Consider the following 57,671-nt stretch of genomic DNA (forward strand, 5'->3'; position numbering starts at 1 on the left):
CCTTGTTTAACATTGCTAAGTGCTCGTGCCATTGAAAACGCGAGTTGGTAAGCAATTGGAACAGCAGCCGTTGGTTCATCGTACTAGATTGCACGTCAGCCAGCTGCTTCAAGGCGTACATCCCTTCAATCAGCGGCGCAGGACCAGCCGCCCAGCCAGTTCGCAGTGCAGGGGCAACTGTTTTATTAAATGAACCGATATATAGCACTTGACCACCCTGACCCGCATGATCCAGCGCGAATAGTGAGGGGTAAGCCTCTGCAAACTTTCGGCTCTGCGCATGCGGACTCTTATCATGAGTTTCGTGCTTTGTCTTAAAATGCAATTCACCGTAAGAATCGTCCTCAACGACTAACACCTCATGACGTCTACACAGATCCAAAATTTCCTGCCGTCTAGCCGCGCTCCATAAGGAGCCTGTCGGATTCGTAAACGTTGGCGTAGCAAAAAAAAGCTTGGGGCGATAACGGATCATTAAAGCTTCAAGCTTATCGGGAATAACGCCCTCCCCATCTGATTCTACAGGAACGACCTGCGCCCCTTGCATAGATAGCACCTGCAAACATCCAGGGGATGTCGGGTTCTCGACCAATACCGGATCACGCTCATCCACCATCAGCCTTACGATCAAGTCAATGGCCTGCTGGCTACCTGTGGTGAGAAGGATTTGACCTGGTGGTACTCTTACTCCTTTACGCTGTTCCCACTCTCCCGCAAGCCATGCCCGCAACGGAAAATAGCCCTCCGGTTCACCATACTGGAGGGCGTCAGGGCCGGAGCCAAACACATCATGAGCCGCTTCTTCCAATAGTTTCACCGGAAACAGCTCTTGTGCGGGCAATTCTTCAGCCAAAGATATAAAGGAATGTTTTCTCGCATTTTCCCGGATATGACGCACTGGAGAAGCCAACATCGCAGCCGTTCGTGAAGCAAAGGAATATTGCATGAACATCCTCCTTCTCCTGAAAATAGTCATGATCTCCGGGCTGACGCGTCAAGCATATAACTGCTTCATCTGACGCGCATATAAGGCATAACGTTCAATCGCCTGCGCCCGGCTGGACACACCTAATTTCGCATAAATTTTACGTAAATAATTATCAATGGAGCGCCGACTAACTTCGATCTCGACAGCAATTTTGTCATATGTAATTCCCTGTACAATACGTTCCATAATAAAAACTTCGGTTTGCGTCAATTCGTCAAAAGGCTCCGAAGCCATTAACGGCATAAATGGCCAGTTTCCACAACGAATCCAATCCATCGGTAATGAAGCAAATCCTTCGCGCAAACCGTTGATCAGGTGAATTAACTGGCTCGGTGATGCCTGCTTGGATAGCATTCCATTTGCACCAAGCGAGATTAACTGCTGGAACAACGTAATATTGTCCTCATCCGTCATAATAACAATATGGCTGTCCGGAGACAAGACCCGCATTTGTGTCAAAAACGGTTCCGCCGTTCCCTCAGGCAACCTATAGTCCATTAAAATAATTTCCGGGCGAATGGAGCAAACCAGCTCCAGGCCTTCTGTGCCGGAGGAAGACATCCCTCTAACAAGCAAATCCTGCTGGTCTTCCAAAATAAGCTTTGTTCCCAGCATACTTGTAGGATGAATATCTATGATGACCACCTGCCATACTTTTCTCATATCTAAACCTCCTGATTTACAAAAAAATACATATTTAACGAAAATAATCATAAAACTAAAGAATGCTTATGTAGAAATTGCGTAAATGTGAACGTATAGGAAGCGAAAACGATTTAAGGAAATTGTATCCTAGGACTTCCTTCCGATGCAATCTCTTTTTCCAATATTTTTATATGACTATTTCGCTTTTGCGAAATAAATAGGCCCATGATAGAATTGGTACTGCAAATAAAGACTGGAAATTTGAATTTACACGGGAGTTGAAAATCGCATGCAAGCTTCACCTGAACGTCCTCCTGCCGAAGCCCGGCGGAGCAATTCAAGAAAGGGGTTGCCCGTAAAGACTTTTCTGCTATTTTGGTTCATTCTTATTATACTAGGTGCTCTCGCAACCTATCTGTATAGCAATCACTTGAAGCAGCAAATGCTAAACGAAATGCAAACCCATACAGACCAACAGATTCAGGCACTCAAATCCGACTATGAAAAGCAACTGACTGCACTTTCCAAGGAAGTTAGCGGATTGCAGGGCAAAGTTCAGTCCTTCAACGAACTACTGACCTTTACAAAGGATAATGCCAATAACAAGACCGATAATAGCAATAAACTGTATACTCAATTAAATGAAGTCAAGCAGCAACTCAATACACTTCAGAAAAAAATGGACTTGCTAAAATGAATGTAGATGCAAAGCTAGTAAACCGATTCTTTATGTTGGCCCTTGCTCCTTTTATCGGTTTGTTAGGGTGTATTTTGTTAGTGCATCCCCCTTTGAGCTTTCCTGAATCTACATCTCCGAGTCTGCAAAAAGCCGAAATCACTCTACAAGCGCAATCAGTAGGCAAGCAGCTTGATGAAGCCAAGCAAACAGCAACGTATACCTTATCTACGATTCGCCGAACGTCTGAGATTTACAAACAAACGACCCAAACGATGAATCAGCTTGTCGTGACTGCCTCTGCGCAGTCCAAGCGACCCGCGGTTATCTATAATCGGCGCATCACTGCCAAACTGGGTGTTCCCTATTACCAGGTAGATAGCAACCGGATTACCATTGAATTGTTTAAAGTAAACCCGGGAATTTATCACGGATACGCTATGAAAGTCAAACTTAAAGATCCTACGGCAATGAAAATGTCTTTGGGAAATGACAAGTTGGGTGGCTCAGAAACGACCATGCGTGCAGTCTTGAGACACGGAGCTATTGCTGGCATCAACGCAGGCGGCTTTGCCGATGGAGATGGCAAACGCTATCCATTAAGCACTACTGTCTTGAACGGCCGCTACCTTACTGGCTTTCAGTCGAGTTTCAAGGACTTGTCATTCGTTGGATTGAGTAACGACGGCAAGCTTATTGGGGGCAAATTTTACAATCAAGGTGCTCTTGACAGCTTAAAACCTGCCTTTGGAGCTACCTTCGTTCCCGTTCTGTTACAAAGGGGACAAAAAGTGCCTATTCCTGATAAATGGAAAGTCTCTCCCAAGCGGGCTCCACGTACAGTCATTGGCAACTATAAAGATGATCAGTTGCTCATTATTGTCGTAGACGGCTACAATGAAAGTGGGGGTTCAGGTGCAACGCTCGAAGAACTCCAAGGGAAGATGTTCAATCTGGGTGTTCAAGATGCTTATAATTTGGACGGCGGCGGTTCCTCGTCCCTTATACTAAACGGCCGAATCGTAAACAAACCGTCAGATGGTAATTTGCGTCCAGTCCCTACTCATTTTTTGTTCTATAAATAGTTAGGTGTAGTTTACTATCCAATTAAATATATGCTGTTCAGGCATAGCTCTATCCGAAAAAAAGCATCACGAACGAATGTCGTGATGCTTTTGCCTCATTTAGGAGGAGTACTGTGTCATTTCTGTCAGGCATTGAGCACAAATATAACGTTCTTTGAAATCGTTCACTTGTTCTATTGAGCCGCAGAATACACATTTTGGACGATAACGCTCCAAAATAATATGGTCGCCCTGAACCAAAATTTCGACAGGATCTCCCTCATTCATTTGATATCTTTTACGTAGTGACTTAGGCAGAACTATTCTCCCCAACTGATCAACTTTACGTACCACACCGGCAGGTTTCATCGTGATCGTACACCTCTCCTATTGAGTATTAACTTTCAATTTTCTTTCCAGGCGAAAAACTAGGTACAAAGACACTATTCTTTATGTAGTATTCGCTGTCTTTTTGTCGAATCCTGCTGATCGCAGGAAATTTTATTACATTTTTTCATAAAATCATGAACCATATCAAAGTATGGTACAGAATGTCTATAATATTTTTATCGACCGGAAAGCTAATTATCATTAGCTTTCACAGAGAATTTCCGCAAATTTATGACCATATATCCTTTATTCAAGCTCTACTGTCATGTACTTTCGAGCAATAATAGTGCAACTTTTATCAGCAACTAAGGTCCTGGTTCTTTATTCGCATTTATACTTGATCGATTGATGTTTATTACGATAAACCTGGAAAATCCAATTGTCTCAGCGCTTCATATACAATAATCGCAGCGGAATTCGACAAGTTTAGAGATCTTACTTTATCTGACATTGGCATCTTGATACATGTATCAGGATTAGCAGCTAGCAGCTCAGGAGGCAAACCTTTCGTTTCTTTACCAAATACCAAAAAGTCTCCATCCTGAAATTCAATATCACTATACTGCTGTTTCGCCTTTGTCGTCGCATAAAAAAAGCGACCTGCTTGATATTTCTCTTGTACTTCAGCAAAAGACTCGTGATACTCAATGTGGACAGCATACCAATAATCAAGCCCAGCCCGTTTTAACGTAGCATCATCGGTACGAAAACCCAGTGGCTTAACCAGATGCAGATGAGTTCCGGTTGCAGCACATGTTCTGGCAATATTCCCTGTGTTAGCTGGAATTTCCGGCTCGACAAGCACAATATGTAATGGCATCAGTTTTTCATTCCTTTCATCATTAAATTCATCAGACAAATAACATAAAGTCTAACCAAAATGTGTACGCTGAAAGCATGCACTCTCTTCATTTTAACAAAATCAGAGGGATATAGACATCAAACGACAAAAAAATATCATTTTCCCTACACCACTAAAAGCCTTCCCCTATACACATTCAGGGAAGGCTTTATTTTTACTTTTCGATTTCAAATATCGTGTATCGAAATATATGTCTGTGTTATCAACTGTTACGTTGCTTAAATCCATCCATAAACTCGGCTAATGCTTGACAGTTCTCCAGTGGAACCGCATTGTAGATCGAGGCGCGAAGCCCTCCTACACTGCGATGCCCCTTCAATCCGATGAAACCGGCTTGTTCGGATTCTTTAATAAATTGTTTTTCCAGATCCTCATTTGCAAGGCGGAAGGTTACGTTCATAATAGAACGATCAGCGCTGTCCACACAGCCACGATAGAAGCCTTCGCTTCTGTCAATACGGTCGTATAGCAGAGCAGCTTTCTGCTGATTCACACGCTCGATGCCTTCTAAACCGCCTTCCTCCTGGATCCATTTGAGCACTTCATTCACCATGTATATGGCAAAGGATGGGGGAGTATTGTAGAGAGAGTTATTCTTTTGATAAGTACTGTAACGCAGCATTGTAGGAATATTACCTGGTGAGGAAGCCAGTAGCTCTTCACGGGCAACCACGACCGTTACACCAGAAGGTCCCAGATTTTTTTGCGCACCAGCATAAATCAATCCAAATTGAGTAACATCAAAAGGTTTGCAAAAAATATCACTGGACATGTCCACAATCAGCGGTACGGAACCCGTATCCGGGAATTGCTTAAATTGTGTACCTTCAATCGTCTCATTGGATGTCATATGCACATATGCAGTATTCTCAGGCAAGTCCAAGGAATCCACATTTGGAAGACGCATGTATTTCTCATCAGCGGAGGAGGCGGCAATGTGAGCCTTGCCCAATAGCTTAGCTTCTTTATATGCCTTGTCCGACCAGCTACCTGTCATTACATAGCTTCCGATCTGCTCTTCACTCAAGAAATTTAAAGGCAGCATGGCAAACTGCGTACTTGCGCCCCCTTGGAGGAACAACACCTTGTAGCCTTGTGGGTTGCCCAGCAGAGATAACAAACGTTCCTGCGCCTCATTATGAACAGATTCATACACGGCTCCACGGTGAGACATTTCCATGATGGACATCCCTGTTCCCTGGAAATCTACGAATTCAGCTTGTACACGTTCCAGTACTTTAAGCGGCAATGCCGCCGGTCCTGCATTAAAATTGTAGGCTCTCTTACTCAACAATTTCCCATCCCTTCTCTACTCTGGTGTGGATATTATCGCTATGATAGCAGTATTCATAAATGCGTTCAAGACTTGTATAAAAATGTTTCCGAATTCCTTTACGATGTGACAAAGCTGTGAATGTTAATATATTTAACATCTTCATTTTGTAATATTCTTCTTAATGGTAAAAGGTCTCCGGCGTGAGACCGGAGACCTATTTTGAACAACATCTATTCCCCGCAGGCTAATGAGCGTTATTCAAAAGCAGCTATGCTATCGATGTAGTATTAGCAGTCAAAATACAAGCTGTATTCATGTGGATGAACACGGATATTCACCGATTTAGCTTCAGAACGTTTGAACTCTACATAGTTATCAATAAAGTCCTTCGTAAATACGCCGCCCTCAGTCAGGAATTCGTAATCGGCTTCCAGAGCGTCCAGAGCTTCATCCAGTGTACCAGGTACACTGCGGATTTTGCCTTTTTCAGCATCAGATAGCTCATAGATGTTAGTGTCGAGTGGACCATAGCCCAATTCGATTGGGTTCAGTTTGCGCTTGATGCCATCCAGACCCGCCATCAGCATTGCTGAGAAGGCAAGGTAAGGGTTAGCTGTGGAGTCCGGTGTACGGAACTCGATCCGACAGCCTTTAGGAGTAACAGCCGCTACTGGAATACGTACAGCCGCAGAACGGTTACCTTTGGAGAATACCAGGTTAACCGGCGCTTCGTAACCAGGAACGAGACGTTTGAACGAGTTGGTACTTGGGTTGGTCAAAGCGATCAACGCAGGTGCGTGGTACAGAATACCACCAATGTAATGAAGAGCCATTTCGCTCAGATTAGCATAACCACCTTTTTCGTAGAACAAAGGAGTATCGCCGTCAAAAATAGATTGGTGAACGTGCATACCACTTCCGTTGTCCCCGAAAATTGGTTTCGGCATGAATGTTGCCACTTTACCATATTGACGAGCTGTGTTGTGTACAATGTATTTATAAACGAGCAGGTTATCTGCTGTTTTCTTGAGTGTATCAAAACGGAAGTTGATTTCCGCTTGGCCTGCTGTAGCCACCTCATGGTGATGGCGCTCAATTCTCAGACCTGCTTCTTCAAGCAAACGGCACATTTCACTACGAATGTCTTGTTGGGTGTCTACTGGTGCTACAGGTACATAGCCGCCCTTCACTCCCACTTTAAAGCCCAGGTTGCCGCCTTCTTCCTTGCGGTTCGTGTTCCAAGCTGCTTCCTCGGAATCTACGAAGAAGGAGGAGCTATTCATGCCGCTTTCGTAGCGAACATCATCAAAGATGAAAAATTCAGATTCAGGTGCAAAGAATGCCGCTGTGCCCACTCCTGCGGATTGCAGAAATTCCTCAGCTTTTTTGGCAATGCCACGAGGATCACGGTCATATTTTTCGCCGTCTGGCGTAGCAATGTCACACAGGATATTCAGTGTAGGATGCTGAGTGAAAGGGTCGATAAAAACCGCTTCTGGATCGGGCAGCATAACCATGTCGGATTCCTCAATGCCACGATAGCCGGGAATGGAAGAACCGTCGAAAGCAACACCGTTAACAAATGTTTCTTCATCTACTTCGGAAGCTGGCAACGAAATATGGTGAGCACGACCAGACAAATCTACAAAACGAAAATCTACCCACTCAATATTATTTTCTTGAATTGTTTTCAATACGTTTTCAACGGACATGTCTTCTTCCTCCCAATTTTTCCGAACATTAAGTCTTATACAACCCTGAAATGTTCATGATCGAATGTTTTTTTCTGTCGTCATTATAAATCTCAAACATGACACGGGTCAATAGCTATGTAAGGTATTTTTTAAACTAATGTTAGATATGCTTACGCCCTTGATAACATTTGAACAATACAAAAAGCCCGAAATATCGGGCTTTTTGGTGATTTTACTCTCATTTACTGCATTGCGGCAAAACTTTTATGCATTAATGTTAATAATTAGTTTTAAGATACGGAACTAGGTGTATGGAATGTTTTTCCAATTGCGGGGGCTAACAGTTCCAAATCTTTTAGTAAATCTGCAAATTGATCCGGGAATAGGGACTGTACACCATCCCCCGTCATCGAGTTGTCAGGGTCTGTATGCATTTCAATAATTAAACCATCCGCTCCGGCAGCTACCGAAGCCTTCGTCATAGGAACAACCAGTTCACGTCTACCTGTGCCATGGCTAGGATCGGAAATGACCGGCAAATGGCTCAACTGTTGCAAAACAGGGATCGCGGACAAGTCGAGCGTATTTCTAGTGTAAGTTTCGAATGTACGGATACCGCGCTCACACAACATAACATTCGGATTGCCCCCTGCCAAGATGTACTCAGCAGCATTCAAGAACTCGTCATAAGTCGAGCTGAAACCGCGTTTGAGCAATACTGGCTTGCCGCAAGTACCCAGCTTGCGCAGCAAATCAAAGTTTTGCATATTACGTGTACCTACTTGCAGAATATCAGCGTATTCCGCACAGATGTCTACGTATTCAGGTGTCATGACCTCTGTGATAGTCAAGAGATCGTGCTTCTGACCCGCCTCAGCCATCATGATTAAACCTTCTACACCCGTTCCTTGGAAGCTGTATGGCCCTGTACGCGGCTTAAAAGCACCTCCACGTAGGACTTGCGCGCCTGCAGCTTTGACCAATCCGGCAATTTCATCGATCTGTGCAGCAGACTCAACAGCACATGGTCCCCCCATAACGACAAGCTCGCCCCCGCCGATATTTACACCTTTGATGGAGATCACCGTATTTTCCGGATGAAAATCACGGCTGGCCAATTTGTAGGACTTCGAAATTTTAACCACATTTTCTACACCCTTCATTTGGCGTAGATGTTCTGCCAGCTTCGGCTCTACGCTTCCAATCAGTCCGATAATCGTACGATCCGATCCTCGCGATACATGAGCCTGCAGTCCTTCTTTTTCAATAACTTCAACAATAGCTTGAATATGTTCTTCAGGTGTTTGAACACCAGCGATAACGATCATTTTTTTCTTCCTCTCTATAAATCATATTTTACAACCACATAGGATAATATTATGACACTTAGACGCTTGTTCGCTTTTAAGCTTTTATTCGTTAAAGCAACTATACCTGTTTTAGCTCGACTCGTCAAGGCTTAATTATCCCGACTTGTTCTATTTTTTTGAATTAGTGTAGCTGGTCTAATTGGATAATATCGGCACTTAAACAGTTTAAAAAAAAGCCGCTACCCGGACTTTGTATCCGAATAACGGCTGTAATCAATCACATACTATTTCGTCGTTTTTGACTTTTCTCGTACAGGAGGCAACAGTTTTTTCATATCAATGGTTCGCCGAATCTCCCATGTTTCCGGGTTATCCGCATCATACTGTTCCAAATACGTAATGACCTCTTTGGTAATCAGCGTAGGTGTTGAAGCCCCGGAGGTCACAGCTACTTTGGCTACGCCCTCAAGCCACTCCCTCTTCAGCTCGGTTATATCAGAAATACGATAAGCCGTGGTACCAGCTATTTCCTCCGACACCTGAGCCAATCGGTTGGAATTGTTGCTTCGCGGGTCACCGACCACAATTACCAGATCCGCCTGTCCTGCCTGCTCAGCTACCGCTTCCTGACGTACCTGCGTTGCCAAACAGATTTCATTGTGTATCTCGGCACCTGGGTACTTCTCCAGCAGCTTCTTCATAATGTGCTTGATGTCCCATTGACTCATGGTTGTCTGGTTAGTAATCAGGATTTTGTCTGCTGACAGTGTAAGACCGTCAATCTCTTCTTCCTTTTCAATCAGATGAACATGGTCAGGAGCAATACCGATAGCTCCCTCTGGCTCTGGATGATTCTTTTTGCCAATATAAACAATCTGATAGCCTTCGGCTGACTTCTCCCGAATCAGATCATGTGTCTTCGTCACGTCAGGACAGGTTGCGTCAACCGTAGTCAATCCCTTATCCCGTGCCAGCTTGCGAACCTCTGGTGACACGCCATGAGCAGTGAAGATGACAGTACCACTCTCTACCTGGCTTAAAATCTCCATGCGGTTCGGTCCGTCCAATGTAATAATCCCTTCGTCTTCAAAGGAATTGGTAACATGACTGTTATGAACAATCATGCCTAGTATATAAATAGGCCGGGGTAAATCCAAATTTCTGGCTGCCTGACGAGCCAATACCATGGCATCGACTACGCCGTAGCAGTAACCCCGGGGCGAAATTCTGAGTACCTCCAAAAATAGCCCCCACTTTCTTCGACACAGTATACAGCTCCAATAACTAGACAGCTGTGGGCTTTTATGCCTCTACCGGCCAATTCTATGATGTAGTTCCCCTCCTATTATAGCCTATTCCAAAGGCGCGGAAAAGCTGACTGGAAGCCAAATGACAAAGGTCGTTCCTTCTCCTTGGCGCGTAACCACTTCCACAGACCCCTGATGTTCATCAATAATCCACTTGGCAATCGATAATCCCAAGCCAATTCCCTCTGTCACGCCACGTGACTCATCTGCCCGGTAAAACCGATCAAAAATAAAGGGAACCTCACTTTTGTCCATACCGATACCTGTATCACTGATCCGTAGTCCCACCTGTCCCTGATATACAATCGCATCAAATCGGACTGTGCCTTCAGGTGTATATTTAAAAGCATTATCAATGAAAATGAATAGCATTTGCTGCAAATAATCTTTGCTTCCGTCCATATAAATACCATTCAACAACGAAAAGTCACCCACATTCCATTCGGCTGTTCGCTCCAAAAACTGAGCACGACGAGCAACCTCGTTTACGAGCGGCTCCAGCGCAACAGGCATCTTATCGAACGTTTTCCCTGTGTCCGCTCTTGCGAGTGACAACATATCGCTCACCAAGCGGCTCATTCGTTTGCCTTCATCCGCCATGTCATTCAGCGCCTCCATGGAAAGCTCGCGAATCATGGCTTCATCCATATTCGGTCGCTCGCCCGGTTCAGTAGTCCACATTTTGAGCAGAAAATCAACGTTGCCACGAATCGTCGTCAAGGGTGTGCGCAGTTCATGGGAAGCATCGGCCACAAAGCGGCGCTGCGCACCATATGCATCTTCAAGTTCCTTGTAGAACACTTCTGTACGCCCCAGCATGTTGTTAACTGTCCCGATCAATTGTCCTATTTCATCTGGCGGACCGTCATATTCAATCCGAACACTCAAATCATTGCTCGATTGAATCTGATTGGCCCCCTCAATGACCTTAACCAGCGGCTTCATAGATTTACGAGCCAGGAAGAGACCAGAGGTCGCAGCAGCCAGTAAGGCAAATAACGAACCGTACACAAGCACATTTTGTAACCTGTTCATGAGTCGGTCCTGAGAGCCCGTGAATTGCCCTACCTGTAGCAGCCCGACCACCAAGCCCAATTCCTCCGATTTGATCGACTGTTGATAAATCATAAAGGAATCACCATTTACGTTCACACGCCGAACTCCCTCATTTTGAACTGCTCCTGCCGCTGTAGACGGAACAGGGAAGGTGATACTAAGGTCTTTCATATTTTGGGTCGTTTTAGTTACACCGGACGTATAATTATAAATTTGAACATATAGCTGTGAGTCATCTATTCCACGCCCCTGCTCCAATCCAAGATCCAGGTTAGGGACCTCAAACAATCCCCCTTTTATAATAAGGCGTAATTGCTTGTTAATCTGTGGCGCCTGAGTCATAAGCTGACTTTTCACTTCATTATATGTGTAGTAATATACTAGTCCGTAAATAGCCAGACCAAAAATGACAAGCACTATAGCCAAGATGCTCGAATACCAAGCTGTCAGCCGCCACCTAATAGACATATTACACATCACCTCTTAAAATATAGCCAGCTCCCCGAATGGTACGAATAAGCCGTTTGCCACCATCCTGCTCGGTTTTTTGTCGCAACATGGCAATATATACTTCCAGCACATTCGATTCCCCGCTATAGTCATAGCCCCAAATTTTATCCATAATCAGATCACGCGACAGAACGCGTTTCGGGTTTTGCATGAACAAATGGAGCAGTTCAAATTCTTTGGCCGTCAGTTCCAAGCGTTTGCCACCACGAACCACTTCACGCGATTCATTATCCAGTTGTAAATCCTCGAAGGTAAGCCGGTTCCCATTATTGTCCTGCTGTTCAGTTTTACGCCGCAAAAGCGCTCGCACTCGTGCTAGCAGCTCCTCCAGAGCAAACGGCTTCACGAGATAATCATCAGCCCCCAGATCCAGACCCTTCACCCGGTTCTCCACCTCATCCTTGGCTGTAAGCATTAGGACAGGTACCGTGCTTCCTCCCTCTCGCATACGCCGGCAAACCTCAAAACCATCGACCTGCGGCATCATTACATCCAGCACGACCAAATCAGGCTCAGCTGTTAGCATTTTATTTAATCCCTCTGCTCCATTGGCGGCTGTCAGCACTTCATATCCTTCAAAAGCCAGCCCTCTGCGCAGCATGGATACGATTTTTTCATCGTCATCAATGATCAGAATAGTAGAACGCATACACGATCAAACTCCTTTATCTCTTCTTCTTTTCCCTCTATTGTAGCAGGAGTAGACGCGTGTAGCATCTTGCCACCGCATACAGCAAGAAACGGAAGGGGCTTCTTCCTTCCGTTTCTTACGTTCATGTTCAATTTTAGAGTTATTCTCTTACTGCTGAAGAGTCGAGCTAAAATCATTTTTGTTGCCTATTTTCAGCTGAATATCTTTTTTCTGCCCGGCTCGTTCGATGTTAAGCGTAAGTGCTGTACCCACTTTTTGTTTTTGGATAAATTGAATTAACTCCTGTGATGTGCTATAAGGCGTGCCATTGGCTCCGATAATTACATCGTAAGGACGCAGATCGGCCTGATAAGCTGGTGATTTGTATATAATATCCCGAACAACCGAACCTTCGGTCAGAGATGTACCCAATTCCTTGGCTACTTCAGGGCTCAAGTTTAGCAGACTTGCACCAATGAAAGGTACAGGTTCTTTCGGAATAGGTTGGTTATTTTTCAGCTTATCGACGACTTCCAAAATCGTATTGGACGGAATCGCAAACCCGATCCCTTGTGCATCTGCACTAACAGCTACGTTCATACCGATAACCTGCCCTTGAAGATTTAACAACGGTCCGCCAGAGTTACCAGGATTAATGGAGGCATCCGTCTGGATGAGATGCTTGTATTGCGTCGGTTTTCCAGTTGATTCACTGTTAATGGTGATAGTACGCTCTTTCGCACTTAGCACACCCGCTGTTACTGAATGTTCAAAGCCTTCTGGGTTACCGATTGCAACCATCCACTCGCCAACCTTAGCGTTATCGGAGTCTCCCAAGGTTACGGTAGGGAAGTTATTTTTTCCTTCAATTTTAAGGACTGCCAAATCTAGATCTGCATTTTTGCCCAAGACTTTGGCTTCGTAAGGCTTGTTGGTTCCCTCTACTGTAACCTGAACCACACTCGCGCCTTCCACAACATGGTTGTTGGTCAGGACGTAACCCGATTTATCAAAAATAAAACCGGAACCAATACCCAGCGGAGTCAGCTGTCCACTGTTGCTACCTTCATTTTCGTTACTATTGCCGCTGCTGCCACTATCGCCATACTGATTACCGAAAAAGTATTGATACAGCGGGTCATTGTAATAAGGACTGCTTTGTCTGCCGCTGCCAGCACTCGATTGCTTGGCAAGCGTTTCAATTTTGACGACTGCCGGACCAGCCTTGGCCACAACAGATTGAACATCAGCCGTACCTGAAGGCATCACAGCTGGAACTGCGCTTGGAGACGAGTTAGTGGTTCCCGAATTCGTCGTTTCTCCGCTTTCAGCTACCGCCGAAGTCAACGCTGTCTCCGGTGTGAACATATTGGTTCGGTCAGCTGTATACATCAATACCGTAATGACCAGCATTCCGGCTAAAAAAGATAATAAGATCGTTTTTACCTGCGACTTGGGTTTATTGGGTTTAAATTGCCAGTTTCCACTATTCCGACCAGAACCATCCTGTTGCTCAGGCATAGCACGTTGATAAGAGGAAGGAAGCGGTCTCACTGCCTGCGGTGGCGTAATCTCAACGTCCTCCACCGACTGCCCTTCCCTGCGTTGTCCGTCCGACTGCACTGAGGAAAAAGGGCCATAGGAATAATAATATGAGGAACCGTTTGAATCGTTTTGCCGAGTTGCTTTATCGTTATCAACCTGATCATTGTCGTTCCGGCGCCCGGAATTATTATTTTTAAATTCGTCCATTGTATATCTCCTCCCAAACCCTATGCTTCAAGGTGGTGTTGTTTAACTGACTTTATTTTGCACTTTAAACCTTAATTCCACCTTAAAAAAAATTAAAAAGGAGATAAAACCTCAGACCTATTGTTTCTAGCCACTTTTACTCAACGCGAAATGCTCCGGAATCAATCCGGAGCATTTCGCGTTGAGTATGCTTTTTTATTTTGTGTTAAAGTTCTCGTCGAACTTTTCGTTCGGTGTTTGTGCATTGCTTTGAATTTTGCTGCGACTGGAGTTTTGAACTTTTTGCGCTACTGCACTTGTACCGCCTTGATCTGTCGCAAATTCTTCGTCATACTTCTCATTTGGTGTTTGGAAGTTGTCTTGAATTTTATTTTGTTCAGACTGCTTTACCTTTTGAGAAACAACGCCTACTGTATCGTCTTGTGCAAATTCCGCTTTGAACTGATTTCCTGTGTTTGCCTTGAAGCCTTTGTTCGTGAAAGAACTTCCGCCTTGATTTGGCATATTTCCTCAACCTCCCAGTATGGTTTTGCGGGATAAGCTCATCCCGAAACATAGTATGTGAAGTCAGGAAAAACAATATTCAAGGATTATATGGAAGAATCCAGTGTCTCGGGCGGAATGGTCTTATGCGTTTCTATCGCCTTTTGCAGCGATTTTATCATTTTTTCTGTACACTTTCCGTTTCCTTTTTTTATGATTTGAACATCCACATCTTTCTTGCCCCATTCAGAATACACCTGCCGGATTGTTTTAAAATACAAGTCAATTTTATTGCCTTTAATCGCTGAACCTGTATCTGCTACAATCCCGTAGCCGTAACCTGGAATGTACAATATGCTGCCCAAAGGAAACATCTTCGGATCAGCCGCAATCGTGGACAGTGTATTTTTGTCACGACGCACTTTTACACCGGAATACGTAATACCGTAACCGGGATGATTCGGCCGTTTGCCAGTGGATTCATAGCCTGCTGTATATCCTGTTGCCGTGACCGTCATGGTCGTAATAACCTGCTCTTCGCGTGGAGCCAAAACAGGTGCAGACTGCCATTTCTTATGCTGGACCGGTTCTTTGTGACCGTAAACCTCATTGCCGGGCAATACCAGACAAATTGCGATTAACATGGCTCCCAAAACCCGTTTCCATACCAACATGGATCTCATAAAAAACCTCCCCTTGAGGCAAAGGCTTTCCAGAAATCCATGGGTTTATACGAACTATTGATTATTTTTGAACATCCTGCCCCGGATAAAGTCTGCTTAGCTTCACTTTATCTTCAAAAATATGCAGGAGCGTCCGCACAATAGGGGTGTGCTCATCGTCTGTGTGCAATATAATGGAAGCAGGAGATATCGAAATAAGGGTACTGACGATTCGATCTTCAACCTCCATCTCCAGTTCAATACCGGGCATTTCCACAATAATATCATCTGCATCAGGAGTCGGTATGGGCACCATGGCACTATCGAGAATGGTAAAATCATGCCCCCCTTGGTGAAGCACATGCACGAGTGGAACTTTGCTTTCCTGAAAAAACACAAAATATTTAAGCAGCCCCATAAATTCTTCGTATTGCCGATCTGCCCAGAATTCTTCCATGGCATAGTCAACGATTTCTTCAAGCTCTTTTTTATACGCATGCAGTCTGAATTGAATAAGCCCTTCCAAATTGATCACACGAAGCTCCTTGAAATCCTTTTCCAGGAGAGTGGTCAGCTTACCATGACGCTTTAAACGTCCTCGGGGACCATCATCATTTAACAGTGAGCGAATCATGCTACGAATTTGTTCAACATCCTCTTTCTCCAGCAACGAGCAGGCTTTGTTGAGAATTTGATTGAGTATCCTCCACTCCCTGACTTCGATAATATAATCCGCTATTGCCGAAGACATGATGCTGTATACACAGGGAAGAAAGCTTTCAAACGCCGAATTGCTTTCAGTGCCCTTGCAGGTCCATGCCACTTTGTTGTCCAGCTGTCTGAAAGTGAATCGAAATCCGCGCCGTGACATATGTAGTCCCTTGGTTCTACTTTTGACCACTTCGTAAAAACGGTCGGTTTCTTGATCTCCGTCTGTATTGGTCCACACTGTAAACAGTTCCATTGGCTCACTCCTTTCGATCACTGCTTTCAGTATATGGCGGCCTCCGAAGGGTTATACGAAGTGAACGACTGGAAACAGAAAGACATATGCAAAAGAGGCTGATCAGGTTTCAAAGAGACGTGAAGCGTGTTATAAACAATTACCGTGATTAGGTAAAAACGAAAGCCGTTTGAATATTTAGGGCGGGGTATGTTAAGGTTATAGTGATATGAATTTTTCACAAGAGGGAGGAGATAAGATGTCAACGATGCTGAACATGCTGCGTACATTCATGATCGTCATATTGAGCCTCGTTCAGATTTTGTCCCTTCCTGTGACGTTTCACGCGGAAGATACCACTCAATCCCTTCAATTTACTTCAGGTTCTTCACTTATGCTTCAGGCTGATGTTACTTCGTTAGAAACGGACTCTCACGGTCTGGAACATCATTCCAAACCAGCGGTGCGCAAATCCTCCCCGTTACTTCATCTGGTGATTGCTGCGGCTAAATCACTTCCCTTTGTCATTTTGATAGCGCTTGTGCTGCTCATGAGCATTCCTAAGCTACGTCTGCCTTTTATTCCTGTCATCTGTAAGTTAAAAAAGCAATTATTCTTATTCCCCATCAAATTCACCTCTAGTTATGTGGCTTAACCTCCTTTTAGCATGCATATCACCACATTCGCATGTCTCTTTGCCAATTTTTCCTATTCATCTAATGCGTAAAATTTCATTTTCCATTCTTATTTAAAATTTAATGAATTCTAATTTTATCATGTCACTCCCAAAGTATGTGATTTATTTCTCATATCATTCACTTAAATAAACGTATTATACAGGAGGCTTTATAAATGGATATTCGAGAGTCTATTTTACCAGGAATTGGAATTAAATATCGAATAGATGCGGAGAGTGGTGACCGAATTGTCATTATTATTCATGATGATGGCAGACGTGAGCTATATCACTTTGATTACGAGGATCTGGAACAAAGCATTTCTATGACAACCCTGAATGATCAGGAAGCACGATTGGTAGCCTCTATCATCGGTGGTATGACTTATAAGCCCAAGCAGCTTGAAAGTGTAGAAATGACTTTTGACGATTTTATTATCGAATGGTATAGAGTGGAATCCCACTATGCAAGTGTTGGCAAATCCATCGGGGAGCTGGATGTAAGGCAAAATTCGGGCGCCACGGTTATTGCCATTGTGGAGAAAAAGGGGAAAAAATATGTAAATCCTGGCCCTGAAGTGATTATTAGCGATGATGCCACTGTAGTTGTTGTTGGAGAACGTGACCAGCAGAAACGCTTTAAACAAATCCTTATGAACGGAAGCGGGTGATTGGATGGATCATCTGGTATTTGAGGTTGGATTGGCTATTGCTCTAATCGCTGCAGCCGGGCTGATATCCTCCAAACTGCGCTTCTCGGTCATCCCTTTTTATATTCTGATCGGAATGGCAGTTGGACCACATGCGATGGAGCTATGGCATTTTGATTTTCGGTTTATCGAAAGCGCCCCGTTTATTGATTTTATGGGGAGAATCGGAGTGCTGTTTCTCCTCTTCTACCTAGGGCTGGAGTTCTCAGTAGGTCGGTTGATTAAATCAGGTCGTTCCATTGCTGTGGGCGGTACCATTTATATTGGCATCAATTTTACACTGGGGCTGGCTCTCGGCTTCCTGAGCGGCTTTCCTGTAGCCGAGACACTAGTTATTGCCGGAATTACGACAATATCATCCAGTGCGATTGCAGCCAAGGTGCTAGTCGATCTCAAGCGTACCGCTAATGCTGAAACAGAAATGATTTTAGGTATTATTATGTTTGAGGATGTTTTCCTCGCCGTCTACATCTCCATCCTCTCCGGATTGGTTCTTAGCGACTCTTCCTCGCTCGGGGGTGTACTGCTATCGGCACTCATCGCACTTGGCTTTATGCTTGCAGTTATTATTATCGGTCGAAAGGCCGTCCCTCTGCTAAATCGGATTCTCCGTATCCGCTCCAATGAGGTATTCGGACTCGTTGTTTTTGGCTCACTGTTTCTGGTGGCTGGTTTTTCAGAAACGATCCATGTAGCAGAAGCTATTGGAGCCCTGCTGGTTGGTCTGGTACTGGCCGAAACGGAACACGCCAAACGGATTGAGCATTTAATTGTTCCTTTCCGCGATTTCTTCGGTGCTCTGTTCTTCTTCAGTTTCGGACTGTCCATTGATCCGCTGTCCCTAGGAGGTAACGCCATATGGCTTGCGCTGGCAGCAGTCCTTCTCACACTATTTGGTAACATTTGGGCAGGAATGCTGGCCGGGCGTACGGCGTCCTTATCTCCCAAAGCATCCGCAAATATCGGTTTGACTATTGTGGCGCGAGGCGAATTTTCGATCATCATGGCCAACTTGGGTAAAGAAGGCGGTTTGCTTGATATTGTTCAACCTTTTGCAGCCATCTATGTACTCATATTGGCCATTCTTGGGCCGCTTCTGACAAAGCAGTCAAAGCCTATCTTTAATATGCTAAACAAAATATTCAAATTTAAGGACCCTCGCTTACGAAAGGAAGAAAGCAAATCGGCGTAACTGTAAAAGCTGGATACGACAATCCATAGGAGGGAAGGCTATGCCGCACGTTGTAAAACATGCCGAAACTTTATGAGGCGGCTTGTGAAGCCCGCTTCAGGAGATGCGAGCAGGTTCCCTGTCTTTTATACGGTAATTGGCGGAATTACGGCATCCGTCGGTCTGGAATTGTTTTTACATCCGCATGATATGATCGCTGGAGGCGTTACGGGAATCTCCAGACTCATGTCGCTTTATACACAGGAGCATTTTGGGTTACTGCTATTCGTTTTAAACTTGCCACTAATGCTGCTGTATTCTTTGTCTACTCACAAACCCATGCTGCTTCGCGCACTCCCCGGCTTGTTTGCCTTTTCAGGCTCAGCCATCATTCTCTCGCCTTTTCCGGCAGTGAGTGGCCATCCGGTCGTATGTGCTTTGGGAGGCGGAATCTGTATTGGGCTTGGGGCTGCGCTGACAGCTCGTCACGGGGGGTTGCTTGATTCATTAGGACTCAGCGAATCTGACGATGGCCGTCCATCCACTTTGTTGCTAATTCATCGGAAAATTCCGTTAATACAGATCGTAATGTTGTGTAATGGCCTGCTGCTCATTACGGCTGGTTTTGTGTTAGGCTGGGAGCCAGCCCTCTATTCCGCCTTATCCTGTCTCGCTGCCTATGAAACGACTCGGCTGATGTTTACTGGTCTGAGACGCATGGTCTGTGTTGTCAGCAAAAAACAGCCAACTGTCGAAGATGCCATATATCGCAGGTTGCGTTTACACGGCACACCTATTGAAGGCTCTGCCCAGATAAAGGGTAAGATGAAAAGTGAATCAGATAAAAAAGAACAAATGGTCATCGTTTACAGCGTTCATCTTCTAGATTTGCAGCGCTTTAAGGCGGCCATCCAAATGGCAGACCCACAGGCTGAGATCATGTATATGAAGCGATGGGAAGCGTAGCAAAGCCCAAATATATTAACCATAATAGAAAAAAGATTAAAGATATTGTAGTATTCACTCTTCCGCACAAAAACGCTTATCTTCACTATCCTTGTACATAGGATAGTGAAAGATAAGCGTTTTGTAATGTACGATATTAGCTGATATTAATTTTGCATAATAAAGTCATGCTCAATACTGCTGGCACTGTCAAAAGTACGAATAATATCATAACGGGTATTGCGCTGTGCCGGAATGTGACCCGTCTCACGGATCAACTGTAAAATGGATTCAATGTTGACCTTATAAGTTGCACCTGCAGCGGAAACTACGTTCTCCTCAATCATGGTGCTGCCAAAATCATCGCAACCGTAGTACAGCGATTTTTTACCGATTTCCGGTCCCATGGTTACCCATGAAGACTGGATATGCTTGATGTTATCCAAAACAAGACGACTGATCGCTACAGTTTTCAAATACTCCTCTGGCGTCTGGCGTTCCTTCTTCAGGTTGGTGTTGTCTGGTTGGAAGGTCCATGGAATAAAGGCCAAAAATCCTTCAGAGTTATACTTGTTTTCAATGCATTCGTCCTGAGCATCACGGACACGCAACAAATGCAGTGCACGCTCCTCCATCAACTCGCCAAAGCCGATAACCATCGTAGCTGTCGTGTTCATCCCAACCTTGTGAGCTGTTTGCATAACATCCATCCAATCACGCCAGGAGCCTTTAAGACGGCTAATTTTGCGGCGTGTGCGGTCGTCCAAAATTTCTCCGCCTCCGCCTGGCAGCGAATCCAACCCAGCTTCATGAATGGCCCGAATCGTTTCCTCCATGGATAGACCGGATTTTTCCTTCATTTTGTGAATTTCAGCTGGTGAGAAGGAGTGCATCGTGATATCGGGAAAACGTTCCTTAATAGCTTTTAGCAAATCGGTATAATAGCTGAACGGCAGATTTGGATTTACACCGCCTTGCATTAGGATTTCGGTGCCACCTACTTCCTGCGTTTCCTTAATTTTTTGAAAAATTACCTCATCCGGCAAAACATAACCTTCATCGGAACCCGGTCTACGGTAAAAAGCGCAAAAGCGGCAGTATACGTCACACACGTTCGTATAGTTAATATTTCGTCCGATGACAAAGGTTTTTATGGGATCGGGATGCATGCGATTCATGACTTTATTTGCAGCATGACCTATTTTTTCAACCTCGTCTGATTCGAACAAAGCAACGGTATCCTCTAAATTCAGGCGTTCGCCGCGTAGGGCTTTATCTAAAATATGGTCGATTACACTCATGGTGTATCCTCCTTCGCTGTCACAGGGCGACGAAATGAAAGACAGGACTTATGAACGAGAATGCTTTCACAAACCTGCGTTCGAACCCTGCCGTAATGTATGTTCATGACTAGCCTTGTATGTTGTCTGTGCTATTTAGCATAGTAAAACCTAATGATAATACTAACATATCTTTAGGTAAGGAACCATACTTAGACTGAAAAGTGCCTTTTTTCACACTGTCCTTCATGTCATTCATATAGAAAACAGCAAGTCTCCTGAATACCGGAAACCTGCTGCTTAAAGCTGTACCTATTTGCTTCCTTCGTATAACGTTAAGCTGCTGCGGATGTGCTAACGTTCTAGCGCAACGCCTCATCCAGGTCACGGATCAGGTCATCAATGTCCTCCAGACCTACGGAAAAACGGAGTAGACCGTCCGTAATCCCGCGCTCCAACCGTACACTTTGCGGCATAGCCGCATGTGACATCATTGCTGGGTACGACAAGATACTTTCCACAGCTCCCAGACTCACCGCCACAATGGGAATACGTACACGACTGAGGACCTCTTTTGCACGCTCACCAGAACCCACATCAAACGATATCACTGCACCATAACCGCTCGATTGACTCTCATGAACTGCACGCCCTGGATGGTTCTCTAAACCCGGATAGTATACCGCTTCAATGTCATTGCGCTCGTTTAGCCAGTTTGCAAGCTTAGCTGCACTTTTTTCGCTGTGAGCCATACGCGCCTCTAGTGTCTTCATCCCACGCATAAGCAACCAAGACTCTTGCGGAGCCAGCACGGTACCCAATCCATTCTGCAGCTGCTTGATTTGTCTCCCCAATGATTCAGTACGAGCTACCGCAAGTCCTGCCAGTACATCACTGTGTCCACCTAAAAACTTGGTCGCACTGTGCAATACAATATCGACTCCCTGCTCAATCGGACGTTGATAATAAGGTGTCATAAAAGTATTATCCAATAACGTCAACAGCCCATTATCTCTTGCCCAAGAGGTTATTCCTGCCACATCGGTAATTTTGAGTGTCGGATTAGAGGGGGTTTCCATATACACAGCCCTTGTATTCTCCTGCAACGCCTCTTTCACAAGGTTGAGATCCGTCATATCAACGAAGGTCGTTTCGATATTCATCCGTTTCAAGATGGAGGTCAGCAGTCGATATGTTCCTCCATATACGTCCTCCGAAACAATGACATGATCACCAGCCGATAAGAGCATAAATGTAGTGGAGATAGCAGCCATACCAGAGGCAAAGGCAAAACCGCAAGCTCCGCCTTCTAATAATGCGATATAATCTTCTAAAGCTTGTCGTGTCGGATTACCTGAGCGGCTATAATCATGCTGTGGAGGATTAAAAATATCATGATGGTGAAAGGTCGAAGCTTGATAGATCGGGACACTCGATGCCCCTGTAACACTGTCAATTTCAGAGCCAAAATGCAGCAGCTTGGTTGCGAATTTCCGCCCTTTGTCCTGATCCTCTCCGATCTTCCTCGCATCCTCTATCATTGCTGCTCCCCTCCTTCTACTTCTTGACGTGCCGCTTCCAGTGCCGAACGCAAATCTTCAATCAGGTCATCTGTATGCTCGATACCTACGGAGAAACGAAGCAACCTGTCATCTACCCCGACTGCATCCCGAATTTCTGCCGGTATGTCCGCATGTGTCTGCACAGCAGGATAAGTCATTAGCGATTCCACACCGCCCAGACTTTCGGCAAACGCAATAAGCTTAATATGACGAAGCAAAGGCTCCACATAACGAGCATCCTTTACTTTAAAGGAGAAAATCCCTGTGTTTCCGCTGGATTGTTTATTTTGTATCTCACGACCCGGATGACCTTCAAGCGCCGGGTAAAATACTTCCGCCACTGCCGGATGCGTCAGTAAATAATTAGACAACACCGTTGCATTATGCTCATGTCGATCCATGCGCAGCGCTAACGTCTTCATCCCCTTCATCAACTGATAACAGTCGCTCGGGGAAAGCACGGCCCCTATGGAATTGTGCAGGAAGGAAATTTCAGCTGACAGCTCTTTTCCTTTGGTTACAATCAACCCTGCCAGCACATCGTTGTGCCCGCCCAAATATTTGGTTGCGCTATGTACCACAATATCCGCACCCAGTTCCAATGGCCGCTGGAAATATGGTGTTAGCAGCGTATTATCTACAATAGTAAGCAACTCATGTTGTGATGCCCATGAAGCCACTGCTTGAATATCAGTTATCATCATTAACGGGTTTGTAGGCGTTTCTATGAATACAGCTTTGGTATTCGGTCGACATGACTGTTGGAGTGCTTCAAGATCGTTTGTATCCACATAGCTTGCGGTCACACCAAATTTGGATAAAATACGCTCTAGCAAACGATAGGTCCCGCCATAAAGATCCAGCGATACAATGAGGTGGTCTCCCTGTCCAAACAATGCAAATACAGTTTGCAGCGCTGCCATACCTGAGCTGCAAGCAAAGCCTGCATCACCAGATTCAAGTGCAGCAGCAGCCTCTTCCAGTACCTTTCGCGTGGGATTAATCGTCCGAATGTAATCAAACCCAGTGCTTTGGCCCAGACGGGGATGGCGGAACGCCGTAGATTGGTAAATCGGGTAATTAACAGCCCCAGTTACTGGCTCCTCAATCGAACCAATTTGTGCCAATCTGCTTTCGATTTTCCACTGTTTCTCACTCATATGAATCCTCCTGTTCACTTCCATAGTAGGTGCTATAACATATGCTGCAAAAATGGATGTCCAAGACTATACTGCTGCGCTACTGCAAGGTGTTACTGTATAAGGGTAAACGACAAGCCCCTTTTTAAATCTGAGGTCCGATATCATAAGGTGTTTCTTGGTATACATAATAGTTAAGCCAATTTGAAAATAATAAATTAGCATGAGCTCGCCAGATAGAGGGTGGTATGCGTTCAGGATCATCGTTAGGAAAATAATTTTTGGGGACGTCAATATCTAGTCCTTTGGCCACATCGCGGTCGTATTCCCATTTAAGTGAAAGCGGGTCATATTCAGAATGCCCTGTTACAAAAATTTGTTTACCGTCAAGTGTGGCTACCAGGTATACTCCAGCTTCCTCGGATTCGGATAAGACTTCTAATTCGGCAATATGATCAATATCTTCCCGCCGAACTTCTGTATGTCTGGAGTGAGGAGCATAAAACAGTTCATCAAAGCCGCGTAGCAATTTCACTTTAGGTTTAATTACGGTGTGTGGAAATACGCCAAAGCATTTGGTGTCGAGCCCGTATTTAGGGACATCGAAATGATGGTATAAGCCTGCCTGTGAGGCCCAACAGATATGCATAGTCGAAGTTACATTCGTTTTCGTCCATTCAAAGATTTGCCGGATCTCCTCCCAGTAGTTCACATCCTCAAACTCAAGCTGTTCAACCGGTGCTCCTGTAATGACCATGCCGTCAAAACGACTGTTCTTGATCTCATCAAACGTTTTATAGAACATGTTCAAATATTCTTGCGATGTATTTTTGGATACATGAGACTTCATATGCACCAGCGTAACGTCCACTTGCAACGGCGTATTGCCGACCAAGCGTAACAGTTGGGTTTCCGTCGTTTCCTTGGTAGGCATTAAATTCAAAATGGCGATACGCAACGGACGAATATCCTGATGATAAGCCAAGCTTTCATCCATTACGAAAATATTTTCGCCCTCCAGCACTTCCTTGGCAGGCAGCGTATCTGGAATTTTAATCGGCATGTAAACTCACTCCTTGATCGGTAAGTTGTGCGAAAATCGTCTGGTAGAGATGCCAGCATATAATAAAAAGACCTTTCTCAGTTAGAGAAAGGTCATATTTGTATCCATATGCGCCTCTCTCATCTGTCAGGGCTACGCTTTTTTGTACAAAGCGCGAGTCCTGCAAGAATTAGCACCGTGCGATAAAAATCGCCGGTTGCCGGGTATCATCGGGCTAGTCCCTCCACCTGCTCTTGATAAGATTTCGCTATATTCATTTTGGGTTCACAAAGTTCTTGTTGTTCACTTTAATGCATCGGCTGGGCTTCGTCAAGATGGACTTGTAAATTTGTGCCCTCCATTCACATTTTGTCTACCTTTTCCATAGGTTAAATCATATCCTCCCTGTCGCAGAAGCTCATATGACTGCTGTTGATTTTGCCCATGATTTTGCGCTTGAAAGGCCGTAGGCCGAGCGTTATACTATACAAGTGCTAATAGGCAAAAATATGGTGCAGCAGTGTAGATTAGAGTGTTTTCTGCGATACTGTGGCAATCTAAAAAAGAACATTTGTGAGGTGAATCCGGAATGGAAGGCGACCCGAGTCCGAATAGGCGGCGATCCCTGAACAACAGCATAGGAATGACTTCAGCTTGCCGAAAGACGGGACGCCAGGCTCCGCATGCTCCAAAAGCCTTCTGCTTTTGATGGTATGCACGCTTACCCGAACCGGCTAACTGGCTAACTGAGTCCATTCCTTATGCTTAAGGTAAACGTATTTCCGTTACGACGGAGCATAAGGAGTGACATATATGAAAATCCGTTTGGTTAACAACGGGGTTTTTACCCCTGTCGAAGAAATTGAAATGGCGCTCACTGCACCGGCAGAAGGCTTTTATTGGATTGATGCCGATGTCGAGGATCTGACAGTGCTCCAGCCCTTATTTTCTATGCATGATCTTGCAGTAGAGGACTGTTTAAGTGAAGAAGAACAGCGTCCAAAGATTGAAATTTATGAAAGCCATTATTTTATCGTTGTAAATAGTATTCGTTTTGATGATGAAGAAATATTTTTGCGTGCTTTGAACATTTTTCTCGGCCGCCATTTTATCATTACGGTGACCAAGCAGAAAATCAATGAGCTTCGTACTCTCAAGCCTATGCTGTGGGAGCAGGAAGTCAGCCAGCCTGACCGTTTTATGTATCTGTTGGTCGACTTGATCGTTGACAACTATTTTCTGGTTGGTGACCGGATTGAGGTTCGTATTGAAAAGCTGGAAGAAGACATTCTAATGCATACGAAAAAGTCGCACTTGAACGAAATCATCGGCTTGCGCAGTGAGATTCTATGGCTAAAAAAAGTGCTCGGCCCGCAAAAGGAAGTCATCAATACCCTGAACAAACGGGATTTGCGACTTATCGACGATCAACTACAAAAATATTTTAGCGACATTTATGAAAATGCTGTGAAAATTTCGGAGACTTTCGAAACTTATCGCGACTTGATGGGGAACCTTAGAGAAGCTTATCAGTCAAGTATCGCCAACCGTGCTAATGAAATCATGCGTGTGTTTACCGCCATTACAACCGTATTTATGCCGTTGACGGTCATTACCGGAATATATGGGATGAACTTTGATAATATGCCTGAGCTTCATACACGTTATGGTTATTTTGTCGTCATTGGGATTATGGTGGCACTAGGTGTCAGTATGTTCTGTATTTTCCGCAAGAAGGACTGGGTTTGAAAAGAAGAGAGTAAACCAAAACTACCAAGCTGGGTGTTTATTCCGATTTTTCAAACTTGGTCATCAAAAGCAGCAGCTGATTCCTATGAGGAACTCGCTGCTGCTTTTTTTATATTGCACCTTATTTGTACTTTAGGGCACTTCCAATCGTCTCTATATTATCCAACATGTTGGTCAGGTACCTCCTGATGGCGGAACCGTATACGAATCAATCGCAATCGCTCATAAATTTGATCCATTCCTGTTTCCGTTGCTTTTTCTTCTCCATACACTTTTAGCATAATGGGCTTGAGCAGCGTATCTCCCAACTCTGCATAAGCAGACCAGATGGCTGCTTGCTCCTCCTCAGATACATGTGCCAATTCCGTGCAGATCAGCTTCTCCATATCCATTCCATCCCTATCCAAATGTTCCACAGCTTCAATCATTTCTCGACGGTGCAAGCCTGTCTTCATTCCGATATGCTCCAGTGAAAGACCGTCCGAAATACCTTCGATAATCGCTCTAGTCAGGCTAAACTTGTTTAGTTCCTGTCTGTACTGGTTTTCTTTTTGCTTGTACAGCCATGACAAAAAAACTTCTTCTTCAAGTGCCTCTGTTACCCAGTTCAGCGGAAATGGCGTAGTCCGATCATTTTGCTTCGTAATAGCCAATAGCTCCGTCCCATATTGCGACACCTTACCCAGGCCCATACCAGGCAGTTCTAACAATTCTTCTTCGGTATGAGGAAGAAAGACACTGATGAGTCGAAGTAGTCGATTCGTAGCGATAAAATAAGGTGCTTTTCGCTCAGTTGCTGCCTTTTGCCGTCTCCACATTGTCAATTGTTCATACACCTCATCACGCGGAAACAAATCACTATAGCAATACAGCTTTTGTAGCGTTTGTCCACGTCCTGATGATCCTTCTTGTTCATGAAAAACGCCATGAATTAGAGGCCTGTAGCCCTCAGCCATCTTGAGCGCCAGCTCATGACGGTATACATGCAGTAATTCCTGCCACAAACTGCCCTCATACCAAAGGTCGTCTATACTTTCATCTGGGACATGGTGTGTGCTCCAGCCTGCACTCCATCCCCCTTCATGTTGTCCAATCCATACCTGCGCAAAGTCCTCACAGCCCTGTTCATTCCGTTTGGACAAGCGATTTAAAAATACAATCTCCATGATTCTTCCTCCCTCATATAATTAGATTACTGACCCGCACAATACAAAAACGCAAAAAAAAGCACCTATCCCGCGTATTCGCAAGAAAGGTGCTTCCCTTTTTGATCCGTACTATGCTGTTGCCTATATGATAACCGGACCTTGGAGTACCGTCAACCATAAATTCTAAGAATTCAGCTTTTCCTTGGCCAAAGCCAGAGCTCCGCACAATCCAGCATTGTCACCCAATCCTGGAGATACGATATATTGCTCAATTTCTGTAGTCAGACTTGAATGCTGTACATACCCGTTTAAAAGTTGTTGAAGCTTGGTACGAATGAGCGGGAACAATTGATCCTGCTTCATTACTCCGCCGCCCATAATAATTTTTTGCGGTGAGAGGATTAAAATATAGCTCATTAGAGCCTGTGCCAGATAATGCGCCTCCATTTCCCAGGCAGGGTGATCCACAGAAAGCTCGTGTCCTTTAACCTTCCATCTTTTTTCGAGCGCCGGACCGGCTGCCAGTCCTTCCAGACAATCTCCATGATATGGACATGTGCCCTCGTAGTTATCTTCTGGATGACGACGTACCAGAATATGCCCCATTTCCGGGTGGGACAATCCATGTACCAGCTTTCCGCCAACCAAAGCACCCGCTCCGATGCCTGTACCTATTGTAATATACAGACAGTTGTCCAATCCTTTAGCCGCACCCCAAATGGATTCACCCAGTGCTGCTCCATTTACATCCGTGTCAAACCCCATAGGTACATCGAAATGCTCCTTCAGTTTGCCGATCAGATTATAATTTCCCCAATGCGGCTTTGGCGTTGTTGTAATATAACCATATGTATCACTGCCTTCGATAGGATCAATTGGTCCGAATGAGCCTACACCCAGCGCTTCAATCCCTTTGCCTTCAAAAAATGCGATGACATTCTCCATGGTTTCTGCTGGAGTCGTTGTTGGAAAGCTTGCTCTTTCCAAGACCTCCCCACGTTCATTTCCGATTCCACATACGAATTTGGTGCCGCCTGCCTCAATTGCTCCCAATACTGTCATAGCTGTTGTAATCCCCTCTCCATGATCTCTCTTCACTATATTCACCTGAAACGAGCCTAAGGTCAATCCCCTTATCACAATTGTATAAAATCCTTCACATGGCTATATATCTTCGCTGGCATAATGGCATATAAATAAGGACACTCACGCACCAAGCGTCAGCATCCCTATATAACTTAGTCTACCTGAAATGTACATCCCCAGCCTAACAGCTCTTCATTATGATCCGGTTGCGACACCCATCAACGTACACAAGCTTTTCATTTCAAGTTGCTCAAATTTGTCGACAATTTGCACGTGATCCAGTGTCAACAGACAGCTGTCTAAAGCACATGCAACAGGCACATCACAGTGAATTTTAGCAAGTTTGCGTGAAAGATGCAGCATATCCAAATCACTCTCGATCTTTTTACGGACCGACGGTGTCAATTGATCAAGATTTTCCAGAATGCCTTCAATGGAGTCGTATTCCTGCACCAGCTTGAGGGCTGTTTTTTCACCAATTCCGCGTACTCCCGGGTAATTGTCACTTGCATCACCCATCAGACCTTTGAGATCCACCACTTGGCGCGGCTTAAGCCCTTTTTCAGACAACAGCGTCTCCGGGGTATATACCATGTAATTGCCATGTCCTTTTTTCATAATAATGACTTGTGTCCGCTCATCTACCAATTGAAGTAAATCATGATCTCCCGATAGAATCATGACATCCATGTCCTCATTTTGCGAATAATGGCGTGCGAGCGTACCGATGCAATCATCCGCTTCAAAGCCTTCCGCCCCAATGTTGGGAATGCCGAGGCTGTCCGTCACTTCACGGATCAAAGTAAATTGAGGAATCAAATCATCTGGCGCGTCGGCTCGGTTTCCCTTATACGCAGCAAAATGTTCCCCACGGAATGTCGTTCCGCCCATATCCCAGCAGCAAATGACATGTGTAGGATTAAAGGTTTGGACTGCATCCCAAAAATATCGAATAAAACCATATATGGCGTTCGTTGGTACTCCAGCTTTTGTACGACGGATATAACCGTTTGCAGCGGTTGCATAATAAGCACGAAAAAGCAGGGCCATGCCGTCAACCAGCATTACGGATTGTTCATTGCGTTGTGTCACAGATTGTATTGCTCCCATTCATCATATTATTTAACCCCCACAGTATAACATATCATGGTGGTAAATTGGGCGTTACTGAGCTCCCCATGTCCCCTCAAATGTTTCCTCTTTGAATCCTACCGTTACTTTACTCCCGTCAGTTACAATTGGACGTTTGATTAATCTTCCATTCGAGGACAAAAGTGAAATTTGCTCTTCACGGCTCATGCTTCCAAGCTTATCTTTCAGCTTTAACTCTTTGTATACTTCACCACTTGTATTGAAAAACTTTTTCAACTCCAGCCCGCTTTTATTAATCAAGTCTTCCAGTTCCTCCGGGCCGGGCGGTTGTTCAAAAATAGGAATCAGTTCCGTCTCATGCCCCTTGTTTTGCAGCCATTTCACTGCATTACGACAGGTGCTGCATTTAGAATATTGATATACTTTCAGTTGGCTCATCGCTAGATTAACCTCCATTTAGTTTCAATCTATTATTGAATATTTTATTCTGGATGATATTGAGCTCTTAACAGCTCTTGCATTCCGATCATATCGTCCGGCAGAGGAGCGTAAAACGTCATCCACTCCCCGGTCACAGGATGTACCAAGGACAATTCCGAAGCATGCAGGGCCTGTCGAGGCATCCTCGCATCAAGCTGATCATAGCGCTCACGTTGCACAGCGTCATTAGGTGTAATCCGGTACATTTTATCTCCGATCAACGGGCAACCGATATATGTCATGTGCACCCGAATTTGGTGCGTACGTCCGGATTCCAACTTTAGACCGATGCGGCTTCCTCCGCTCCACACTTCCTCTAGCTTATATAGCGTAAGAGCAGGATAACCATCCGGGGTCACCATGCGCAAATGCGGATTATCCGGGTTGCGGTCAATCGGTCCGTCCACCCTGCCTTCCTGCTGCTCAGGGCGCCCATGCACCAAGGCTGTATAGCGTTTGTCCACCGTTCCCGCAATCATCTGTTCGGAAATATGCTGATGGACATACGGATTTTTAGCTACAACTAGCACGCCCGTCGTCTCCTGATCAAGACGATGAACAGGACGAAACCGAAACAGCTCCCCCTTGGTCTGCCAATAATGCACAACCCCGTTAGCCAGCGTCCCTGTGTAGTGACCATGAGTCGGGTGGACAATCATGCCCGCCGCCTTGTTCACTACTAACAGATGTTTATCCTCAAACAAAATCTCAAAAGGAATGGGTTCGGGTAAAATATCGTCGGAACGCTCGCGTTCCATGCGAATCTCTACTCGATCCCCGGACTTTACCTTTACGCTGATATACACACGTATCCCGTTCAGCATAATCCCCTGTTCGGTCAGCTTGAGTTTGGATATGAGCTTACGAGAAATGTTCATACGTTTTTGGAGAATGGTCTTCAACAACATGCCCTCCTCCTCAGGAGGGATCATATATACGATAGGTTCATAGTACAAGCTCATCACAAATTCCCGATTGCCTCCTTATTTGCGGAACACCTTTTTGCTGCGCACATATTCGACATCGGGCACACCCTGACGCACATTCGCTGTGCGAGCCACAACAAAGAAGTAATCGGACAGGCGGTTCAAATACCGACGTACCGCGGGATTGATATCTGTGTGCTTACCTAGTGTAACCGCACGGCGTTCCGCGCGTCGGCAAACCGTGCGGCAAACATGAAGCGTCGAAGATAATGTGCTTCCTCCCGGGATAATAAAGCGCTCCACCTTTGGATTTTCCTCCTGGCATGCATCAATCCAGCCTTCCAGCCGCTCTGCCAGCTCGTCTTTTACCTTATATTTACTTTCATTGATTTTAACAAACGCCAAATCCGAACCACAATCGAACAGCTCCTGCTGTATTTCTTCCAATTGAGTCCGAATGTCCGCAAACTTCTCCCCTTCGGCAAAGCTGATTGCTTGTCCTACAAAGCTGTTCAGCTCGTCAATGGTACCGTACGCCTCCACACGGTCGTCATCTTTGGACACTCGGCCGCCGATCACAGAAGTTTGTCCTTCATCGCCTGTTCTGGTATAAATACCCATATCATTCCATCCCCTTTATCATTCTGTGAGTGCTTTCAGTACCTTGATGGCTTCTTCCTTATTGCTTGTGCGTGGCGGTACAGTAGCAAATAATGTGTTTGAGTTATATTTTAGGTCCTTAAACATCTTCATCTGCTCCACCGGAATTCCGAACAAATGGGTTGCCTTGATTACATCCGTTCCTTCTTCCCCTTGCTCCTTTTTCTTAAATACGCCGCCCTCGAACACACCCCGGGCATACGTCTTTTTGTCAAAGGCATCATCTAACGGTAGATTCGAGCCATTCTGTCCATACAACTTCATGTCCTCTTCCGGCAAAAGAAACAAATCATGCTCTCCGGCCGCATATTCTACGACCAGCTTCTGCTGGTTATACAGTGGGCTGACTGAAATCTCGATCGTCGGAGCCTGTTCGCCCAGCTTATCCTTAAGCTTTTGTGCCAGCTCGTCACGAATAACTGATGCATCCCCTTTATCCATAATAAATATGGAGAAGCTGTCCTTGTCCCGTCCCCCACATCCAGCCAATAGTACAAGTGCTATGATTCCGATAATCCATGGCGATATCCTTTTTAGCCCTGCTCTCATATGTACGCCCCCTCTTCCATGCCACTAATATATCATAAGTTGTGAATGCAAAAAAAGAAGGCCCTGCGGCCTTCTTCGTAGCTACGGTGACTTCACACAGTTACACTCTGCATTCCATACCGTACAGCTTCATGTATTCATTGATTTTCAAATCAAGCTTGCAGCTGATCTCGATGACAAGATCAGAGGTGAAGGACTGCTCTTCCTGAAACGTCCGCATCATCTCATTGCGCAGGAACAAAATTTCATCTTCCAGGGAAATGTCGTATCCTATTGAACTCGGCGACTTATATCCAACATATGACATGAGCACTCCTCCTGTAATTGAAAAATTGAACTTCCTGCTTCCGATTTCAAATTATAGCATAGAAATTTAGAAATAAAAGACTATTTTCTATGAATTACCCATAAAAAAAATAATTTTAACCTTCTTTTTTAACTTTTTCAACAAAATGACCAATCCGATCCAGAGCTTCCGTCAGCTGAGTGACAGAAGTCGCATATGAGCACCGAAGATAGCCTTCGCCTCCCAAACCAAACACATTGCCCGGTACAGCTGCAACTTTGGCCTCTGCCAATAGGCGCTGCGCAAATTCATCCGAGCTGAGTCCTGTGCTTTGAATACTCGGGAAAACGTAAAAAGCCCCTCTTGGCTCGTGGCATTCCAGACCAATGTCGCGGAATCCCTCAACCATCAGACGACGACGCTGATTATAGGCTTCTACCATTCGATCTTTCTCACCCATACCATTTCGCAAGCCTTCCAGTGCTGCAACTTGGCCCATAGAAGGCGCACACATAACAGTGTACTGATGGATTTTGAGCATAGCAGCAATCAAATCAGGATGCCCGCAAGTATATCCAATACGCCAGCCAGTCATGGCGAAGGCTTTGGAAAAACCACTAACGAGAATCGTACGATCCATCATACCCGGTACCGAAGCAAAGCTGACATGCTTGTCGCCATAATTCAATTCGGCATAGATTTCATCAGAGATGACGATCAAATCATGCTTTTCCACGATTTCCGCAATCGGAAGCCAATCTTCATAAGTCATCGTAGCCCCGGTCGGGTTGCTCGGATAGCATAAAATCAACACCTTGGATTTTGGTGTAATTTTTGCCTCCAGCGCCTCAGCCGTCAGCTTAAACTCATCCTTGGCAAACGTTTCAATACCGACCGGAATCCCGCCTCCAATCGAAGTGATTGGAGAATAGGAAATGTAGCACGGCTCAGGCACCAGAATTTCATCACCAGGTACAATTAAGGCGCGCAACGCAAGATCAATTGCCTCGCTACCTCCAACTGTTACGATAATCTCATTTTTAGGATCATAGCGGACGTCAAATTGCTCATTCAGATACTCACTAATCGCTTCACGCAGTTCTGGCGTTCCCGCATTAGACGTATAGCTGGTGAAGCCTCGCTCCAATGAATAGACACAGGCTTCCCGCATATGCCAAGGGGTTGTAAAATCCGGTTCGCCTACCCCCAGGGTAATAATGTCCTTGTTACCACCCACCAGGTCAAAAAACTTACGGATACCCGATGATGGAATCTCGCGTACCAATGGGGATAAATAAGAACTCATGGCCTTGTTACTGTCGGTGAATGCTTCTGTTTTGAAATTCATCATGATCTTCCTTTACGGCGAAATCATCAGACGATTATCTTCCTGATGGTCCTCAAAGATAATTCCGTCCTGCTTGTATTTTTTAAGCGTAAAATTAGTCTTGGTAGACAAAACCGAATCAATAGGGGATAGCTTCTCCGACACAAAATTAGCGACCTCACGGAGATTTCGGCCTTCCACCTCTACCAGCAAGTCATATGCTCCGGACATGAGATAAACAGATTTAACTTGCGGATACAAATAAATCCGTTCTGCAATCCCTTCAAATCCTCTTCCACGCTCAGGTGTAATCTGCACTTCGATCAAAGCGGTAACCTTTTCGTCGTCGACTTTGTCCCAATTGACTACAGCGGCGTATTTGACGATCACATGTTGGTCTTCAAGCTCTTTAATTGAGGTGCGTACGTCTTGCTCGTCTACCCCCAGCATAGTAGCCAATAGAGTCGGTGTTCTTCTTGCATCTTCTTTTAACAATTCCAGCACTTTTAGTTTTAATTCATTCAGCTCTGTCATTCTACATAAGGCCTCCATCGAAAGAGATTACTATACATCATACAATACGCACTTTAAACCTGCAAAGAAAAACCGTCCGCCCCGGTAAACCCGGCAGACGGACGGCTGTTATGGGAAATTGCTTCAAAAACGGAAAATCCCGTTTACATATAATAAGGGTTGCTTTGATGAGTAGATTGGCCTTGCTGATGCATAGGTTGACCATATACTCCCGCGGATGACGACTTCTGCTGAATGAACTGTTGGCATTCCTGTTGGGTCTTGCGAGCTTCTTGAATCTGTTTATCCAAATCGATGCGCAGCGCTTTAGTCGGAGCGGTGTACATATTATTCTGGCTCATTAGATGATACAAATCACCTTGCAGACGCAATGTATCATTCGTAAGGTCGGTGAACATCTGACGCACAGACGGGCAATTGGATTCTGTCGTCGCTGTTGTGTACTCGCGCACTGTACGTTTCATATCAGCAAGAATGGTATAGAGCAAATCCTCTTCGGGCATAAATGACATATTGTTTTGTGAATACATTCTGTCAAACCTCCTTTATTAGTTAGTCCAAATTACTGCTGCGGCTGCATTGGAGCAAGCTGCTGATGCTGTTGAAGAGCATTAGAAAGCAGATTCAAGTGGTGCTCATGAGTTCTTGCCAGTTGCAAACAGGCTTGTTGGATGGCTGGATGCTGAATAGACGCCGCTGTGGCCGCACATTGTTTGAGTAGTAGTTCTTCATTGGAAATGGAGTCCACGATGTACTCCAGCTCTTTGCCTGACAAGGGTTGCATGTTCGTAGATTGCATAGTCTCTGTGCCTCCTTAAATGTTTTGTTGCACGCTGGTTATCTTGTCCCTTTGGCGAAATACTATGTACGCATAAGAGATACTACATATTACCTATGAGGAGTGCTATTTTATATGGAGTTGATAATCGGGAAAACATATTGGCCTAATACCTTGGAGCAGACGCTGGATTTTCCGCCTTTGGCAGAGGATTTAAATTGTGATGTATTGATTATCGGGGGAGGGATGAGCGGATCCATTTGCTCCAGGTTATTGGGAGAACAACAGGTAGACACCGTGGTTATTGACAAGCGCAAGCTGGTACACGGAAGCTCTTTGGCCAATACAGGACTGCTGCAATATAGCAATGACAAGACCTTAACCTCTTGCATCCACACGTTTGGTGAAACGAACGGCGTACTCTTTTATCGCATGTGCAAAGATGCTCTGGATCAGTTAGAAAAGCTGTCCACCACACTGGATACAGACCCTACCTTTATTCGGCGCAGCAGCCTGTACTATGCAAGTACGTGGGAGGATGTACTGATGCTTCAGGAAGAGTACGAACAGCTAACCCGGTTTGGATTTCCAGTGGAGTTCTGGGATGAGCAACAAGTTGCTGCCCGATTTCCTTTTCGAAAACCAGCAGCGTTGTACACACATGAAGATGCTGAAGTGAATCCATTTTGTTTTGCCCAGGGGCTGCTGCAATCTGCCAACCGTCTTGGTGTTCGCTTATATGAGCATACGGAAGCCAAGCATTTTGATTTCAACGATAATGAGGTCGTTTGTCATACCAGCGGTGGAATGATCCGAGCAAAAAAAGTTGTTTTTGCAACAGGTTATGAAACACAAGAGATTAAAGCCGATCGCGGGGCCGTTCTAGAGAGCTCTTATGCTATCGTCACCAATCCAATCGAAGATGCTCCCTTATGGCATGAGCAGTGTCTGATCTGGGAAACTGCTCGTCCTTATCTATATATGCGCTCCACACCGGAGGGACGGATCATTATTGGTGGTTTGGATGAACCTATATTGGACGCCAGCCAGCGTGAAATCAGGCTCTTACATCAACAGCAAAAGCTGCTACAATCGCTAAAGGATTTTTTTCCCGGTGTCCCATTTCAAATCGACTATGCTTGGGCAGCTGTATTTGGTTCCTCTCATGACGGCTTGCCGTATATTGGTCCACATCCGCGTTTTCCAAATTGCTACTTTTTGGAGGGTTACGGAGGGAATGGAGCAGTCACGAGTATGATGGCAGCACAGCTATTGGCTGATGAACTGACGGGCATACACCGACCTGAAATGGAGCTTTATTCTCTGACTCGTTCTACCAAACCCTCGCCCGAAACAACGGAACCGATGATTTAATTGGGATATAACAAAACCTCCTTTTCCTATATAAATGGATTTGGAGGTCATTTGTATGGAAATTCCAATTATTCGGTTTGCTTGTGCCAGCGTCGTGCATGGGAATCGGACTTGCATTGCTTCGTTTTTTGTTCCATTTTCAGCACACTTCGCATAAAGAGCCATCCAATCACTGGCATCAATGCCAGTCCAATCAACAGCCAGATCATCGCCGTAGGAGCCTTGCTGATACTTAGGACGCCCAAGAAAATGAGTGTCCCCGTCAACCGACCTATCATTAAGCATAGTTCGCGCAGTACAACCAGTTCCACTCTCTGATTAGCGTCTCCTTCACTCGTACCCATTAGATCAAAGCTCGCAGAGATCATAGGAATTAAATACAAGGGCATGAATAAAGCGGTGCCAATCCCCATAATCAGCAGCGTGCTATACTCCATACGCCACAATAGCGGTAAAAGCGCGATCACCAACAGCACGGCACCCAACAACATACCAGCCGAGCGATAGTGTGGCTTGAGCCATTTTCCGACAGCCCAAAAGCTGAAAAATGAAACCCCTGATGTAATAAGTGAAAACTGTGCTAGCTTCCATTCCTGTTGAGTAACTACATACACAAGCAGCGTAATCAGGAAAGCAAACACCCCTTCACGAATGCCCTGCGTAACAAGCGATAACGACAACGGACGCCACATACTTCCTTTTTGTGACAATCGCTGCTTAGGCTCTTTCCAATTGTAATTTCCTGTCGGTTTACGCTTGCGAAGAAAGAAACTTAGCACCACTCCTACGACATAAAAGGCCAAGGAAATACTGAATATCACACGATAACCCGCGTCATCCTCCATACGCGCAATAATCCAACCAGAGAGCCAAGGACCCACTATACCGGAAAATGAGCCCAGCAGGCCCACCCATCCGTTAAAATGATCACGACTTGCCTGATCCGTGACTTCGAAAAAAATGACATTAAACGCCAGCCAAAATAAACCTAACGCTGCACCCAACAACATTCCGAGCGGCCATATGTAGTTTACAGCCTGCGGTCCCGTATACAACACGATTAGATAGAATAGGCCGGACAATGCGGTTCCCACGCGCAGGGCATTCATTTTGTTATGTTCCTTGACCCACTTTCCAGCTACCCAGACCATAATTCCCAGCGCAATTTGTTGACTGACATTAAACCATCCGATCATCGCGTAATCCTGCCTGCTTTTCCACAAATACACATTAAGAAATGTGCCGGACAATGCTGCTGCAAACACAAACAATCCATTCAAGCTTAATAGCAGAATGGATTGTCCGTTCAGGTTTGATTTCAATGCAGTTCCCCCTAACGGAAAGATCACCAATCAGCTTATTACGAGTCAGCTTGTTCAAAGATTTCTTTGATTTAACATGCCCGTATTGAGCTTGGACCTATCCGGGGAATCGCTATTTAAATATTGGAAATACCGCTGAGCTTCTCCAGCATTCGCAGTCGGTCATTCTCTGACAAAGTCTGCTGAACATGGAAGCAGCTAGGACACACATAAACATTCAAGACGAACGGCAAATCCAGAACAGGCTTACCGAGCACTGGAGATATCGATGGTTCGAAGCCTTCTCTGGTTACGGTTTGCGAACCCGCATGCAGCATGTACTCTCCGCATTGGGAACATTCAAGAACCTCATCTTGCCTGTCGAGTAATTGTTCAGCCCCTTGTTCATAAGCCATAAGATCCGCACCGCTTTCTTCGAATTTTTGTAAAGTATGCAGCACAGGCAGCTTATGAAGCTCATTATCCTGCAATAACGGTGCATCAGCTGGCTTTTCAGATACGACTTCATCCTCTGCCTCGTATAAAATATCCTGCTCGTCATCATCGCCAAGCTGAATACTCAATGTACGATAACCCTTTAGGTCTTCTTTTTCATGAGCATGGAGCGCCGGGGTTACAGAAACCGCATGATCATGTGTCGCATCTTCATGCCCATCCGTATGTCTGTGAACAGATGGAGAAACAGACTCAGACTCCTCTTCATCATCTGTTATGTCTGAGTATCCTTTCAGATCATTATGGCAATAAGGACACTCTTCTTCAGGCCCTAATTCTTCATCCCAAATAATTTCCATGTTACACCATGGACAAATAGTCATTTCCAAGCTTTATCATCCTTCCGTTCCAAAGCGTATACCAAGCTCTAGTATACAGGATGTGTCAAGTTACACTCGCACCAATCACATAAGATAACGATATTGAAATAATCATGGAGAACAAGCCGACCGCACGGTTATCCTCTTTAATCTCTTGATCGATAGAAAATACCGGTGTCAGAAATTCAAAAAGGAAGTATGCCGCAAGTAGCAGTAAAAAACCAACGAATGACCAGATCATCGTATCATACACGCTGGATTTTGCCTCCATCGCAAAGCGGAGCACGTTGCAAATACCGAACATTTTCCCACCCGTTGCCATGGCTACCGAAACATTGCCTCGCTTGATCTCTTCCCAGCATTTATAACGGGTTACCAGCTCAAAGCAGGACAAAAATACAATTAACTCCAGCACCGCCACGGAGAAATAACCCAGAATCATCCCCAACGGATGTGATAGCAATTCATCAATCGCCATCTTCACCTCGTCCCTCCCGTTCTACCAAGCGTTCTCGGTCAGCAACCCATATCTATTCCAATTCAGCAACCGTTACACCCGTGCCGCCTTCATTGTAGTTACCGATACGGTAGCTTTTCACATGCTTATGCTTGCGCAGGTACTCCTGAATACCGGTTCTCAGGACCCCCGTACCTTTGCCGTGAATAATGTATACCTGTCCCAGATTGGCCAAAAACGCTTCATCCATGAAGCGGTCCACTTCCATCAGCGCTTCCTCCACGTTTGCCCCCCGAAGGTCAAGTTCACTTCGCACATTATCATCCCGTGTCCGCTTAACGCCAGTCACTGGCTTTTGGACCCTTGGAGCCGTCGTTTGGGCAGGTTGCAGCAGCTCCAGATCATCCAGACTGACCTTCATTTTCATGATGCCCAGTTGAACGATAGCTTCCTTGCTGCCAGTCAGTTCAACCACATGGCCTTTTTTATTCAGACTGTGAACGGATACTTCATCGCCAGCCATGATGGAACGAGTACGCGTAGTGATTGAACGTTTGGCTGTACTTTTCTTGCGTTGCTTCGGTTCAGCTTCATCCAGTTCTTTACGAGCTGCAATCAGCTTGTGCTCCTTAACCGAGGCTCCCTCTTCCTGAGCCAATCTGCGCAAATCAGTAATAATTTTTTCTGCTTCACTACGAGCCTTATCCACGAGAACTCTTGCTTCGTCTTCGGCCTTTTCCAACATACGGTCCCGTTGTGACTCCAGCTTATCCAGCTCGGTCTGATGACGGGTACGCAATGCTTCCATTTCCTTACGCAGCTGCTCTGCTTTTTCCCGTTCTTGCTCAGCGGTCAAACGGTTCTGCTCCAGTGATGCAATCATGTGCTCGACGCGCTGATCTTCTTCCGTTACCTCGCCACGGGCATAATCTAATATCCGCCCTGGTAATCCCAATCGCTCGGCAATGGCAAAAGCGTTACTTCGCCCAGGTACACCAACCAGAAGACGGTAAGTCGGGCTTAATGTAGCGACATCAAACTCCATACTTGCATTAATAATTCCTTTGCGCTCATAGGCATACGCCTTCAATTCACTATAGTGAGTCGTCGCCACCATACGGCAACCCAGAGCATGTATATGCTCCAAAATAGACACAGCCAGAGCCGAACCTTCTGCCGGATCCGTTCCTGCCCCCACCTCGTCAAGCAATACAAGACTTTTGGGTGTCATATTTTTCAAAATGCTAATAATATTGGTCATGTGACTGGAAAATGTACTCAAGTTCTGCTCAATGCTCTGCTCGTCACCAATATCGGCATAGATTGCATCAAATACGCATAGCTGGCTTTCATCCTCAACAGGCACAAACAGTCCAGACATCGCCATCAAACTTAGCAGACCTATTGTTTTCAGGGTAACGGTTTTCCCCCCTGTGTTCGGTCCGGTAACGATAATGGAGGTGTACGAATTACCCAGTTCCACATCTATGGGAACGACCTGTTCCAACGGAATTAGAGGATGTCTACCCTTTTTCAGCTTCAAGTACCCACGATCATTCATTAAGGGCAGCGTTGCCTTCATTTCACGAGCGAGACGCGCTTTCGCAAAAATAAAATCAAGATTGCCCAAAATATCCACATCATACAGCAACATATCCGCTTGTTCTGCGACAAGTGCGGTCAGCTTTTGTAAAATGACTTCAATTTCACGCTCTTCTCTCAGCCTGGTTTCCCTCAGCTTGTTGTTCATGGCCACGATGGATTCAGGCTCGATAAACAATGTTGCGCCAGACCCGGATTGATCATGCACAATTCCGCCAAAATAAGAACGGTATTCGGCCTTGACCGGGATGACAAACCGATCTCCACGAATCGTAATCAACTGATCCTGAAGCATTTTGGACACAGTTGAGGAGCGAATCATGGAATCCAGCTTCTCACGAATACGCACTTCACCGGAGCGCAGCTCCCGGCGAATTTGTGAAAGCTCTGTACTGGCCGAATCCAGCACTTCTGCATTTTCGTCAATACAGCCTTTAATGGAGTTTTCCAAACTTCTTTGTTCCGAAAGCTGCTCACTCCAATACAGCAAAGTTTCAACAGGATTTTCCTCATGCAAACTTGTTACATATACCTGTATACGGCGTGCAGCTTGAACCGTTGTCCGAATACCAAGCAACTCCTGCGGACTTAACGTTCCCCCAATACGGGCACGCTTCACCGCCGGAGTGATATCCACTACTCCGTTAAATGAAGGTACTCCTTTTAGTCGATCAGCAGCATAGGCCTCGTCCGTACCTTTCAGCAATTTCTTGATATGCTCCAAATCATCGCTGGGCTGTAATCGAAGGGCTGTCTGTTGTCCCGTTGCCGTTTGGGCATAGTGACTTAGTTTATTTAGAATTTTTTGATATTCAAGGGTTTTGAAAATTTTAGAGTCCAACTTCACTGCTCCTTTCACTTATATCTATATTATACCGAAAGCAGCAAACTTACGCTATTTGCCAACTATGCTTTACACATAAGAAAGCTCTTCATGCCACACACTAACCTTTGTCTAACCCTGTTAATTCAAAAAAACAAAGGAGGTTATTCCGTGAGCATTCTTGGGCACATTGTACGTTTCATCGTTGCCGCTCTGGTTTTGATGGTCGTAAGCTGGATCGTTCCCGGATTTAGTGTAGGCGGCTTTTGGAGCGCGCTGATCCTTGCCATTGTCATTGCCTTGATTGGCTACATCGTTGAGGCAGTGTTTGGTCGACGCGTTTCTCCATTTGGACGCGGTATTGTCGGTTTTCTAGTGAGCGCTCTGGTTATCTGGGTCGCTCAATATGTCGTGGCCAATGTTAGTGTTTCTATTTTGGGCGCATTGCTCGCTGCATTGGTTATCGGGATTATCGATTTGTTCATTCCGGTATCGACACCATTTGAAGCCGGGCGTAAGGAAGGGAAATAATTTCAGCGGACACTTCCAGCATAGCTGTCCCGAAGCAGATTCGTCTGCCAAAGGACAGCTTTTTGTCACTTACACTTCTTAGCGATCCATAAACAAACAATCCCCGGCCATGAGCAGCCGGGGATTGCCTTACAATTATAATCCGTATCTACTGATCCTGTTCGATAAGTTCAATCCATTCATTATACTCGGTTTGAAGCTTGGTGTATTCTTCCTTTAATTGACGTAATTCAGTCGAGATCTTCTCTGCATTTTCTCGGTCTACATCCTGTTGTACTTGTAATAAACGAAGCTGATGAGCTGCCATTTCATATTTTTGACCCACTTCGTCTAATTCAGACTGCAAGGCCATCCGTTCCTGCTCTATGGACTGCTGTTCTGCCTTTGCGGTGTTGGCAGCTTCAACTGCAGAACGAATCTCTTCCTGAAGTTGTTCCTTTTGTTCAATCGTTACCGCTATCTCCCGTTCCCAAGAAGCAAATTCTTCCTTACGGGCAGCATCTTCAGCTTCCAGACGTTCCGCTTCATCCTTCAACTGATCATATTTCAGCTGCCACTCCATAGATGCCTTCTCAGCACGTTCCAGTTTACTTTGCCGATCATGATTTTCCTGCTGGAGTTGCTTAATATGTTGCTCCAGCTGTCCAGCTCGGCTCTTCATGCTTCCATATTGCTCCTGAAGCGATTGATACGCCTTCGCGCCCTCTTGCTCTCGGACTTTGGCCTTCTCAAGCTCGTCCTGAACGCGAATCAGCTCAGGCGATAGCTCCTTGATCTTCGCTTCAAGTTGAACTAGACGTTGCTGCTGTGAAGCATATTTATCATTAGCAGCTTCAACCTCAGTCACAGTCTGCTGTAGTTGTTGCTCTATTGCTTCCTTCTGTTCACGCGCTTCCAGCAGGGAAAGCTCCAACTCGTCGGCTGCCAATTGACGTTCTTCTGCAAGCTTCTTCCATGACTTCTCACTTTCAGCGAGCGTAGCCAGCTCGCTTTGCAGCTTGCGAGTAGATACATGAGCTTGCTCCAGCAGCTTCTGCATCCGGCGCTGCTCTTCCTCCAGCTTAGCCGCCTGCTGCTGCGTAGCCTTGGCTTCATCCAGCAATTGATCATATCTGCTTTGCAGTTCTTCACGCGCAAGCGTATCTGCCTGCTCCCGCTCTGTTGCCGCCTGTTGCTGTGCTTGCAGCTCAGCCTCCAGTTCGGACTGTTGTTGCTCCAATGCTGCAGCTTGCTCTTGAGCCTCCTTCAAACGAGAAGAAAGCTCTGCACTACCTGCCTGTACTTGTTCTAATTGCTCCTGAAGCTCCTCCATACGAATCTCCTGCTCCAGTGCAGCTTCCTCGGCAAGTTTCTGTGCTTCCTCATGCTGGAGCTTTTGCTCATTTAGAGCCAATTCAGCCTGTTTACGTTCCTGCTCCAGCTGTTCATTCAGCCCGGAGCACTTGATCTGCCATTCGCTTATCTTCTGGCTATGCTCTTGCTGCAAAGCAGATCGCAGCTTGTCTAGCTCAGTGCGATTTCGCTCCTGATGAGCCTTTTCCGCAGCGGAAAGCTTAGCTTCAGCTTGTTTAGCCGCTTCGGCTATTTCCTTCTTCAACTGCTCTTCTGTCTGCCGGACACGCGCATTCGCAGCCTCTTGCTGCTCTTTCAGCTTACGAGAAGCTTCTTGACGAGATTCCTCCAATTCACGCTTAGCTTGTTTTTGTGCATTTTCAAGTTCAGCCGCTTTTTTCTCCTGCTGTTCAAGCTTTGCCCTTAGTTCGGCAATTTCCTTGGCTGACGCAGATTCAGTCTCCACCAGCTTCTTCTGCGTCGTTTCTTTTTCTTCCCTCAATTGAACAAGGGCTTGATGCATATCTGTATTTTTCTGCTGTTGTTCCCCTAGAGCCGTCTGGAGTTGGGCCAGATCTCCCCGGAGCTCCGCCCGTTCCGCTGCCAAGCGGTTCATATGGCTCTGGATCTCCTGAATTTGTACAGCTTCTTCAGCCATATGAACCGCAGCCAGCACGGCAATTCGGGGCATATCCAGACGCGAATGAGCTTGAGAAATGCTGTGCATACGTTCATCTACGTAATTGGCAACCTGCTTCATGTAATCACTATTACTGCCGACAAGTTTATAAGAAGTACCGTAGATCTCTACAGTGACGCGAGTACGATCTGGTGTAGTCACAATTATGCCCTCCTTCAATACTACTGTATGTTGATTCTAAGGTGTGTCCGGTACTAGGGTAACCCGCCTTCCGTGAAGCGTTCAACCTTATTAGTCCGGCTTCCCCGCAGCGGGTGAATATCAGAGTAGAGAGCTTCTATGATAATAGGCCAAAAAGCCGTATCGAACCTCTGTCACTAAGATTCGATACGGCTTCCCGCATTTCCTGCTACTTTCTCAATTCCGCTCCAAAAGTTTGTTCCAGAGACGTAACGACAGGAGAATGCGCCGCATTGATCTCTTCATCCGTCAACGTATGCTCCCAATGACGATAGGTCAGGGAAATAGCCACGCTCTTCTTGTCTTCACCAAGCTTGCTGCCTGTAAATACATCAAACACCCGTGCATCCTGCAACAGTTCTCCGCCTGCAGCGTGAATAACACGAAGCAGTTCACCTGCCTCAACGTCTTTATTCACCACGAGGGCAATGTCACGTTCCACGGATGGGAAGCGAGCCAGCTCTCTGAACTGAATATGGGAGTTTGCATGCTCAACAAGCTGTTGCAACGCAATTTCAGCTACATACGTATCGTTCAGTCCATAGGACTGTTGCAGTTCAGGATGGATCTGTCCAACCGTACCGATCCGTTGGGAGCTTCCGTTCACATCCAGCCATACTGAAGCGGAACGTCCTGGATGGTAGCTTTGCGGCTGGTCAGCCACATAACGAATGCTGGCACTTAGTCCGAAATAGTCAAACACCGTTTCAAGCGCACCTTTAATATCAAAGAAATCAACCTTTTCGGCACCGATGTTCCATTGTTTTTCACGACGTACCCCAGTCAGCAGCAAACTCAGCACTTGAATTTCCTGCGGCTGGCGAGTTAAGGTTTGTTCTTCTGTGTAAAATACAGTTCCCATCTCAAAAATCGCTAGGTTATCTTGCTTGCGATTCATGTTGTACACCGCTGTATCCAGCATCTGCGGAATGATACTTGTACGCAACACACTACGATCTTCACTCATAGGCATAGCCAAACGTACCGGATGGCTGCCTTCTGTTAGAGCGTTAAACAAAGCCGTGCTTTGCGGATGTACAAAAGAGTAACTGATCGTCTCCTGCCAGCCACCATGAGCCAGCAATCTACGCAAGGAGCGACGCAGAGATTGCGATGCCGTCAAAGCTCCTGGAGTTGTTGGACCTTCAATCGGCGTGGTTGGGATATTATCGTAACCATACAAACGTGCTACTTCTTCGATTAAGTCCACATCAATGGTAATATCTCCACGGCGTGTAGGTACTTCAACTTCCAGCACCCCTGGCTCTGTGTCGCCGCATCCGAAATGAAGTCTACCAAAAATCGTCTTCACCTCAAGCAGCGACAGTTCGGTTCCCAAATATCGATTTATTTTATCTAGCGACAGCTTAATAATACGATTTTCAGCTTTTGCGGAAGCAGACTCTACAATACCCTGGTGTACAGCGCCCCCTGCATAACGCTGGATCAGCGCAGCTGCACGATTCACAGCAGGTATAACAGCACCTGGATCAACCTCTTTTTCAAAACGCAGGCTTGCTTCCGAACGCAGTCCAAGTTGACGGGATGTTTTGCGAACTGTTCCCCCGTCAAACTTCGCAGATTCCAACGCAATGCTAACCGTTGCATCCGTAACCTCAGAGTTGGCTCCGCCCATTACGCCTGCTAATGCAATTGGCTTCACGCCGTCCGTAATCAGCAGCATATGCGGTTCCAGCTTACGTTCCTGATCGTCAAGTGTAATCAAAGTTTCGCCTGTACGAGCAAGCCGAACCTCAATATTTCCATTTTCCAGCTTATCCGCATCAAAAGCATGCAACGGCTGGCCGTATTCCAGCATAACGTAGTTCGTAATATCTACGATATTGTTAATCGGACGAACACCTGCCGCCATCAGACGATTTTGAATCCATAACGGGGAAGGCCCCACTTTTACACCTGTGATATAACGCGCTGCATAGTGCGTACACAGTTCAGGAGTATCTACCTTTACGGACAGATGATCTGCCGCTGCATCGCTAACTTCTACTAGGTCCTTAGCGGGGTCAGCCAGCGAAATGTCACGTCCTAGAATGGCACTCACTTCATAAGCGGCTCCATGCATGCTCAGGCAATCCGAGCGGTTGGGTGTCAAATCAAAATCCAGCACCTGATCATCCAGGGCAAGCAGCTTCGTAATCGATGTGCCAATTTCAGCATCCTCTGGCAGCACCAAAATGCCTTCCTGCAATTCTTTTGGCAATAGCTTATCATTCATGCCCAGTTCTTTGGCCGAGCAGATCATGCCCATGGACACAACACCACGCAGCTTGGCCTTTTTAATATGAAAATCTCCTGGCAGCTTGGCACCTACAACTGCAACAGGAACCTTTTGACCTGCATCCACGTTCTTGGCACCACACACAATTTGCAAGTCTTCTCCCTGACCCGCATCGACAATACACACATTCAGCTTATCCGCATCTGGGTGCTTTTCTTTGCTTTTGACATAGCCTACAACGACGCCAGTAATTCCTTGGTTACGATGTTCGACTTCATCAATTTCAATGCCCGAACGGGTGATTTTTTCTGCTAGCTCCTCCGCACTCACTTGATCCAGTGATACATACTCGGACAGCCAATCGAATGATACTTTCATATGGGTTCACTTCCCTTGATATAGTTGTTTATTGACGCGCAAACTGCTTCAAGAACGACAGATCGCTGTTATAAAAATGGCGAATATCATCAATGCCGTATTTCAAAATGGCAATCCGTTCTACACCCATACCGAATGCAAAGCCACTGTATACCTCGGGATCAAAACCACCCATTTCCAGCACTTTCGGATGCACCATACCACAGCCTAAAATTTCAATCCACACGCGCTCGCCGTTTTTCTTTACAAAAGTCACGTCTACTTCAGCACTTGGCTCGGTGAACGGAAAGAAGCTTGGACGCAAGCGGATTTCGGTCGATTCCCCGAACATTTCGCGTGCAAATTGCAGCAAAGTTCCTTTCAAATCACTCATACGAATGTCTTTTCCAATCACAAGACCTTCAATTTGGTGGAATTGGAAGGAATGCGTTGCATCGTCATCATCACGTCGGAATACCGTACCCGGACAAATCACCTTAATAGGCGTTTCACCCTTCATCGCCTCCATCGCGCGAATCTGAACTGGTGACGTATGAGTACGCATCAACAGATCCTCGGTCAGGTAAAATGAATCCTGCATATCGCGTGCTGGGTGATTTTTAGGCAGATTCAATGCTTCGAAGTTATAATAATCGGTCTCTGCCTGCGGACCCTCAGCCACTCGATATCCCATACCTGTAAAAATATCCTCGATTTGCTCGATCACTTTGTTAAGTGGGTGGAGCCCGCCTTGCGGCATTGCGCGTCCAGGCAACGTAACGTCGATTTTTTCTGCTTGTAAACGCTCATTCGTTTCTGCTTTCGTGAACTCGTTCTGCTTACGATTAACGACCTCTTCAATCGCCTCACGCACCTCATTGGCTACCTGTCCAACAACTGGACGCTCTTCCGCGCTCAGCTTGCCCATACCGCGCAAAATTTCGGTCAACGCACCCTTTTTACCCGAATATTTAACTCGCAGATCAGCCAGCTCCTTAGGTGTTGCCACCTTCTCCAATACTTCCAGTGCTTCTTCCTTCAAGGCCAGCAAATGTTCCTTCATTTGGATGGTTTCGCTCATCGCCTGTTCAGTCCCCTTTCTTCATATCCAGCTTTTCAGACAACAAAAAAAGGTCTTTTCTCCCGAAAAGGGACGAAAAGACCGTGGTACCACCCTCGTTAGACAATGAAGTTTAGCAACCCGATGCGTTGCCTTATGGCAATCAGTACGGGTGTTCATTCATGCTATGCATCATCATCTCGCTCTACACGTTGTAACGGTCGTGAACCGGTATCCCCTACTTGCACAACCGCCATTTACATGACGCTTGAGGTTCAAGGAACTGCTCCGGAGCGAACTTCAACAGCCCAATATTTGTAGAAACGCTCTCAATCCTACGGCGCTTCCTCCCTGTTCAATCGGACACTGCCTACTCTTCTCCATCAAGACATTTTCAAAATACGAACTATTGCTCATTATTATATGCAAACTACTGCACTTTGGCAAGCAGCGCCTATATTACATTCCTTCAGATATCGGGATCATTCAACTGATCTAGCTTGGCACGAATGCGCCTGATGTCGCTCAAGAGCTCCTCATTTTCTCCACTCGTCCCCGTCATTCCCATCAGTTCGGTAAGACGCAACTGTAATCGAAGACGTTCCTCCCGCTCTTCCTGATCCTTAGGCTCTCGGATACGGCTCCGTTCATCTTCTTGTTTTTCGTCGGCCGTCCCTTCATAGATTTCATATCCGCCGCCCGGCTTCATATCGAGTAACCGAGTTGCCGTACAACGCACCAGCTCCCGGTCATGCGAGACGAGTACCAACGCCCCATCATATCGGCGTAAAGAATCCTCTACAATTTCACGGGTTTCAATGTCAAAGTAATTCGTCGGTTCATCCAGCACCAGCAGATTGGCTCCACTAAAGTACAGACGCAGAAAAGCTACCCTGCATTTTTCTCCCATACTGAGCGTTCCGATCCTTTTGAATACGTCCTCTTTGGCAAATAGAAAACAGCCCAGCACCGTTCTCGCTTCTGTTTGGGTCATTGTAGGGAGCGCAAGCAGACTGTCGAGCAACGTCTGATCCTCTGGAAGCTGCTCCAGCTCCTGTGAAAAATATCCGATGTTCAACTGTGGGTTGGCTGTAATTGTCCCCATCTGCGGTTCGAGCTGACCTGTTAATAACCGAAGCAGCGTGGTTTTGCCAATTCCATTGGGTCCCCGAACAGCCAAACGTTCCCCACGTGCAACGTTCAGATTTAGATTTTTCACAATGACATGGTCGTCGTAGCTAAAGTCAACCTGTTCAGTACGCAGCAAATATTTAGCCTGAAAACCGCTATCACTTAATTTCATGTGCAAAGACGGAGCTTCACGTGGTTGTTCTACCCTGTTAGCCTCCAGTCGCTCCAGTTCCTTCTCTTTCGCATGATAACGGGAGATATTTTTTTTAGCCTTGGCCTTATAGAAGCTCTGTGTAATAGCCACTTCGACTTTGGATGCGCTACGATGTGCCTGGTGAAACCATTCCCTGTAATTTCGAATCGTGTCCTCCAGCGCCTGTTTCGCCAGTTCCTGCTTCCGATAGCTCGCCTCCTGCTCTCGTTGTTCCCGCTCCTTTTGTGCTTTATATTCCTTATAACCGCCTTTATAGCGCCCAATACCTGTGGATGTAAGCTCGACTATACTCGTGGCCACCTGATCCAAAAAGGCTCTGTCATGCGATACAAACAACAGTGTTCCAGGATACGTGGATAGCCACTGCTCCAGCCAGAGCAAGCTTTCGGCATCCAAATGGTTGGTTGGCTCATCCAGCACCAGCAACTTCGGCTGCCTGACCATCAGTCCAGCCAGTCGTACTCTTGTCTTCTGTCCACCACTCAGCTCACCATAAGCAATCGACCACGTCCGTGCAGGCATCCCCATTCGGGTGAGCGCCTTTTCCACCTCAGACTCCCAGGCAAAGCCTTGCAGACGCTCATATTCGTCCATCAGCTCGCCGTAACGCTCCAGTTGCTGCTCCATATCCTTTCCAGCAGCGGCTAGGCTAGCTTCCAGCTGTCCCAACGCTTGCTTGAGATCCCAGTGCTGAGTGCCCGCCTGCTGTGCGACCTCCAGTGCGGTTCGAGACCAATTCACTGTATCCTGCTGCTTCAGCCAGCCGTGCTCTTCCAGCGGCAAATCATACTCTACTTGACCAGAGGTTGGCGCTTCATCTCCCAGCAATATTCGTAATAGCGTCGTTTTGCCTGCTCCATTTCTTCCAAACAACGCGAGCCGTTCTCCTTCCGTCACGTCCAACGACACATTCTCAAATAAAGATGTCCCGTTCCATTCCTTAACTACATTGCGAACTCGCAAAATGGTTTTCATACCACGATCATCCTTTCCCAGTCCGGTTTTTATACCGTAAGCAATAAAAAAAGCCGCAGAAGGCTGCGGCTTGCATACAGGAATATAGAATGACTGTTATGAATGGTTTCAGAACATACACCTATGAAAAATAACACCGCGAACGAAAAAGAAAATCTCGTTACGGATCTTCAACGCATACGTCCCTACTTTCATTTCAGACACACTTCTCCCGTTGCAGCTTGCAGCCGCCTGCCAGTAACGTGCAGTTGAGTGGGAAAATCAGTGTGCTTACTTCATCGGACGTATGGTTACCTTCCTTTTCATGGGATACTTACTTGCAGTCAGTATAGCAGATCACAGCATATTTTCCAATACCCGCTTTATTTTCCAAAGACCAAAGTTGTATTGGACGAACCTGCATACTTAGTTACGAACTCTTTAGTATATTCAGGAGTTTGAACTTGATAGCTGTAGTTCTTGCTCGGGTTCCATCGGGTCACAGGCGATTTTTGGTTAGTGATGGCTGGAAAACTACCTACATCTTTGAATTCACCATTGGCTTTATCATCCAGAATACCGCCCTTTTCACTACCTTTTCCAAAATAATTATTCTCGGAATAAATTCGTGCATTGGTTGCTATTGTGTAAGCCAACTGAAAATTATTAATATAATTATTTTTCACATGGAAATATCCATATCTCATCAGACCTGGACCGCGTACAAGTAAGTTTTCAAAATAATTATTGGCAATCGTAATATGGGGCATGCCGTCATAATTTTTATTGCTGTCATCTGGATAACCCAGAATAAGGCCATATTTATGATTGGCAAATTTGGAGTTGCTAATGGTTACATAATCAGCCGATTGTCCTATGTACAAAAGTTTGTCCAAATCCGAGCCATTTGCATTATAATTATGACCTGCAAAAGTAACATGATCAATCCAATAATTTGTACCTGCAGTAAGATATAGCTGGATATCATCGTTACCATTAATACTGGCACTGTGCTCAAAAGTTAAATTTTGAAAGATCACATTTCCCGAGTTAGCTGTTGTTTTCAAATGAATATTGACTAGCTTATTTTGCGCATAAGAGCCGATTAGAGATTTGTTAGAACCGATATTGACCACGGTTTTAGAAGAAGCAGAAATATTCTTTTCGATGACCAGAATTTTGGGAGTTGAATCCCCTAGCTGATTTTTCAATTCGTTTAGATTATTGATATAGATGACCCGACCATTTTTGCCCCCTGTTGTAGCAGGCTTTGAAGCTCCTGTTTCGCTTTTAGCCTGTCCAGCAAAACCAATCATGCCATTCGTCGACGTATTTGGGAAATCAGTCGCAGCGAACGTAGCACTTGCTGAAAAGGTAAAAAACACAAAGGCCAAAGCTAAAAGAAAAGAGAATTTTCTCATCGCAGCCACACCATCCTTTTTTTATATTAAATTCCAATTACGAGACTATACTTTTTTTACAAAATGGTAAATAGTTCTTTTTATCTGTTTATTTATAGCATATAAGAGAAATATTTAAATTATATTATTTAACAGCGTGAAAATAGTTCGTAGGAACGCAAAAAAGCCGGGATTCCCCATTGGTAGCCCGGCTAAAATATATTCCTATTAAAAACAAAATAAAAACCCTTGAATTTACAAGGGTTTCGGAATTTTTAAAGTCGTAAGCGGGTGATGGGAATCGAACCCACGCTATCAGCTTGGAAGGCTGAAGTTCTACCATTGAACTACACCCGCATTATATAACATCTTGATCCATATGTATGACACACTTAAGCTCTCGTCAACTAACTGAATCAGGATGTTATTCAGTATAACTTATCTTTCCACAAAATGCAAGCATACTACATACCATCCTGAACCAGCCAATTGACAGGTTTACGTAAAAACAATTTTTCAAAAACTTCTGCCGGAATGGGGCGGCTAAAATAATACCCCTGCCCTTCATGGCAATCCTGCGCTTGCAAAAATTGAAGTTGCTCCTCATTTTCCACCCCTTCAGCCGTAACCTTCAGCTTCAAATGGTGAGCCATAGAGGCAATGGTAGATACAATGGCCGCATTTTTGCTGTCAACCAGCACCTCATTTACAAAGGAACGGTCAATTTTAAGACGATCAATCGGAAGATTCTTCAAATAATGCAATGAGCTATAGCCCGTTCCAAAATCATCAATACTGATTGCAACACCAATAGCTTTTATTTTTTTCAACTGTTCAAAAGCCCGGTCCTTATCAAAAGTCATACTCTCAGTAATCTCCAGCTCTAAATAGCGTGGTTCCAGTCCCGTATAGGCCAAAATGCCCCGAATTACATCCACCAGTTTTTTTTGCTGGAATTGGCGCATGGATAAATTGACCGAAATCGGGATCGATGGATACCCTAGCTCCTGCCACTGCTTATTTTGGAGACACGCCTCACGCAACACCCATTCCCCCAAGGGCACGATCAGGCCACTTTCTTCAGCTACTGGAATAAAATCACCCGGCATCACCATCCCGCGATGAGGATGATTCCAACGCACCAGCGCTTCCAAACTCGTTAGCTCGCCACTTTGCAGATGGACGCGTGGCTGATACACCAATGAAAATTCTTCATTTTCAAGCGCTCGCCGCAAATCATTCTCCAGCTGGAGCCTTTCATGCGCTCGCATCTGCATCGCACTAGCATACCGCTGAAAATTCACTCCTTGCTCCTTGGCACTATGAACGGCTGTATCCGCCTGCTGAATAAGTTGTTCGCTCTGATTCGCATCCGACGGGTACAAAGCTATGCCAACGCTCACCATCACATGATAAGACTCCCCATTAATATCAAAAGGCTGATCGAACAGCTTCACCATATCATCAATACGATTTCTCATGGCATCTGAATCTTCGTAGCCCATTAGAAGAAAGGCAAATTCATCTCCACCCATGCTAAAGACAGCTTCCCCCTCACGGCAAAAATGCCCCAAGCGTTCGCCTACCGCATACAGCAAATAATTGCCTGCCGTATGCCCAAGCGAATCATTAATCGCTTTAAAACGATCAATATTTAGCACTAAAAGTGCTACTGTCTCATCAGATTTCAGTGAATTGCGCAATATTTTATCCAGGCGCTGGGAAAGACGACGGCGATTGGGAAGGCCTGTTATATCATCGTTATAAGCAATATGATTAAACTCAGATTCTGCCGCCTGTTTTTCCCGATAAGGAACCAGAACCATAAGCCGGACTAGACCGCTCAACAGATTATAAAATGCAATCACGTTCGTCAAAAGTCCTATAAGATGATTGATATCACTCATTTGCTTAGCAAATAAATAGAATAACTGGCTCACAACACACAGCCCAATCCCACGAACGATAAGCAACATGCCCAACTCCGCAGGGCGGACTTTTCGGTATTTTCGTACTCCAAAAATAAATGTAAGCACCAGCAGTAACATGACAACCAGATTCAACGTCCAGCCCAGGTTACCTAATTCGTACCGTATACGTAGATCTGGTAAGCCTGCATCATATGCCTTAATAACTCCTAGAATCAGCAACGTACAACCTATCCCTGCCCACAAAGCCACTGTTTTGTATTCAGACTTCGTCCTTCTAAATGGGAGAGAACAAACGAATAGGAGCATAATAGAGGTAAAGACACGATTTACAAATAGTAGCCACAACGAAATGCCCGGAGACAAAGCAAAGTCCGTCAGGCTTACGAAACTAAACGAAACAATATGAACAAGGTAAAGCAGACCAGCCACCAGAAATGTTGGGGCAATAAGAAGTCTCTGCCAGGTCAACTGTTCCAGCAAAACGGACCAGGATTGATAAAAAATAGAAAAACAAATCGCAGCACAGGCAAACCCTAAAATCGGATATAACAAGAAAAATACATTATAGGAGTATATTTTATTCAAAGTTACGTGAAATAACTGAACTAAGACAAACAAAACTATGGCGGCAATACCAATGCCTATCGTTTTTTTTACTTCCAGCCGTATATTCATTCAGCCTCTTCAGCCCCCTGCATATCGGAGATTCCGATCATCTAAGACGTTTGACAGCTTTGGAAGCCGTTGTTTAAGTCTATAGTATCAAAAAAAATGTTGTATTCTGGTATATAATAGCATTTAATCTGTGAAAGGTGAATCATTTTTTTGTTCTATATTCATGAATTTATTTTCGCATTTGCGCAAATGCACGAGCTTACAGTACCAAAAAAGCGCATCATCTTTTCAGATCATGCGCTTCAGACGACATTTTTCAATTAGGTGATACCTATACCCCAACGCTGCACACCACAACAGAAATAGTATGTACAGGACCCCTCTGCGAAAATCTCATCACATTAGACTACAGGAAGTGTGATTTTAAATTGTGTACCGCTTCCATGCTTACTGTCTACATGAATGAAGCCTCCGTGATTTTTGATAATACGATAGCTCACAGCCAATCCCAAGCCGGTTCCACTTTCTTTTGTTGTAAAAAAAGGATCAAATAAACGCGCCAATGTATTGTGATCCATCCCTAATCCGTTATCTTCAATACAAATGTGGACATAAGAGCCCTCAAGCACGGTATGGATATCAATGCATCCCTCTCGTTCCCCGCCGATGCTTTCAATGGCATCCATCGCATTTTTAATCATATTGAGGATAACCTGCTTAATTTGCTTCACGTCAATGGAAACCTTCATGAGTTCATCATTTTCATCCAGTGCGATCTGGCAGCCCTTCATCAACGCCTCGCTTTCTGTCAGCATCACTACTTCTTTCAACAGTCCCATCACAGATACTGCCGTTTTTTGCGGAGCCGAAGGCTTGGACGAATTTAAAAACTCGTAAATAATGTCGTTCGCACGATCAATTTCGGTTAAAATAATGCGGGCATACTCATCCCTGCCCAACTCCACCAAGTGCGGCCGAAGCAATTGAATAAAACCCCGGATTGCAGTAAGCGGGTTACGGATTTCATGGGCGATAGAGGCCGAAATACGTCCCAGCATTGCCAGCTTGTCGTTTTGATACGCTGTCTGCTCAATCTGCTTATAATCCGACACATCCTTTACACTAAACAAAAAATCGCCATCCATCTGATCACCGTAGGTCACTGTTATCAACCAATGCCGACCATACTCATCAATCAACTCATGATAGCGCTTTCTATGAAAGATAGTTTCTTTATAAATCCGCATGATTTTCTTCTTCTTAAACCGACTTAACTCAGGATGATGCAAAATTTGCATCAGGTTGCGACCCGCGAGCGAACTACGTGGTAGCTCCAGTAATCTCGCCATTTGCACGTTAATAAAGGTCAGTACCCCGTCACTGTCAAACAGCATGATACCACTATCCAGGTTCTCCAGTACATTTTCATACTTATTATTGGCGATCTGTGTGGAAGGGCAAGCTCCCACGGTATCAAGCAAGGCTTCTTGGAATTCACTGATCATGCCAGGCTTCCCCCTTGTATCGGAATGATAAACTGGCCGTATCGGACGTGTAATATTCTTGAAGAAGAGAAAGGCATCTATCGATCACCCTTCAAATGGTGTAAAAAACAGTTTCAATCAACTCCGACCATTTTTTTCGATTCGAGTCTTATTTTATGATAGACAAGATTAAGGATCACAGTCAATCGGAAAAAGTGTCGAATCCACATTTTTATCCTATTTTCTTTCGTCATAATATCTGCGCAACATTACAAAATAAAAAAATAAGTTAAAAATAAGCGCCCTACACACCAAAGAAGCTCTCCAGATTTGAGAGCTTCTTTGGTGTGTAGGATGTCAACTGCCGCTCTTATTATGTTGAAGCCGGGATCGTCTTTGACTCATAACAGCCAGTCTTCTCTTAAGCTCTCCCTGCCATTTCTCATCATTCATCTGTTTCGCTACCGTCAATAAATCCAGCGACATGTCAATTTGTCGCTTCACAATTTCAAATGCATCTTCACTCTCACGATTTACACAGTTTTCAAATATCGTATCATCGTCTTCCATGACATAATCCTGAAAATCAATCTCAGATGCCCCATCTCCATGTGCATACTCAGCCAAAATTTCATACTCATTTTCAACTTTATAATGAACTTCAATGCGATGACATACCGGGCAAAACAGCAAAGGAACATTATGGACTTGGGTGCGGTAATGCTTCAGCGTTCCCTTGGTTCCTACCATGCTTGCTCCACAGCAATAACTCATCCGGGCTCAGCCTCCTCTGAACAAAACCTGTTCTGCCTTGTTTATCTTCTACAATACCTTATTCGCTTTCATCAGGCAAAATTCCTCCAGAACACAACAACATTTCCATAATTATTTGTTACTTCACTCTGTATTACATGATTCAGACAGGCTATTCCTATATCTCCGCTGCATAGCGCAGGCAAGCAAGCCCCCAACAACGGTAAAGTAACCGCTGGTTGGGGGCTTGCTTGTTTAAGTTCAACTTGTAAAGCTAATATTACAGATTTTTATCGCCTGGTTTCCAGTTCATTGGGCACAAGCCACCGGATTGCAAAGCTTGCAGTACACGCAATGTTTCTTCTACACTGCGGCCTACATCGTTGTGGTTAACCACTTGATATTTAAGTTCGCCTTCTGGATCAATGATGAACAAGCCGCGCAATGCAACGCCTTCTTCTTCGATCAGAACACCATAGTCGCTTGCTGTTTTTTTCGTGATGTCAGAAGCCAACGGGAAGTTCAGTTTGCCCAGACCGTTGTTTTCTTTAGCTGTGTTGATCCATGCTTTGTGGCTGTGCACGGAGTCTACACTGATACCCAAAATTTCAGTATCCAGCTCTTTGAATTGGTCAGCTGCATCGCTCAATGCTGTAATTTCTGTTGGGCATACAAAAGTGAAATCCAGTGGATAGAAGAAAAATACGAGCCACTTGCCACGGTAATCGGAAAGTTTCACCGAGCCAAATTCTTGACCGTCTCCAGATACTGTTTCCAATGCAAAATCAGGTGCGGGTCTTCCTACCAATCTTTCTGCCATAATGTGAAATCCTCCTTTAAAATATGTAAGAAAAACACCAATTGTGTTTTCCTCAATCAACTGTATTGTAATAAACCACCTACTTGATAAATGTTATCATTCGCTGAAATCAAAGTCAATATTGTAACCATTACTTTTTTATAATTATTTTAAACTAGCTTAAAAATTCACAATTTATTCACATTTCA

General features: G+C 45.2%; 52 protein-coding genes, 1 tRNA gene and 1 riboswitch (1 of these 54 running past the window's edge). Of the genes, 9 read left to right on the forward strand and 44 right to left on the reverse strand.

What is annotated here, in order from left to right; translation table 11 throughout:
- Positions 1–946, reverse strand: partial view of an aminotransferase-like domain-containing protein gene (locus BN1546_RS03920; RefSeq protein WP_013370142.1) — the 5' portion only. Its footprint begins 308 nt before the window's first position; the window shows 946 of its 1,254 coding nt (coding positions 1–946); the start codon lies at positions 944–946; its stop codon lies beyond the left edge, outside the window.
- A gap of 48 nt (positions 947–994) precedes the next feature.
- Entirely contained in the window at positions 995–1,651 is a 657-nt protein-coding gene (locus BN1546_RS03925) for a response regulator transcription factor (protein ID WP_013370141.1), read from the reverse strand.
- 271 nt (positions 1,652–1,922) lie between these two features.
- Here BN1546_RS03925 and BN1546_RS03930 point away from each other — a divergent pair, with 271 nt between their 5' ends.
- Both BN1546_RS03930 and BN1546_RS03935 read left to right on the forward strand, forming a co-directional pair.
- Positions 1,923–2,330 (forward strand): hypothetical protein, encoded by a 408-nt coding sequence (locus tag BN1546_RS03930; protein ID WP_013370140.1) that lies wholly within the window; start codon positions 1,923–1,925, stop codon positions 2,328–2,330.
- Positions 2,327–3,394: a phosphodiester glycosidase family protein gene (locus BN1546_RS03935; protein WP_090736060.1), complete on the forward strand. Its 1,068-nt coding sequence runs from the start codon at positions 2,327–2,329 to the stop codon at positions 3,392–3,394. The genes BN1546_RS03930 and BN1546_RS03935 overlap by 4 nt, the downstream gene beginning before the upstream one ends.
- 99 nt (positions 3,395–3,493) lie before the next feature.
- On the opposite strand, the gene BN1546_RS03940 is transcribed toward BN1546_RS03935, so the two are convergent.
- The 12 genes from BN1546_RS03940 to BN1546_RS03995 form a co-directional block, all read right to left on the reverse strand.
- Positions 3,494–3,742: an AbrB/MazE/SpoVT family DNA-binding domain-containing protein gene (locus BN1546_RS03940; protein ID WP_014599574.1), complete on the reverse strand. Its 249-nt coding sequence runs from the start codon at positions 3,740–3,742 to the stop codon at positions 3,494–3,496.
- A 376-nt stretch (positions 3,743–4,118) separates the two neighbouring features.
- Positions 4,119–4,583: a tRNA (uridine(34)/cytosine(34)/5-carboxymethylaminomethyluridine(34)-2'-O)-methyltransferase TrmL gene (gene trmL / locus BN1546_RS03945; protein ID WP_025676392.1), complete on the reverse strand. Its 465-nt coding sequence runs from the start codon at positions 4,581–4,583 to the stop codon at positions 4,119–4,121.
- A gap of 244 nt (positions 4,584–4,827) precedes the next feature.
- Positions 4,828–5,919: a 3-phosphoserine/phosphohydroxythreonine transaminase gene (gene serC / locus BN1546_RS03950; RefSeq protein ID WP_013370136.1), complete on the reverse strand. Its 1,092-nt coding sequence runs from the start codon at positions 5,917–5,919 to the stop codon at positions 4,828–4,830.
- A gap of 269 nt (positions 5,920–6,188) precedes the next feature.
- Positions 6,189–7,613: a type I glutamate--ammonia ligase gene (gene glnA / locus BN1546_RS03955; protein WP_013370134.1), complete on the reverse strand. Its 1,425-nt coding sequence runs from the start codon at positions 7,611–7,613 to the stop codon at positions 6,189–6,191.
- Between the two features lie 272 nt (positions 7,614–7,885).
- Positions 7,886–8,923, reverse strand: coding sequence for a 3-deoxy-7-phosphoheptulonate synthase (aroF, locus tag BN1546_RS03960; RefSeq protein WP_013370133.1), 1,038 nt, complete (start codon positions 8,921–8,923; stop codon positions 7,886–7,888).
- A 266-nt stretch (positions 8,924–9,189) separates the two neighbouring features.
- Positions 9,190–10,146: a 4-hydroxy-3-methylbut-2-enyl diphosphate reductase gene (locus BN1546_RS03965; RefSeq protein WP_014599573.1), complete on the reverse strand. Its 957-nt coding sequence runs from the start codon at positions 10,144–10,146 to the stop codon at positions 9,190–9,192.
- Positions 10,147–10,257: 111 nt separating this feature from the next.
- The gene (locus BN1546_RS03970) at positions 10,258–11,736 is read right to left on the reverse strand and encodes a sensor histidine kinase (protein ID WP_013370130.1); all 1,479 of its coding nucleotides are present in this window, start codon (positions 11,734–11,736) and stop codon (positions 10,258–10,260) included.
- A 1-nt stretch (position 11,737) separates the two neighbouring features.
- On the reverse strand, positions 11,738–12,427 hold the full coding sequence (locus BN1546_RS03975; protein WP_016820507.1) for a response regulator transcription factor: 690 nt from the start codon (positions 12,425–12,427) through the stop codon (positions 11,738–11,740).
- Between the two features lie 150 nt (positions 12,428–12,577).
- The gene (locus tag BN1546_RS03980; RefSeq protein ID WP_058829261.1) at positions 12,578–14,161 is read right to left on the reverse strand and encodes a S1C family serine protease; all 1,584 of its coding nucleotides are present in this window, start codon (positions 14,159–14,161) and stop codon (positions 12,578–12,580) included.
- 195 nt (positions 14,162–14,356) lie between these two features.
- Positions 14,357–14,665 (reverse strand): hypothetical protein, encoded by a 309-nt coding sequence (locus BN1546_RS03985; RefSeq protein WP_013370127.1) that lies wholly within the window; start codon positions 14,663–14,665, stop codon positions 14,357–14,359.
- 86 nt (positions 14,666–14,751) lie between these two features.
- Positions 14,752–15,327: a 3D domain-containing protein gene (locus BN1546_RS03990; protein ID WP_090736063.1), complete on the reverse strand. Its 576-nt coding sequence runs from the start codon at positions 15,325–15,327 to the stop codon at positions 14,752–14,754.
- A gap of 61 nt (positions 15,328–15,388) precedes the next feature.
- Positions 15,389–16,270: a putative sporulation protein YtxC gene (locus BN1546_RS03995; protein WP_013370125.1), complete on the reverse strand. Its 882-nt coding sequence runs from the start codon at positions 16,268–16,270 to the stop codon at positions 15,389–15,391.
- 238 nt (positions 16,271–16,508) lie between these two features.
- On the opposite strand from BN1546_RS03995, the gene BN1546_RS04000 reads away from it, so the two are divergent.
- The 4 genes from BN1546_RS04000 (at position 16,509) to BN1546_RS04015 (ending at position 19,772) form a co-directional block, all read left to right on the forward strand.
- Positions 16,509–16,904: a hypothetical protein gene (locus tag BN1546_RS04000; protein WP_064963905.1), complete on the forward strand. Its 396-nt coding sequence runs from the start codon at positions 16,509–16,511 to the stop codon at positions 16,902–16,904.
- 197 nt (positions 16,905–17,101) lie between these two features.
- On the forward strand, positions 17,102–17,596 hold the full coding sequence (locus BN1546_RS04005; RefSeq protein ID WP_017426654.1) for a cation:proton antiporter regulatory subunit: 495 nt from the start codon (positions 17,102–17,104) through the stop codon (positions 17,594–17,596).
- A 4-nt stretch (positions 17,597–17,600) separates the two neighbouring features.
- Positions 17,601–18,827: a cation:proton antiporter gene (locus BN1546_RS04010; protein ID WP_017426653.1), complete on the forward strand. Its 1,227-nt coding sequence runs from the start codon at positions 17,601–17,603 to the stop codon at positions 18,825–18,827.
- A gap of 84 nt (positions 18,828–18,911) precedes the next feature.
- A complete protein-coding gene (locus BN1546_RS04015; RefSeq protein ID WP_090736065.1) occupies positions 18,912–19,772 on the forward strand; it encodes a YitT family protein in 861 nt (286 codons plus the stop codon).
- Positions 19,773–19,918: 146 nt separating this feature from the next.
- Here BN1546_RS04015 and mqnC read toward each other — a convergent pair whose 3' ends face one another.
- From mqnC to metA, 4 genes are all read right to left on the reverse strand, one after another.
- Complete coding sequence (gene mqnC, locus BN1546_RS04020; RefSeq protein ID WP_013370120.1) at positions 19,919–21,052, reverse strand: cyclic dehypoxanthinyl futalosine synthase; 1,134 nt, start codon at positions 21,050–21,052, stop codon at positions 19,919–19,921.
- Positions 21,053–21,393: 341 nt separating this feature from the next.
- Positions 21,394–22,572 (reverse strand): aminotransferase class I/II-fold pyridoxal phosphate-dependent enzyme, encoded by a 1,179-nt coding sequence (locus tag BN1546_RS04025; protein ID WP_040101784.1) that lies wholly within the window; start codon positions 22,570–22,572, stop codon positions 21,394–21,396.
- Positions 22,569–23,753: a PLP-dependent transferase gene (locus tag BN1546_RS04030; protein WP_013370118.1), complete on the reverse strand. Its 1,185-nt coding sequence runs from the start codon at positions 23,751–23,753 to the stop codon at positions 22,569–22,571. Before BN1546_RS04030 ends, BN1546_RS04025 begins: the two co-directional genes overlap by 4 nt.
- A gap of 124 nt (positions 23,754–23,877) precedes the next feature.
- The gene (gene metA / locus BN1546_RS04035) at positions 23,878–24,795 is read right to left on the reverse strand and encodes a homoserine O-acetyltransferase MetA (RefSeq protein ID WP_013370117.1); all 918 of its coding nucleotides are present in this window, start codon (positions 24,793–24,795) and stop codon (positions 23,878–23,880) included.
- Positions 24,796–24,911: 116 nt separating this feature from the next.
- Positions 24,912–25,038, reverse strand: a riboswitch (SAM riboswitch).
- Positions 25,039–25,587: 549 nt separating this feature from the next.
- Here metA and corA point away from each other — a divergent pair.
- Positions 25,588–26,523, forward strand: coding sequence for a magnesium/cobalt transporter CorA (gene corA / locus BN1546_RS04040; protein WP_013370115.1), 936 nt, complete (start codon positions 25,588–25,590; stop codon positions 26,521–26,523).
- 158 nt (positions 26,524–26,681) lie between these two features.
- Here the strand turns inward: corA and BN1546_RS04045 are convergent, their stop codons facing one another.
- From BN1546_RS04045 to BN1546_RS04100, 12 genes are all read right to left on the reverse strand, one after another.
- Positions 26,682–27,689: an HRDC domain-containing protein gene (locus BN1546_RS04045; protein WP_025676381.1), complete on the reverse strand. Its 1,008-nt coding sequence runs from the start codon at positions 27,687–27,689 to the stop codon at positions 26,682–26,684.
- A 165-nt stretch (positions 27,690–27,854) separates the two neighbouring features.
- Positions 27,855–28,733, reverse strand: coding sequence for an ROK family protein (locus BN1546_RS04050; RefSeq protein WP_172800007.1), 879 nt, complete (start codon positions 28,731–28,733; stop codon positions 27,855–27,857).
- 219 nt (positions 28,734–28,952) lie between these two features.
- The gene (locus BN1546_RS04055; protein WP_013370112.1) at positions 28,953–29,849 is read right to left on the reverse strand and encodes a 5'-3' exonuclease; all 897 of its coding nucleotides are present in this window, start codon (positions 29,847–29,849) and stop codon (positions 28,953–28,955) included.
- Positions 29,850–29,921: 72 nt separating this feature from the next.
- A complete protein-coding gene (locus tag BN1546_RS04060; protein ID WP_013370111.1) occupies positions 29,922–30,287 on the reverse strand; it encodes an arsenate reductase family protein in 366 nt (121 codons plus the stop codon).
- 44 nt (positions 30,288–30,331) lie between these two features.
- Complete coding sequence (locus BN1546_RS04065) at positions 30,332–31,291, reverse strand: RluA family pseudouridine synthase (protein WP_090736068.1); 960 nt, start codon at positions 31,289–31,291, stop codon at positions 30,332–30,334.
- Between the two features lie 21 nt (positions 31,292–31,312).
- Positions 31,313–31,876: a cob(I)yrinic acid a,c-diamide adenosyltransferase gene (locus BN1546_RS04070; RefSeq protein WP_013370109.1), complete on the reverse strand. Its 564-nt coding sequence runs from the start codon at positions 31,874–31,876 to the stop codon at positions 31,313–31,315.
- Positions 31,877–31,894: 18 nt separating this feature from the next.
- Positions 31,895–32,464: a hypothetical protein gene (locus BN1546_RS04075; RefSeq protein WP_013370108.1), complete on the reverse strand. Its 570-nt coding sequence runs from the start codon at positions 32,462–32,464 to the stop codon at positions 31,895–31,897.
- Positions 32,465–32,564: 100 nt separating this feature from the next.
- Positions 32,565–32,771 (reverse strand): aspartyl-phosphate phosphatase Spo0E family protein, encoded by a 207-nt coding sequence (locus BN1546_RS04080; RefSeq protein ID WP_013370107.1) that lies wholly within the window; start codon positions 32,769–32,771, stop codon positions 32,565–32,567.
- 115 nt (positions 32,772–32,886) lie between these two features.
- On the reverse strand, positions 32,887–34,098 hold the full coding sequence (locus BN1546_RS04085) for an aminotransferase class I/II-fold pyridoxal phosphate-dependent enzyme (protein ID WP_081317831.1): 1,212 nt from the start codon (positions 34,096–34,098) through the stop codon (positions 32,887–32,889).
- A 12-nt stretch (positions 34,099–34,110) separates the two neighbouring features.
- Positions 34,111–34,611: an Lrp/AsnC family transcriptional regulator gene (locus BN1546_RS04090; protein ID WP_013370105.1), complete on the reverse strand. Its 501-nt coding sequence runs from the start codon at positions 34,609–34,611 to the stop codon at positions 34,111–34,113.
- Between the two features lie 143 nt (positions 34,612–34,754).
- Entirely contained in the window at positions 34,755–35,141 is a 387-nt protein-coding gene (locus BN1546_RS04095) for a spore coat protein (protein WP_025676375.1), read from the reverse strand.
- A gap of 32 nt (positions 35,142–35,173) precedes the next feature.
- On the reverse strand, positions 35,174–35,410 hold the full coding sequence (locus BN1546_RS04100; protein WP_013370103.1) for a hypothetical protein: 237 nt from the start codon (positions 35,408–35,410) through the stop codon (positions 35,174–35,176).
- A 114-nt stretch (positions 35,411–35,524) separates the two neighbouring features.
- Between BN1546_RS04100 and BN1546_RS04105 the strand changes: the two genes are divergently transcribed.
- Positions 35,525–36,763, forward strand: a complete 1,239-nt coding sequence (locus BN1546_RS04105; protein WP_058829252.1) for an NAD(P)/FAD-dependent oxidoreductase — start codon at positions 35,525–35,527, stop codon at positions 36,761–36,763.
- 68 nt (positions 36,764–36,831) lie between these two features.
- Here BN1546_RS04105 and BN1546_RS04110 read toward each other — a convergent pair whose 3' ends face one another.
- From BN1546_RS04110 to BN1546_RS04125, 4 genes are all read right to left on the reverse strand, one after another.
- Positions 36,832–38,085, reverse strand: coding sequence for an MFS transporter (locus tag BN1546_RS04110; protein WP_013370101.1), 1,254 nt, complete (start codon positions 38,083–38,085; stop codon positions 36,832–36,834).
- Positions 38,086–38,201: 116 nt separating this feature from the next.
- Positions 38,202–38,909, reverse strand: coding sequence for a hypothetical protein (locus tag BN1546_RS04115; protein WP_013370100.1), 708 nt, complete (start codon positions 38,907–38,909; stop codon positions 38,202–38,204).
- A 55-nt stretch (positions 38,910–38,964) separates the two neighbouring features.
- Entirely contained in the window at positions 38,965–39,378 is a 414-nt protein-coding gene (locus BN1546_RS04120; protein ID WP_058829251.1) for a DUF350 domain-containing protein, read from the reverse strand.
- 52 nt (positions 39,379–39,430) lie between these two features.
- Positions 39,431–41,800: an endonuclease MutS2 gene (locus tag BN1546_RS04125; RefSeq protein WP_014599568.1), complete on the reverse strand. Its 2,370-nt coding sequence runs from the start codon at positions 41,798–41,800 to the stop codon at positions 39,431–39,433.
- Between the two features lie 153 nt (positions 41,801–41,953).
- On the opposite strand from BN1546_RS04125, the gene BN1546_RS04130 reads away from it, so the two are divergent.
- Complete coding sequence (locus BN1546_RS04130) at positions 41,954–42,313, forward strand: phage holin family protein (RefSeq protein WP_013370097.1); 360 nt, start codon at positions 41,954–41,956, stop codon at positions 42,311–42,313.
- A gap of 148 nt (positions 42,314–42,461) precedes the next feature.
- Here BN1546_RS04130 and BN1546_RS04135 read toward each other — a convergent pair whose 3' ends face one another.
- From BN1546_RS04135 to BN1546_RS04180, 10 genes are all read right to left on the reverse strand, one after another.
- The gene (locus tag BN1546_RS04135; RefSeq protein ID WP_090736070.1) at positions 42,462–44,486 is read right to left on the reverse strand and encodes a DNA repair protein; all 2,025 of its coding nucleotides are present in this window, start codon (positions 44,484–44,486) and stop codon (positions 42,462–42,464) included.
- 208 nt (positions 44,487–44,694) lie between these two features.
- Positions 44,695–47,142, reverse strand: coding sequence for a phenylalanine--tRNA ligase subunit beta (gene pheT / locus BN1546_RS04140; RefSeq protein WP_090736072.1), 2,448 nt, complete (start codon positions 47,140–47,142; stop codon positions 44,695–44,697).
- Positions 47,143–47,170: 28 nt separating this feature from the next.
- Entirely contained in the window at positions 47,171–48,202 is a 1,032-nt protein-coding gene (pheS, locus tag BN1546_RS04145; protein ID WP_304364150.1) for a phenylalanine--tRNA ligase subunit alpha, read from the reverse strand.
- Positions 48,203–48,650: 448 nt separating this feature from the next.
- A complete protein-coding gene (gene abc-f, locus BN1546_RS04150) occupies positions 48,651–50,501 on the reverse strand; it encodes a ribosomal protection-like ABC-F family protein (protein ID WP_090736075.1) in 1,851 nt (616 codons plus the stop codon).
- 362 nt (positions 50,502–50,863) lie between these two features.
- Positions 50,864–51,901, reverse strand: coding sequence for a pectate lyase family protein (locus BN1546_RS04155; protein ID WP_090736077.1), 1,038 nt, complete (start codon positions 51,899–51,901; stop codon positions 50,864–50,866).
- A 265-nt stretch (positions 51,902–52,166) separates the two neighbouring features.
- Positions 52,167–52,237 (reverse strand) — tRNA-Gly (locus BN1546_RS04160).
- Positions 52,238–52,344: 107 nt separating this feature from the next.
- On the reverse strand, positions 52,345–54,486 hold the full coding sequence (locus BN1546_RS04165; protein ID WP_090736080.1) for a putative bifunctional diguanylate cyclase/phosphodiesterase: 2,142 nt from the start codon (positions 54,484–54,486) through the stop codon (positions 52,345–52,347).
- Between the two features lie 341 nt (positions 54,487–54,827).
- Complete coding sequence (locus BN1546_RS04170) at positions 54,828–55,931, reverse strand: ATP-binding protein (RefSeq protein WP_013370087.1); 1,104 nt, start codon at positions 55,929–55,931, stop codon at positions 54,828–54,830.
- A 336-nt stretch (positions 55,932–56,267) separates the two neighbouring features.
- Positions 56,268–56,684 (reverse strand): hypothetical protein, encoded by a 417-nt coding sequence (locus tag BN1546_RS04175; RefSeq protein WP_013370085.1) that lies wholly within the window; start codon positions 56,682–56,684, stop codon positions 56,268–56,270.
- Positions 56,685–56,943: 259 nt separating this feature from the next.
- Positions 56,944–57,483, reverse strand: a complete 540-nt coding sequence (locus tag BN1546_RS04180; RefSeq protein ID WP_013370083.1) for a peroxiredoxin — start codon at positions 57,481–57,483, stop codon at positions 56,944–56,946.
- Positions 57,484–57,671: the final 188 nt, after the last annotated feature.

The organism is Paenibacillus sp. Mc5Re-14, from assembly GCF_001049835.1.
Lineage (GTDB): Bacteria > Bacillota > Bacilli > Paenibacillales > Paenibacillaceae > Paenibacillus > Paenibacillus polymyxa_C.

Coding starts and splice junctions, on each gene's coding strand:
- BN1546_RS04165 (WP_090736080.1), bottom strand. CDS start 54,486: ATGAATATACGGCTGGAAGTAAAAAAAACGATAGGCATTGGTATTGCC.
- BN1546_RS04175 (WP_013370085.1), bottom strand. CDS start 56,684: ATGAGTTATTGCTGTGGAGCAAGCATGGTAGGAACCAAGGGAACGCTG.
- BN1546_RS03975 (WP_016820507.1), bottom strand. CDS start 12,427: ATGCGTTCTACTATTCTGATCATTGATGACGATGAAAAAATCGTATCC.
- BN1546_RS03995 (WP_013370125.1), bottom strand. CDS start 16,270: ATGGAACTGTTTACAGTGTGGACCAATACAGACGGAGATCAAGAAACC.
- BN1546_RS03925 (WP_013370141.1), bottom strand. CDS start 1,651: ATGAGAAAAGTATGGCAGGTGGTCATCATAGATATTCATCCTACAAGT.
- BN1546_RS03990 (WP_090736063.1), bottom strand. CDS start 15,327: ATGAGATCCATGTTGGTATGGAAACGGGTTTTGGGAGCCATGTTAATC.
- BN1546_RS04120 (WP_058829251.1), bottom strand. CDS start 39,378: ATGGCGATTGATGAATTGCTATCACATCCGTTGGGGATGATTCTGGGT.
- pheT (WP_090736072.1), bottom strand. CDS start 47,142: ATGAAAGTATCATTCGATTGGCTGTCCGAGTATGTATCACTGGATCAA.
- BN1546_RS04050 (WP_172800007.1), bottom strand. CDS start 28,733: ATGACAGTATTGGGAGCAATTGAGGCAGGCGGCACCAAATTCGTATGT.
- BN1546_RS04085 (WP_081317831.1), bottom strand. CDS start 34,098: ATGAATTTCAAAACAGAAGCATTCACCGACAGTAACAAGGCCATGAGT.
- pheS (WP_304364150.1), bottom strand. CDS start 48,202: ATGAGCGAAACCATCCAAATGAAGGAACATTTGCTGGCCTTGAAGGAA.
- mqnC (WP_013370120.1), bottom strand. CDS start 21,052: ATGAGTGTAATCGACCATATTTTAGATAAAGCCCTACGCGGCGAACGC.
- BN1546_RS04045 (WP_025676381.1), bottom strand. CDS start 27,689: ATGGAGATTGTATTTTTAAATCGCTTGTCCAAACGGAATGAACAGGGC.
- BN1546_RS04005 (WP_017426654.1), top strand. CDS start 17,102: ATGGATATTCGAGAGTCTATTTTACCAGGAATTGGAATTAAATATCGA.
- BN1546_RS03980 (WP_058829261.1), bottom strand. CDS start 14,161: ATGGACGAATTTAAAAATAATAATTCCGGGCGCCGGAACGACAATGAT.
- abc-f (WP_090736075.1), bottom strand. CDS start 50,501: ATGAAAACCATTTTGCGAGTTCGCAATGTAGTTAAGGAATGGAACGGG.
- BN1546_RS04025 (WP_040101784.1), bottom strand. CDS start 22,572: ATGATAGAGGATGCGAGGAAGATCGGAGAGGATCAGGACAAAGGGCGG.
- BN1546_RS04100 (WP_013370103.1), bottom strand. CDS start 35,410: ATGCAATCTACGAACATGCAACCCTTGTCAGGCAAAGAGCTGGAGTAC.
- BN1546_RS04010 (WP_017426653.1), top strand. CDS start 17,601: ATGGATCATCTGGTATTTGAGGTTGGATTGGCTATTGCTCTAATCGCT.
- BN1546_RS04080 (WP_013370107.1), bottom strand. CDS start 32,771: ATGTCATATGTTGGATATAAGTCGCCGAGTTCAATAGGATACGACATT.
- BN1546_RS04105 (WP_058829252.1), top strand. CDS start 35,525: ATGGAGTTGATAATCGGGAAAACATATTGGCCTAATACCTTGGAGCAG.
- BN1546_RS04075 (WP_013370108.1), bottom strand. CDS start 32,464: ATGAGAGCAGGGCTAAAAAGGATATCGCCATGGATTATCGGAATCATA.
- glnA (WP_013370134.1), bottom strand. CDS start 7,613: ATGTCCGTTGAAAACGTATTGAAAACAATTCAAGAAAATAATATTGAG.
- trmL (WP_025676392.1), bottom strand. CDS start 4,583: ATGCCATTACATATTGTGCTTGTCGAGCCGGAAATTCCAGCTAACACA.
- BN1546_RS03930 (WP_013370140.1), top strand. CDS start 1,923: ATGCAAGCTTCACCTGAACGTCCTCCTGCCGAAGCCCGGCGGAGCAAT.
- BN1546_RS03940 (WP_014599574.1), bottom strand. CDS start 3,742: ATGAAACCTGCCGGTGTGGTACGTAAAGTTGATCAGTTGGGGAGAATA.
- BN1546_RS04030 (WP_013370118.1), bottom strand. CDS start 23,753: ATGAGTGAGAAACAGTGGAAAATCGAAAGCAGATTGGCACAAATTGGT.
- BN1546_RS04065 (WP_090736068.1), bottom strand. CDS start 31,291: ATGAGCTTGTACTATGAACCTATCGTATATATGATCCCTCCTGAGGAG.
- BN1546_RS04095 (WP_025676375.1), bottom strand. CDS start 35,141: ATGTATTCACAAAACAATATGTCATTTATGCCCGAAGAGGATTTGCTC.
- BN1546_RS03935 (WP_090736060.1), top strand. CDS start 2,327: ATGAATGTAGATGCAAAGCTAGTAAACCGATTCTTTATGTTGGCCCTT.
- BN1546_RS04070 (WP_013370109.1), bottom strand. CDS start 31,876: ATGGGTATTTATACCAGAACAGGCGATGAAGGACAAACTTCTGTGATC.
- BN1546_RS03970 (WP_013370130.1), bottom strand. CDS start 11,736: ATGTCTATTAGGTGGCGGCTGACAGCTTGGTATTCGAGCATCTTGGCT.
- aroF (WP_013370133.1), bottom strand. CDS start 8,923: ATGATCGTTATCGCTGGTGTTCAAACACCTGAAGAACATATTCAAGCT.
- BN1546_RS04180 (WP_013370083.1), bottom strand. CDS start 57,483: ATGGCAGAAAGATTGGTAGGAAGACCCGCACCTGATTTTGCATTGGAA.
- BN1546_RS04000 (WP_064963905.1), top strand. CDS start 16,509: ATGTCAACGATGCTGAACATGCTGCGTACATTCATGATCGTCATATTG.
- corA (WP_013370115.1), top strand. CDS start 25,588: ATGAAAATCCGTTTGGTTAACAACGGGGTTTTTACCCCTGTCGAAGAA.
- metA (WP_013370117.1), bottom strand. CDS start 24,795: ATGCCGATTAAAATTCCAGATACGCTGCCTGCCAAGGAAGTGCTGGAG.
- BN1546_RS04060 (WP_013370111.1), bottom strand. CDS start 30,287: ATGAGCCAACTGAAAGTATATCAATATTCTAAATGCAGCACCTGTCGT.
- BN1546_RS04155 (WP_090736077.1), bottom strand. CDS start 51,901: ATGAGAAAATTCTCTTTTCTTTTAGCTTTGGCCTTTGTGTTTTTTACC.
- BN1546_RS03985 (WP_013370127.1), bottom strand. CDS start 14,665: ATGCCAAATCAAGGCGGAAGTTCTTTCACGAACAAAGGCTTCAAGGCA.
- BN1546_RS04090 (WP_013370105.1), bottom strand. CDS start 34,611: ATGACAGAGCTGAATGAATTAAAACTAAAAGTGCTGGAATTGTTAAAA.
- BN1546_RS04170 (WP_013370087.1), bottom strand. CDS start 55,931: ATGATCAGTGAATTCCAAGAAGCCTTGCTTGATACCGTGGGAGCTTGC.